Raw genomic sequence first — 51,935 nt, forward strand, 5'->3', positions numbered from 1 at the left:
CGTAGGCAATCATATCCAGAAAAGAGCCTGTGGCCGTGGCCAGACGCATCTGAAAATTAACCTGCCCGAACAGGTCATAAACCCATGACAGAATATTCCCGATGCCCTGCAAAACACCATTCAGAACAGGCGCTTTTTCACTCTGGTTTGCTGCTGGAGGATCTGGGAACCAGCCGAATGGAAGGAGTTGCCGAACACGGCGGGCAAAATCGTTCTGATCTCCCGTAGCCATTAGCTGCCTGCCTCAACAACCGTCACCGCAACGGAACCTGCCCGGATCACCTGTTTGGTAGCGGCTGCTAGATCCGATTGCGCGCCGTTCAACAGCACATTCGTGATGGAAACAATATCCACCCCGGCATTGTTGTAAGCCACCACAGGAAGGCGGCTGTATGCGTAACCAGCCCCTACTTTCTGGGCATCAATGTCTGCCGTAATCGCGTTCTGGATATTGGTTTGAACAGTAGCTGTATCTGTTCCGGCAGCCACGGTTACCGTCATGCTGACAGTTGCCAGAAGCTCTATCGGCCCAATAACAGCAAACCCAACACCTTCCGCTTTAACTGCATCAATCGCCGTGTACACAGATGCCAGAAGATCAGCAGATGGCGTGCCTGTGCCATCATCGACAACAACCGTAAAATATCCCGGCCGGAATGTGCCATCTGGCGCTTCGCAGTTGATGATCTCGTAAGTGAGATTGGTCTGCACGCCAGCAATAGCATTTTCGATGGCTGCATTGCTGGCTGTAGCTTTTGCCGCCAGCCAATCAGGAAAGCGAGCCTTTAATTGTGCGTCTGTCTCTCCATCGGAGCCATTCACAAGCGCTACTGCATTCGTAACGGTATCAATACCGGCAATGCTGGTTCCAAGAAGGCAGATGGCGCCAGCGGCAACATTACCAGTTGAGCCAGAAACCTGACATTCAACGGGTACAGTAATAGATCCCGTTCCCGCTGGCCGCACATAAGCACCAGTTGCGGCAGACCATGCCGGATTGCTCGTATCTTCCGTCACGGTATAATTCACGCCAGCAACAGTGCGAACAAGAACGCCAACCGCCACAGATGCCGACTGCTGATCTGGCTGGAATGAGGTGAGTGTCACCTCACCCGTAGCAGCAGTACCCGGCATGCGGGACATACCAAAATCAGCCACCCAGCTATCCGCGTCAGTGCCATTGGATGTGGCCAACCTTGAACGCGAAAGGATAAGCAGCGCAATATATTGCAGCCATAGACCTGTGCCCGACACAGATTCCATAATTGCCCGCAGCGGCGTACCCACAGCCATATCCAGCAATGAGGCGCACGCACCCTGCGTTGCCGCCACTGACTGAGCAACAAGCGCGGCATACGTTCTTAAAGGAAGCGACATGAATGTTCCGTCAGGTCAGCGTCAGGGCCTGCACGCTGTTTGTTTGAGCATCAGTATAAGAAATTAGGCAGGAGAAGCCGCTATTTCCGTTATCGGTTAGCGTCACAGCCACGGGCTGCGTTTGATCAATTCCGGCCTCTAAAGCGCATTGGGAGCGGATAAGCGCGTAAAGCTCTGCTTCCGTGATGATCTGGCCGATCTTCTGGGGCAATCCGGCACCATAGTCAGGCTGCCAGATATACCCAGTTTGTGGTGTCATAAGCCGCCTGAGCAAGCGTTGCCGTACACCATCATGATTGCTGGCAATCCGAAGCGCTCCAGACGCATCAACCTGCAGATCACCACCCCATTCGTAGGAAAGGCAGCTCATCCAACGGGCGCTCCCGTATCCTCACCCTTATTGCCGTTGCTGTGAACATGACCGATGAAGCTGATGCTTCCCGCCTTCACATCCTTGTCGGTGGTGATATTCCCGCCAGTGACCTCAAAGCCAGAAGCCGAAAGCGTGGCTGTAACGCCTCCCGCTTTCCACTGGTGCTGGCCATCCTTTATGGTGGCTGTTGTATCGCCTCCCACACCCGAATAAAGCGTATCCCGCGTAACGTGCATCCATGGGGCAGCTTGTGCAACCTCACCTCTTTCGCGGCTTTTTTCGTCCACAGGAGGCGCACCACATCCAGCCATCAGCAGATATTCCCCCGGCTGGGCCACCTTTCCTGTTGCTGGCGATACTGGAGGCGGCATCACGGTGCAAAACACAGGCGCGGCCACAACAGAATGTTCAGGGTCGCCGCAAACCGGCAGCAAATGCACCTGTGTGCCTACATTCGGCGGGCAGGAAATGCACAGGTCTCCAACCTGCACAGCGGCGAATGGCAACCAGCCCGTTTCAACCCCGCCTGGCATCACCTTGACCTTTACGTCATGTGTAACCGGATCAACCGCTGAGATTAGACCGTTTTCTTGCTGCCCATAGGTGCCGCCAGCGGCGAACGCCATTGGTCTGCTATCAATCATATTCCTGCGTCTCGTCCTGCGTCACATCGCGGTTGCGCAATGTGACATTCTGCCGAAAGCCAGTGCCCTCGCCGTAAGATGTCGTCACCGCATCCACCGCGTGCGTTCCGTCCCATGTGGAATTTGTACCCGCCAGAGACATGAAATGACGCGGCTCTAGGCTGATCATTCCCGGCGCTTCGTAAGAAATTACACGCTCATGCGCGACAATCTCATGGTAAAGCTGCTCAGCGCGCGCCTGCACTTCATCCATACGCAAACCCGGAAACTGGAAACTATGCAGGTTCCCGACTTCTGAAGCCTTGCGCGCAGAGCCACCATCGGGGCCGAAATACCATTCCACCTTAGTGCGCTGACGACTGTCCCAAGACAGCACATGCACCATCACACCTTTGGCAATCTGATAATCGCGTCTGAGCGTAAGGCTTTCACAATCCGCCCGTATTGCTGCGCCCACTCCGCTGTCCACATACGCCATCTTATGAACAACAGCGCCATCAGACGAAGGCGAAAGCATGGGCCGACACACAAGCGTTGTGCCGTCCACATACAGATCAGCCTGTGAACTGTTGGCGATATACCGCGCCAGATCAAAGGCACTGCGGAAGCGGTTGCCACTTACACCAGAATGGCGCTTATGTTCCGTCTGACGGAATTGTCCCTGCATGCCGCCCGTAATCGACACGTTCGCAGCCAGCCCTGCCCGCGCAGCCATATCCTTGAGAATTTCTGGCCCGGTCATGTTCATCCAAGCGGCCAGAACACGCATGTCTAAAATCCGGGCCAGATAATCCCGACATTCAATGTCCAGCGTGGCCAAGGTCGGTTCATAGGAAACCGTTGTTACCAGACCCTGAAATATTGTTGTCCACTGCGCACCACCCAAGGCGGCATCCTGCATTTGCAGTGTGATGTCGATTTCCGGCCCCGGTTTGCCGCTGGCTGCGTCTGCCTGGTCAAACCATCCTGCGCTACTGCAGTTCTAGCTGAAGCCAAAAGCTGTCGGTCCACGGCAAACGTCAGCGTCAAGGTATCTGCACGGGAATACCGCGTTCTCATCAGGGAGAACTGTTTTACCTGCGTTTCCTGCCTGATTTTTCCGTCAATCAGAACCCGGCAGCGTGGCGCACGACACCAATTAGCGGCGCTGGAGCCAACAACGGTAACGGCCTGTGTAATGTCGCTCATGATGTATAATCAGGAATGCCCGCATTCTGGGTCTGATCAGGTGTAGGCAGCGTAAGCGTTACAGGCATGGTGAAAGGTGAAAGATCAGGATCCGTCAGCCCGTTCAGTTGCGCAATCCGCCACCATTGTGTGGCATCACCCAATTCACGGCAGGCCACATGGTATAAAGTTCCATCTGCCGCACTTACTTTAACAGTGTTCGCCATCTATGCTGCTGCCGATACAAGTTGCCAACTCTCGCTGCTGTCTCCAGCAGTCAAAGTGTTGGCATAGCCGCGGTTAACCAAAGCGCCACTATCAACAGCGGCACTTTGCAAACCTGCATTGGCCGTAAGTGCCGAAAGGCTAGAGCCATTCTGGATAGAAATTCCCGAAATATTTGCACCAGCTTGCGAAATGGTGGTCATTAGGTTGACCCCAGAGGCTTTTAAGCCCGTCACGATTGATGCCACATTATCGGGCGCAGAGGCGAGATTGATGCCCGCGCCTGATAACCCCTGCACCATGGTCAACTTATCACTCACAGATGCCAAGGCGCTACCCGCTCCAACCATATTCGCCAACGGGAAAACCTGCCCAATCACAGCCTGACCTTGCGCGGAAATATTGGAAAGAGCCTGAGCTCCATCACTTAATGCACTCGTAACGTCAGAAAGGGCACTGGCCGCATCATCCCCAATCAGCGATGAGAGCGCAGACGTTGATGTGCTGGTAGAAGTAACAGAAGTAGACTGGCGTTCTAACTGAATACGATATGGAATAATCGCGCCCTTAAGCGAATAATCAAAGGCGTATTCAGCAATAATAACCGTTTCATTGATGCCCGGACCCGTGAACGAAACCGGCTGCCCTGCATCGCGCATCTGGGACAGAAGTTGCGCACGCGCCAACGCATTTGGTCCAGTAAACCGCGCATTCCATGAAAACCGCGCTGGATCGTTTCCTAAGCGGTCAACAATCTTGGTGCCGCCGGGCAACCAATGCACTTCCAGCCCCTGCTGGCCACCATTGGTCAGAACATCAGGAATTTCCATGCCATACAAAGGCACGCTGCCCAGAGTAACAGGCGCAGTTGTCCCGTAACGTCCAATAGAGCCAATGACGTTTTCAATACTGAGCAGGCTGACCATGGCGCTAACAAAAAAGGCCGCTCCATGCGGAACGGCCTAATTACAAAACGGGCGATGATAGAGAAAGAATGGCATAAACCTCGCTAGGGTACAAGCCCTATTGCACGACGCCCTGATTTGAGAACACAGGCCATTTCTGCAACGGCTGCGCGGAAGTGCGCGGCACAAAGGGCCTATGCTTCACGTTGATGTCAGGATCTTCCGCCATCTGCTGCAATTCTGGATCAGAGCGCAGATCTAGCAGTAAGGCCTTGGCCGTGAAAACGGAATGCGTAGCAAGGTTCTCAACGCGCCCACATACACTTGCCGCCATATCAAAACTGAACTGTTCGCGGGCATTGGGCGCGCTCATCACCCGGCGCATGCAGCGTGCATCCGTCTCTCCCCAATCACGCCCGTATGGGGTGCCTGGATGAGAGCAGGCTGCGAGGGCTAGTATGGGGATTATGAGAGTTAAACGGCGCATGCAGCAATATACCAAATTTCAGGCATGACGACAGGAAGCAATGGCATTGCTTTAGAATCTCATGTTTTGGGAGATTGTACAAGGGTTGTGGCGACGTGTAGGCAAGCTCATAAATGATAGAAAAATTACCTCTCTCAAATTGTTCACTTGATAAACGCACCTTAAAAGGTACATACAAAAAAGAGGGTGGCATAAGGAGGCTCAAGGATGCATCAGAGCCAAATGAAAGCGCCCAAAAGAATCGACGCGGAAATCTCACAGAAGGGTTGTACATCGAGTTAGATTATGAAAAAGTCTATTTTGTGTAAAAGAAATTTTCGTAAGCTATAAGAAAACCCGATGCAGACAGAGTGTAGCGCAGGCGCGTATGAATTTCCAGCCTCCTGTGGACGGCGTGTTGTAGCCCGTTTTGACGGGGGTCGCATGAGTTCGGATGGGGGCGTCATTCTGGTGAAGCAGGCTGATGACATTCTGGGGCTCAGCCGCCGCTTTGCTGCCTGTTTTCGCGATAAGCGGCATCCCGGCTTTGTGGAATACCGGGTTGAAGACCTTGTCCGTCAGCGGATCATGGGCCTGGCACTGGGCTATGAAGACCTTAATGACCATGACGCTTTACGTCATGATCCTGTCATGGGTCTGGTATCGGGACGTCTGTCAGGAAGCCGGGCCAACTGTGCGGCACTGGCAGGAAAATCCACGCTGAACCGGTTGGAGCGCAGTGGGCACAAGGCAGATCGTTACTGCCGCATCATTGCTGATCATGAGGCCCTGGCTACCCTGTTCGTCACGCTCTTCCTTGACCAGCATGAGCACGCACCCGCCCGGATCGTTCTGGATGTGGATGCCACCGATGACCGTATCCATGGCCATCAGGAAGGCCGCGCCTTTCATGGATATTACGGCCATAACTGCTATCTTCCCCTGTATGTCTTCTGCGGGGACCATCTCCTCAGCGCTACCCTGCGCACGGCAGACAGGGACCCGGGGAAGGAAGCACTGGCAGACATCCGCCGGATCGTGGAGCAGATCAGGAGCCGCTGGCCCCGGGTGCGTATCCTGGTGCGTGGGGACAGCGGTTTCGCCCGGGACAGTCTGATGACATGGTGCGAAGACAACCACGTTGACTTCCTGTTCGGGCTTGCAGGCAACACCCGCCTGTATGACCGGATTGCCTCTTTGTCCGCTGAGGTTCGTGACGAAGCCGCCACGACAGGCAGAGCTGCGCGCGGTTTCGCCTCCTTTGACTGGATCACAAAGGACAGCTGGACGCGCCGCAGGCGGGTCGTGGCCAAGGCCGAATGGCGCCACGGCAACCGCTATCATCGCTTTATTGTCACCACGCTACCGCAGGGAATGTCCGACCCCCGCCATCTCTACGAACAGATTTACTGCGCACGCGGGGATATGGAAAACCGCATCAAGGAATGCCAGATGGATCTGTTCTCAGACAGGACCTCGTCCCACACCATCCGGGCCAACCAGCTCCGGCTGTGGTTCTCGGCCGCAGCCTATGTCCTGCTGACCGCTCTGCAAAGACTGGCCCTTGGCCAGACCAGCCTGGAGACGGCGACCTGTGGCACCATACGCGCACGACTGCTCAAAATCGCGACACGTGTAACGCTCAGCGTCCGTCGGATTGTCCTGTCCATGCCGGACATGTTCCCCTGTCAGCATGAATTCGCCCTCGCTCATGCACGATTGCGAAGGCTCCGGCAGGCCATCTGAAGAAACAGACAGTGCACAGACCACATAGCTTCCACCAACACTGCCTTCTCAGGCCGTGACACCCTCACTGCGTTCAGAACCCGCCGCCAGAAGCAGAATATCGTCAATATTCCAGATCGGGCTCCTGTGGGATGACTGAATTCTACAAAATGACCCGAAATTGCCTCAAGTGTGAGAAATCCGCGTCGAGGCCGTCTTCTATGCGACGGCTAATGGAAGGCAACCCGTCAGAGAATTCTTAATCTCTGTAAACCCGAAGGAGGACAGGCAGAAAATAAACGCAGACATTCGCACCGTGGAGTATGGATGGCCCATTGGAATGCCAACCTGCAGGCCACTAAAAAACGGTATTTGCGAAGTAAGAACTCACCTTACAAACCGGATAGCAAGAATCTTATTCTACATAGATTCACGATCCAAAATGGTTTTGCTGTCTGGCTTTATAAAGAAAACGGAAGCAACGCCTGATGTCGAGCTCAAAACGGCTGAATGCCGCCAAAAAGCTCACATAGAGGCGCTCAAAAAAGGAAAAGCATGATGGAACGAGAAGTTGCAAATCTACAAAATGAGAGCAGCTTCGAGGACTTCCTGATTGAAGACGGAAGCCTTGATGATACTGATGCCATCGCACTCAAGCGCGTCATCGCATGGCAGCTCTCTGATAAGATGAAAAGTGGCGGAGTTACCAAAACCGCCATGGCGAAATCTATGACTACAAGCAGAACTCAAATTGACCGTCTTTTAGATCCGGAAAATCCTAAGGTTCAACTAGATACATTGCAAAAAGCAGCGCACGTTCTTGGTCTTAAGCTGAACTTAAGACTAGAGCCTGTTGATGAATGCGAATGTGCACACTCTTAGTATCTAATACTTCAATTCTCCTAAAAAAGGCGGCCCGCAGGCCGCCTCCCCTCAAGCCAAAGCCTTCCGCCCCACACCAGCCCGCTCTTCTTCCTCAAGATCGTGCCAGAGTTGCATGATTGCTCGCGCCGCCTTCCTTAAAGCCTGCTTACCTTTCTCTGGCTCACCGCCATATCTCTTTCTGTATTCTGGGAATGCTTGAGGTACATTGATTATGGCGTTGGCAATTTGCTGTTCACTCATTCTCACACCAGCGTTGCCACCCTCGAAAGGGTGGCTGGCCTTTATGGCGCTTACGCTGGTGTTTGGTGAAAAGGGGATGGCGCGGGCTCCAAACTCATTTCCTTCTGGTCTTTAACAGTCTTAGGCAAAAGGTGACGGCCCGCGCCAACGCCAAAATAGGCGTTTGCTACAACCTCATGGAAGCTGCGCTTACCTTCTTCCGCCGTGTAACTGATAACGTAACCCATCTTTATAGAAAGCCGCGTCAGAGCGTTTGACACAATTTGAGATAATCCCCTGCGCCGTTTGGTAACGCCATAATGCTGTAACCAACCCTTAGCTGTGCGATGGTTTACAACCGCCACGCCAACGGGACGAACAGCAAGAACCCCATCAACCTTCTGCATCAATTCGTCCAGCTTTGCGCTAATGGGTGTCAACGCTTTATTGACGACACCCTTTGCTATACCCCCGGCCTCTTTGGCAGTCAGATGATTACCTGCGGCAATGGCCTTCCCGAAGAAGTGGTTGAAAGCCACATCTGCCAGTTCTGTCTGATAGATAATGACTGCCTTGCGGACGCCTTCATTCTTGATCCGATCTGGGTGTATGGTAGCCAGCCAGAAATTAAGGCGATTGAGAGCAAGGAATGTATGCTCACGCTCTTGGTTATCTCCAGCAAGCTGCGCCTCCTTAACGGTGGTGCAGGTCGAAAGCACTGGGTGCGACTGTATCTTTTTCCTTTGACCTTCCCAGCTTAACCCCATTCCCTCAACAATGGGCTTCATCGCCACCAGAGTATTCTCAGGACGATCACCAGCAATCGCGATGAGCTTCGAGCCGTGAAAGTCGATGGTCGTGAGTTGCTTGCTCATGCCGCATCTCCTTCGCCAATCAGGGCGCGCAGATGGTCTGCAATCCTTGTGCAAATATTTGATTTATGATGATGAATGACTGCCAATTCATGCTTGGAAACGTCCTTCCAATCATTTGACCGGCAAAGTCGTTCCACCTCATCAATGTAAATAAACCCATTCGCTACTGCATATTCGTCGCAGATTTCAATGGCCTTACGAATACCTGGAATCATTGCAGGAGTAATGCCCGCTGTGATAATAGAATTCATATCAGTGTTTTCCTTATTCACTGTTTAGAAGCAGCAGGCGTCTGATTGGCGTTAGGGCCTGCTGCTTTCTTTTGTTCGAGCGCAAACTTAATCAAATAACGAATGGTAGCTGTTCTGCTTTCCATTCCATTTGGCACTCCCCATTCATCAATGGCCTCTACCTCTGCCGTGGGGAGAACCGTAACTAGGCGTGTCTTCGGCTCTTTCTGCCTAGCCTCTTTGTAAATATCGAAGGCCCTCTCTCGTGAGGACACGTAGTTAGACATCTTTGCACCTACGTTAATGTTCATGCACATATTGTGCAGTGCTTTTATTCCACGATTCTCATTATCGGTGCAAGCGTAATTTGCAATGATTTTTCAGTGCGTGTAATTTTTAATCAGTATCGGAGATTCGGAATGACCACTGAGCGCAAACGTAAACGACCGCAGAAGTCGGAGAGCCTAACTATCAGGCTTGATCCCAAGATGCGCTTTGCTTTGGAATTCGTGGCGCGTCTTAAAGGACAAACCATCACAAAGGTTATTGAACGCTCTGTTATGGATGCTGCCGACCGATCCTATATTGAAGATGAAAATCACAACATTGAAGCGAACTGGCTGTCTTATTGGGATGTCAACGAGGGGGTTCGCGCCATAAAACTTGCCTTAGACCAGAGAACTCATCCTACCTTTGAAGATGAGGAGATGCTTGATTTTGTAAAAACGCATTGGAATTTTTTCTCTGCGTCTCCTGATCTATTAAAATTGCGTCGGCAAAATATTGAGGTGCTTTGGCCCTCAATGCCTCAACTTCTTGACTTGTGGCGTGAAACGAAAACATCAGATAGGCACGCTGTAGACCATGTGATGCTACAGTTGCTTGAGAGCGCCGGACTTCACAAAGAAGACTGGTCCATCCCATCTGAACCCGAAAAAAGAACGTATTCCTCAGAACTAGACGAAGAAATCCCCTTCTAGACCCAGACTCCCCAACCCCTCCCCCGTACGGGCAAACTCTACGGGAAGGGAGATTCGGATGAGTGACCAATTAGAACAAATCGGGCTAGATTACGGAGACAATGTTCGCTCCAAAACACACCCCGAATGGGGAATATTATTCGTTCACGATTATGAAGGCGGGCTTTTAACGGGCAACTGGATCAGCACTCACGGCGTACCCGAAGACCGGCCTAAAGGCATCGCATTAGACGATATGGAATACCTGTCCAGTCCTGTTGGCCCGGTGCAGCGCTATTCTGACTTCGAGGGCCAAAAATGAACGTGCTGAAAAAGCTGTTACTGGCGGCTTTTGCCGCCTTCTCTTTCATTAACCCAGCTCTCGCATTTGATCCATCGACATATCAAGACCAGCAGACACAAACTGCGCCATACCAATACCAAAAGCCCGATGAAAACCAGCTAGAAGAACACCGCCACTACAGAAACGTAGACGGTCGCACGATCCATTCCCCTGCGCACACTCGCAACGAGCAAGCCCCATCAGGAGCCACAGCAAAGTGCGGCGATGGCACGTTCAGCTTTAGCCAGCACCATCGGGGTACTTGTTCACGGCATGGGGGTGTGGTGAGTTGGTTGTAAGATATTCTCTTTAGACTTGGTGTATAATGCGCAAATTCTACATTTTACTCTTTTTGGGTTTATTTTCCCCTTGTGCGGCAGCTTTTGCTCAAGATGCAAACACTCCTCTGCTTACGAGTTGGGGAGTCACATTTTCAGAAAATGCCGCGCCAAACTGCGCTGTGACGACATCTATCGACCAGCCAACTTTCGCCGCTCATGTTCAGGATATGGTTGATGCTGATATTTTTAGCAAAAAAGTCAGCCCGACATTAGGAAATGTCGCCCCTCATTACCTTATGAATATTTTTGAGGCGGAAACTGCTCCTTACATCGTGAAAGGATTCTTTGACAGAAATCCTACAATTGATCAGTGTACGTTTGTTTTTCAGTATGTAAATCCAGATGATTACGGGAATAATGCTACCTATCCAATGGTATCATTTGATTTCACCCGCGCCCTTTACCAAAAAGTGAACTGGCCGCGCTTTAATGAAGATAACTTACGGAAGATTGCGCCCAACTTTAAAGGAGACGCGCATTTCGGAGCGCTACTTAACGATGAAACATTTCCGGCCCTGATGATGTTAAAGAGCAACGAATAAATATCATCCACATTCTATTGATGGCACGATTACCTCAATGATTTCTGCTCGTTGTGGAGAAATCATTGAGATTTGTAATTCGATTCACCAGCGCCGCTTGCCTGCTCTCAACGAAAGCTCATCTGCCCCGGAAAGGATTTGACCACCATAGGAGACCAAACGATCAAACTCAGGTAAAGAACGCCTAATCTTTAATAGACATCCCCGCTTTTTCTGCCGCTAAACGCATAGCGCTTGTTATATCTAATTTTGGGTTTGCGTGACACTGAGCAAGGAACCCTATTAAAAGGCGAGGATAATCATTTCCAATTGTGTCAGCATCTATATGCGCAGAAAACATCAATGTCCCTAAAAACACATTATTATGGCTTGTGTCGGCGGGCGATAAATTTTTGTGCATATCTATGAATTTGATAAAGCTTTCGCATGAATCCGAAGGTGAAATGTCCGATACAATCAGATTGCGTGCGTTAAAGTTAATCGGTGGCCGACGCTTTTCGTCCGGCAAAATATAAGAAAAATCTCCAGACCTAATGCATCCACGAACCAAATCTGTGCCGTTGTCGCTTTGCAAACAAGCTTCAGCATTATTTACATCGTTTTTATTCTCAATGGCAGTTATGCCAATGCGTTTCCCATCAATGGAATCCTGAGATAGCATATAAGTGCTTTTAGATTGATATTGCCATGATGAGGGCAAATGGTAGCGGTTGACCACAAATTTTCTTGCCGCCTCTTCATGCTTTTTATTTAACCGCTCCAAAGCATCATCAGATAACCCTGTAGGGATGGCCTCAGCTAGTTCGTTAACATACTCGTCATATACCATGAGAGGCCAAGGCGCGATTTCCGTGGCAGGGAAAACATCAAATCCGCTCCCTACCCGCTCTCCTTCTGGCTGTAGATCAAAATAAGCATCTGCAAGATTTTTATATTCTGTAGGAGACCTATCCCCCCATGGATTATTTAAGAAAATCCTTACTTTCCCAGTAACGGCACCATTTTTTGCTGCTAAACGCGCAAGGTAAGCCGCTGTAGCTGCCCAGTCCTCCATGCGCCCACCATCTTCAATCATAACCGAAATTTGGGCGTCAGGAACGCTGGGATTCGTATAGTTACGTACTGCTTCAATAATCGTAAATGGCAAAACATTACCTGAAAAAACAAGCGGTCTCCCCTCTGTTTGCGGAGCCACTTGCTCGTTTTGGGGGCGTCCAAGCGAACTGGCGTGTTCATTTTTGTATTGATTATAAAAATAGAGACTGCCGACTGTAGTAATTGCAACTGCGGCAATTACCGTCCTCCACATAGATTTATCGTCCATATTACGCTCTTTTTTTTGCGTTCAAAGGACACTAATACCAAACCCTTGGAGAACAATCATCACCAGCCCGGAACACCCGGCACCCGTGGCGTTGAAAGTGGATCTGGCATAGCATTACTTGCCCGCATTTCGCGGTCATAATCCTTCCTAACCACACTTTGCACATGCCCGGCGATCTGCTTGCCATCTAGGTAAACAGATACATGCGTGTCACCTTCCTGAACCGTTGTTGGCTGGGTTCGCATCTGCACAGGGGGCGTCCATGCGCCAGTTGGGGTTACGTTTACTTTGCGGGCAATCCCATCGCTTTGAAGAAAGCCCTCATTAATCGCGTATGTAGCTGCACCTAAAAGCCCCCCGCCCAAAGCGCCGAAAGCTGCCGCTGGCACTGCCGGAACGCCCCCAAAAGGTAGCGCTACTGTTGCCCCTGTCGCAGCACCTGCGGCCGCACCGCTAACTCCAGCCTCGATAAAGCGCCGCAACCACCCCGGCAAACTGTCCATGGCCTTCCCAATAAGGCCGCCCACACTCGTTACGACTTGCAGCAACATATAAACATCATTGGCAAACATACGGATATCGTCAGGATGTTTCTCAGCGAAGTCTGCCATGCCGTTAAAGGTTTGGGTCAGCAGATTGATGGACTTCACAAACGGCCCCTGAGTAATGCGGCCTATCGTAAACTCTAGCCGTTCGAAGGAAGTATCCATCGCCAACTGGGCGGCTTTCGGGCCTTTTGCTAGGGCATCAAGCGTTTTGGCTACATCTGTGCGCCTTGCCGCGGCAGACTGCCGAGCAATGTTACCCTCTGCGCCGGTTGTCTCATTAACCACATCTTGAACATTGTTACGCTGGAAATATCCTATCATTTCAGGGTGCGCCCTCAGCAGGGGTGAGATATGCTTCGTAATCCATCCAATCGGATCTTCAGCAAGCGTTTGCTGATCGACAAACTGACCGTTACGGCCAATTAATCCGAACTTCTTTTGGCTAAAATACGCGAAATCCTTCTTCGTCATGCGGGTATGGTTGCCGAGGAATAAATCGTCAAACGACTTAATAGCGGTTGCCGCGCGGTTCGGATTGACATCGATGAAATGGGAAAAATTCAACAGCCCCTCATCAGACATACGCATGCCTTCTGCGCCCGCTGATTTGGCAAATGCCAAAAACTTGTGACCATTCATGAACTGCTTGTTAGCAATATACATTGCCAACGCTGTATTCGTGCTTTTTTCTGCGCGATCGAACGAAAACTGGCCCGTCTTCTTATCGTAAAACCTATTGGAAAGATCCTGCGCCCGGATAAAGTCTATGCTTTCCTTCATGGCGGCTTCTGGGCTCTTGCCCATAAGAAGAAAAGATTTATCAACCCGGTTTAGGAGGCTGGCAATGTGTGGCGACTCTCCCACTTCGCCCCCAGACAATTGGTACGATTCCTGTGCAATCCGGGCAGCATCATTAGGCGCAAGAAACGGGTTATCCTTCATCGATTGCTGCGCGATTGCCTGAATGGCCCCCATATTCTGCGCGGCCACAGGGTCGCCACTCATCCCCCGGAATGTCTGGTCATACCCGGCTGCCTGATCAAACCCACTGGCGGCAAAGTGCGCTACACCATGAGCCCCCTCATAAGCTGCTAGAGGACCCACCCAATGCGGCAGACGTGCTGCGGCTGCTATGGTTGCGCCACGCTCGGCCATGTTTGCGGCAGGTGAGCCAGAAGGCGCGTTAGAAATCGGCTTCCACGGCCCGTAGGTCTGGTTCCCGCCCACCCACTTGCCATCCATGCGCAAGTTTCCCGGATACGGGATAAGGGCAGTCCCCGGGACAGGCTCACTCTGCGTCCAATTTGGCCGATAATCAGCAGGATTTTCAACGCGACGAAAGTTAGGGGTATTCCCCATACTATCGCCATGCCCCGGCAGCGGAATAAGCGCAGTTCCGGTCTGTGGAGGCGGCAATAACGGAACAGGAGCGCCCGGCACATTCATAGCCGCAGCAGAATATGGAGAAACGTAAGAACCACCGGCATCTGTAATCGGCGTAGCTGATGGCGGAACGGGAGATGTCGCACGCGCGCGACCAGTCGGCACAGGAGATACGAAGGGCGCAAAGCCTCCAGCACCCTCGCCAGACTGCGGAGCAACAGGCGCACGAAACTTAGTGGAAGCCGCAGCAATCGTGCGCGCTGCCCGTGCTGCACGCTCCATATCAGAGGCCATACCAGCGGTTAGTCGCCGCGCGCCGCCCAGAGACGAAACCATGTTGTTGAAGCCCATCTGCACGTCTTTCTGGGTAGACGCCAGACGTTCCAGAGCGCGGATCATTTCGCCAACAGGACCGACAACCTGTGTGGCATCAGCGACTAGCGAGACACCGATTTTATAGGCTTCAACAGTCATAATTATTTCCTACTGGAGAGCATCCAGAGTCTCATGCTTGAGGAGGCAGTACAAGGGTTGTGAGGCCGCATGGTCAGGGGAATGATCTCGGTAGGATCCCAAAAGTTGCCTTCCCACGAGACTTCGCTTAAGAAGCCCCCGTGCTAGATAAAAATCCGACATCTGACGAAGGATCTGGCAACCCAATTTCTTCTGAGGCTTGCCTTCGTCTTCCGTGGCCAGATTGGTTTCCTCCTGTAACGATCCATTCCCCTTATGGAAGCAAGTCAGTGAGTGGATTCGTGTATTGCAAGGATCCCGACGTAAACTGCGCTAAATCCATTGGTGATGTAGATGCGGCTTTTTGTGCGGTCGATAAATTTATAGATGCTTCAGCATTAGAAAAAATTTCCCAGAATTTGTGTGGCATTACTACATACGTGGTTGCCCCTGCGAAGCCACCAGACGCGCGCCGTAATGTCCTTGCTCTTACTTTTGCCGCAATTATCGCCCAAGAATTGGGCTTAGAGCTAGCGGATAACATCTTTCAATATCCTCGTGCAAAGCGCGATAGAAATGGAAACTTTGTTTTTCGCATAGCAAATGCGCCAGAATTTTTTGGTGACATTGTCGCCAACGCCGACTATGTTGTTGTTGACGACGTATTGACATATGGCGGAACTCTTGCTGGGCTACGCGCATATATAGAATGCAACGGTGGCAGAGTAATCTGTATGTCTACTCTCGCTGGCAATCCACCTGGAGAAGAGCAGATCGCCGTTACACCATCGTCTATAGCGAGTCTTAGTCGTATGGAGGGTGGTAAGTTAAATGAGTTTTTTTTGGAGGTATTAGGTTATGGACTTGACTGTTTCACGGAACGGGAAGCTGGCAAACTCCGATCGCTCCTCCAAAAGGAGTGGAAAAAAAATTTCTCTTTGGACTTCCTCAGAAAAAGAATCCTTCGTGAACGACACGAAGCGGCTACAGGCTGAGATTAATGCAAAAGTCACAACCCGCACGCCTCGGTTTGGACTAACAAAGCCCAAAGTTAGGAAGTGCGCCTAGTTTAGCCGACTGGTTTTTCTGCCAGTTAGTAAGGTGGCTCATGGGCGGCCTCTCTCATTCTCAACCCGCATTAAACCGACTCACTCATCCCCTTCCCGCTGGTTAGGAAGGGGTAGCCCACACATCGCACGAACAGCAAGCGCACCAATACGACGCACGATCTTGTGCTCATTCCTAAAGGCCGCCACAGAAAGCTCTGGGCGTGGCGGCTGATAGTTTTTCTGCTCCATGCGGCCAAGTTCAAACACTACGGCCTTGATGTCGTCAGAACCAATAGAAGCATGCACCACAGGACCGGCCTCGGATATACGTACGCCATAGCTCTCGCGCATATCGCCGGTTCGTAACCCCGGATCATCCGGCGTAAATCCCAACCTGATACGCTCGTCTATAGTGCTGTCTGCCAGTGGAGCAGTTGGCAAACCGGGTTCAGGCCCATCCAAATAATGGCCGATCTGTTCTTTCGTATCGCGCTCAATAAGGGCAGCGCCCTCTTCCACGCCACGATGAACGGCCACATCAACCGCAAGCCCCCTTGTCGTCAGATGGCCTATGAATCCCTCAATGGTCTTAAACTGCCGCACCATCTGGCACCTCAATGAACATCATGGCATTCCAATCGAACGTTTCCCCACGCATTTCGCGCAGAGCTACGCAGGCGGCCAACCTGCGCTTATCGCTCCATTTCCCGCAAACTTCCCACGGCACCCCATTTTGAACGAGAAACAGCATTTCCCTAAAAATGGGGTGCTCGCTCAGTTTTTTACTGCGGCCTTTTCATCGGCAGAACTGGCGTCTTTTTTACCGTAAAAAATCGGCATCAGCGCAGCTACGCCATCATTGCCGATATCGTTGGCCAGTTCCTTCACTTCGTCTTTCGTAATCGGCATCTGCACAGGCACACCATCAATAGCCGTCACAGAGCAGACCATCTGCGCATACCCCAGCCACGCACCGGCAAACTGTGAACTCATGGCAGAGCCTGCGGCTTCAATCAGATCCAGCATACTGCCCGGATCAATTTCTTTCAGGGAAAGAGTTTTACCTGCTGCCGTTTTAACTTCTGCTGGAATGCTCATGAAATTTTAGTCCGAATTGGAGAGAAGAAGCTGAGGGTCTGGTAAACAATCCCCTCTTTTTGCCATGTGCCGCCCGCTGAAAGCGAAAGCCCTACCTGGCTGAACTGCCATTTGGACGTGCTGCTGTCTGGCTCGCTGATATACTGGTAAATGGTGCCGGAATTGATCGTACCAGCAGACCAGAATCCTTCTTCAATGGCCGCAATCAAATCATCAACAGCGCGATTAGCACGGGCAATCGTAAAGCTTCCGCGCCAACCATTCGGTGTTGCAAATTCAATCGGCGTGCTGCTGAGCGGATCTGCACGCTGTGTTGTAGTTTCCTGATTGGCGGTAAAACCGGTCACGTCCCGCAGATCAATGCGGGTGCCTGCCCAAAGGAGGGTAAGCCGACAGTTCCGGCCAATGCTGTATGGGTTGGTAGCCATTTCTTAGCCCCCAGAAGCCACAGTGACAGTCACACCCTGACCGCCCTGCAAGTTGACGATGAAGTAGCGCAGGATGCCCATGTATTTGACCTTCACATCGGCCTGCACATAACCAAGGGCTGTACGACTATCCGGGTTGTTGCTGGTGTCGCACACGACCGAATACGGAGTGCTACCGTCCGTGCTGCCAAGAACACCTTCCGTCAGCATATTGGCTAGGAAACCCAGCAGCGTAGCTTCAATGTTGGTGAACAGATCGGCATTAATCGTCTGGCCGATATAGGAACCCATCCCTGTGGCAAATGTCTCTGCCAGATAGTTCGTCAGGCGTGTGTAATTATCGCCATTTACTGCTGCGGATGTGGAGCAATTGATGCCACCACGCACAGCCCAATAGTTCCCGCCTGGTGCTGGATAACAGATCACATCAATCCCGGCTTCAAACAAGGCTGACAACTCTGCATCAGAATACGAAAGCAGCGTGCCAGAACTTGTCAAACCTGCCTTCTGGCTACCGATGATCCCGTAAAGCTGCTTGTTCAGCGTTGACTGTTCGGGAGAAAGAGCCGCCAGCAGCCCTGCTGCAAATGCAGCGGGAGATACCAGCATATTGCCGTTGGTATCATCATCCCACCAGATCCAGTCACCATGCATCACCTTCATGGCGTAACTGTCGGCACCCGCTCCGGAAAGCGCAGAAGTGGCGGCAGAAACACTCGTGCCAGATGGTAAGGCTGCAATCATATACAGCCCCTCACCCAGCCCGAAATCAATCTGGGCAGAGAACGAGGTTGTATCGGACAACCCGCACAGCAACCCAATGGCGCAACCCTGATTACGCAGCGCATACATGCCCGTGCGGGATGTGCCGTCTGTGCCGATGAAGGCTGTTTCTGCAGGAGTGCCGCCGTCTGCACCGCCCGCCAGCGTGACATTGCCAGCAGCAAGGGTCGTGCCGCCTGTAACGACAACCAGAGCCGATGCATCGGCATTGACCGCAGCAACAATATCGGCCCATGTCGTGCCCTGATACGTGCCCGTTCCCAACACGCTATGCGTCACAGTCAATGTCCACATAGCCGCGTTAAGCGTGCCCTGAGACAGCGTGGCAGTAATCGCGTTCCCTGCTGTGCCGGTATAGACTGCCGTAATCGTAGCGCCTGAAATCGTGCCAGTGGCAGCTTTATCCGTGCCATCGGTCACACGCACACAACGGAAGTCAGAAGCACCCTGATACACGCAGATATTGACGTTTACGCCCATATCTGTCGCCAGCGCCTGCTTAGCACCAAACACGAGCAAGATAATCAGGCATGCCGCCAACCACGACTGGCGTATTAACCGGCCCCCATGAGGATGTGCCAACAACACCAATGCGGCTGGATGAAACGCCATTCAGAAGCGTTACAGGCGCTTGGATCTGCACATACACATTCGGAACGGTAAGGGACGTGGTATTCAGCGCTCCCTGTTGGTAAATTTTCGCCATCACACGCCTCCAACGGGCACAGCAAAGCGCCGAATGTCTGCGCCGTGCTTCTTGATTTCATCGGGGTCTGAAATGGTCGCACCTACCGCATAGCCATATCCGGGCTGCGTCACGCGATAGAGCACGCTTCCCTGTGCCTGTGCGGTAAGCGCAACGGCAGCTTTCGCACTCGCCTGAGCGGGTGCGCTTCCCTGTGTATCCGTCATATTGTCTCGCTGATTTAAGCCGGTTGTCCGGCAAGATTGGTGGCCGCGTCCTGTAGGACAACATCGCCAGCCTGATTAAGCATGAGGCCCGCGTAGGGCTGCTCAACCGCAAACATGAGGTTCCCGGCGGCATCTTTGTAGAACGTTGCCATATCGTCAGTGCTGATTGCTCCGACATTACCTGGCACATCGCCAAACGTATGAAGCGCCACGCCAACATGGGTGACTGTATGGGCAAGCCCAACACCAAACATCATCTGCGCTGCTGTCTGGGTATTGAGTGTGTCGAACGTGATCTTAAAACGGAAGTCACGCCGATAAACGCCGCTGGTCTGCATGGCGTCTACATCGCTAGCCCCGGCAAACAGCATCAGGGCATTTTGCCCATCCAGTGTGGGTAACCATGACTGCGCAGAAAGCGCCGCGTCCAATGCGCTCCCTAAATTATCACGCGCATTCCCGCCATTTGTGAAAATGGAGACAGTGAAAAGCTGCTCCTGCCTGCGTGTTACGCGCGTGATCTGTCCATATCCTGCGGTAGCCGCTTCCACCAGAGCCGCATTCGGCACAATCACCGTGGCTCCGCTGGTGTAGGCTCCATCAATCAGGCCTGCCAGCGATTGCGCGATAAGCTCCGGGGTATCATCTGATTGCACCGCATATGCCACGCTTGTTTTGTCGGGTATCAGGCCGCTTCGATCTGGAATGACGCGCAACCCTACAACGCCACTGGGCGTAGCCCCGTCTGCAATACTGACAGTGGCCTGATTGCCAGAGGCTGTGAGCGTAACGGTGCAAGGGCTGATTGCACCTTCGCGCCATGACCAGCCAAGAGGCTCGGCAATCTGGCGGTAAGCCGTTGAATAAGCCGTCACCCCCACATAGTCGATGCCATTCTTGATACTGCATGCGCCTGTGTAATCAGCATTGTTCAGCCATCCACGCCGCACAATCGTACGCCTGCCAGTCAACGGCGAAACACCGGCACCAATACCGTTGGGATACAGTATCTGCGCTATGGTGTAGGCCAGAGCCTTAGAAATGGTGCCAACATCAGCCATTAAATCTGGTTCACCGAAATCATGAGCCGGTTGCCATATTGCGAAGGCTCCACAGCATCAACCGTATATTCCGTGCCCATATCATCAGTAACCGTCATGTAAGGACGCGGCGTGAAACCGGGGACAACAGGTGCGAGCATCTCAAACTGGCCGGAACGCAAATTACCAGGTAGCCCGCTGGAAACACGCTCACCCTTATTTTTCAGGATAATGCTTACTGGCCAACCCGATGCCTCAACAGAGCCAGATCCATCAGTAGATTGGCCGTTATACCCATCCTGATAACCGGCAAGATTACAGGCATCGGCAGAGTCACTATCAAGAACACCTGATCCACTCTGGCCGGTGGCTGTGAAACTGACATTACGGTTTGTCAGAATGCACACAGCCGGACGGAATGGCTCAAACCGCGCCACGAAATACGTGCCCATCGGTGCAACAAGAATATCGCCCGCCTGCACATCGGTCGTATCGAACAACCCGAAAACCGTAGGCTTGTCCCAAAGCGGCGGCTTCTTGAATGAAAATGCTGCATCAGAGGCAAAATCAGCAAACAGCGTTGCATGCGCTGTGCCTATGGGATCAGTCAGTCCTGTGGGCCGATATTGCGTAGTTAACGCACCAACACGCTGTGCTGTTTTGCCATACCCTTTAGCAACCTTGGCCTGTAGGCGTGCCTGATCCATTACTTGCGTTTCGTACGCTGCTGGTTCAGCGCTACAACATCACGATCAATAGAACGCGCCTGCGGTGTTTTCTTGAAATCCCGCATTGTCATTCCCGTCAGGTTGGACATGAACCGGTCTTCTTTCCTATCCTGCATTGAGCGCAGATACGCATTCATACTGGTCGGACGTTTTGGGGCTTTTGCCATCACTTCTTCTTCCGAATAACCTTGTTGGCTGCCGCTTTAATCTTGACTGCAGTAGAGGGCGAAAGGTTGCCCTTTTTCACTTCCTGCGTAGCTCTTGCTTTGGCGTTGGCCGCACGCGCTTTCGTATCAATCGGGTAACGCCGAGAACCGGGCAAAGCGAATGCACTTTTAGGCAGCCGGTTGCGGCGTGCTGTTGTCAGCTTGGCCATTACCTGCCTCCTGCTTTGCGTGCTCAGCTTCCTGCCGTTCTGCATCCTCGGAAGGATGAACATTCGCCGCTGCTAGAGCGACAGACAGCACACCCGATGGAGGCGCAGGAACGCCACAAGGAGCACAGTATGCCGCCTCACCCTCCATCAACTCAGGCCGCCCGTTCCGTGGAGCCACATTCCCATGATGGTCCGCAATGAATCCAATTTCACAGGGCACGCCAGCCACGCGAATGGCACGGCCTTCGCTCCAAGGCGCAGGCTGCCCCGCTTCAACAGAGCGGATGTCCACTACAACGCCATTTTCTACCCGTGCCCATCTCTGGGGCGGAACTTTGTTGATTGTCATATTCCCTCAGATCACCACGCGATTTGCAGAACGCAGGCCGGGGCCCGGCGGCACACCAAGAAACTGGCACAATTGCCGCCGCCACCGATTAAACAGGCCCATCCTGTCCTGCACTTCGTTCTTGTTGTGCGTCCACACAGCAGCCTGATCCGTATCCAGATTGTCGCTGGCAGTCAGAATGGCCGTTTCCAAACTGGCAATGTCTTTCACATATTGTCGCACTTGTGCGACTTCGGCATCAGCAAGGTTACGCAGACGCCATTCATTGAAGCCATATACCCGAAAGAAGCGCCAAGACTGCTGGCTGCTGTTAATGCCGCCCATTGCGGGATAGCCCATGAAGCGGCGTACCGTTACAAGTTCATCATCCGTCAAAGGGTCGGTTGCATCTGCCATTATGCTGTCTCCAGCGGCGCTCCACGAGAACGCAGCAGTTCTATTTCTGCAGGGTTACTCACAACCTCCCCTGCGCTCCATTCGAACCGGCCACGATTGAATTCTTCCTCAATGAAGCCAAAAGGCCGCAGAAGCCGCACTGCCTGCACAGGAGCGGGTTTTTTCTCGTCCTGCGCAGGAGGAACGGCTGGTTTAGCCGCCCCGCGCCGCGCTTGGCTCATCAGGCTGTAGCGCCCAGAGATGTTGCGCCAAGGCTTTCAATCACCACGCCACGCTTAAGGTAGCTGTTGGTCGCCGTGGGAATGATCGTTGTATTGGCCGTCAGGTCAGTTGGCAGAGCAAAGCCACCAATCCAAGACCAAGACTGCGCAATGATCTGCCCCAGACGATCCAGCGGCGGACGGGTAACCATCAGCACATCATCAATATGCTCCACCTCACCCGGAAGATCGGCATATGCCTGCGCCATGTTGGCATAGTCGCCCTCGATCAGCGCACCCGCACCACAGATGATGGCACGATGAATCTGGCCCTGCCCCAGAGACGCCTGCTGCGGGGCTTCCGTGGTCGGGATAAACCGGATGCCCAGCAGTTCGAACACCTGACCTGTCCGGTATTCATCAGACCCATACTGACCGCGATACAGCAGCTTGAAATCAGGATCGCGGAATAGGCCGAGAAGCTGGGAGTTGTCGAGAAAGCAGTTGAAGCAACCACCAATCGTCGGAACGTTGTTGTTGCGCAACGCAGCAACTGCCCCCAGCATGGTGTCGATGGTCAGGTAATCACCTGTCACCACATTGCCATTGGCGTCTTTGGAGCCCGATGCCAGAAGTCCTGCTGTTGTGGCACGACCATTCGGGCGCAGAACCAGAGGTGCAGTTGCAGCAACCACCGCAGCATTCAAGGCCGCATCAGTTGTCGCAACATTCTCAGAGAACGTCAGCGTGCCAGAAATACCGCCCGGTGCCTTGCTGACGTTTGTCGCATCTGCAGCAACATTAACCAGCGTATAAGAGCCGGAACCAACGGTAACAGTCATGCCACTGGTTGCAGAAACCGGGATAACCTGCCCCATGCTATTCATGACGCGCTGGAAACCACGGATATCATCAACCTGAACGGTTGTGCCTGCGGCTGCCAGCGCTGTGGTTACGCGGGTGTTCCCGCCCAGATACCCACCAACACCACCAATAGCGCCGCCAAATAGGGAATTACGCGCCAAACGGTCAAGAGACTGACGGGCGTTAATACCCAGAACCTGTGCATTTTCGACAAACTGGTTCGCAATTCCGACACCTTCCGTGACCTGATTGAGGTCCATCGTGTTACCGAACTGCGCAATTTCCAGCGTGTACTGTTCCACAGACCATTCCGTGGGAGACATGCCGTTATCGAAATTGCTGTTGGCCGCGGGATTGAGCGGAGTTTCAACCGGTGCCAGCAAACCACGGCGTGTATCCGTAATCGTCTGGCCAATACGGGCAGGAAAATCCATGCGGTCAGCAACGGAGCGAAAGCCAAGCTTGGATTCAAGGCTAGCTTCAAACGCACGGGCCAGAAAGCCCTGCTGGATAATGGGTTGTAGTGCTGCGGGGAAATCGGCAATTGCCATTTCGTTATCTCACTGTTTGCAGAGTCATTGCTACAGCGCCCGCAGCATCAGCCGCTGGGCGAGACTGCATCAGCAGTCGGTTAGGATGGTGTAAAAAGTTTGGGGTTAAGTCCCGCTGCCTGCGCTTTGGCCGCCACTTCTTCTGGCGTTGCCTTGCGCGCATCAAACGGTTCAGACTTACCCGGCTTAGGGTCTGGCGCCGTTTTGGTGGTGCCGGTTTTGGTGCCGGGCTCAACGGGTTGAGTGAACAGATAGCCACGGCTTTCTTTCGCTGCGTCCATCACAGCATCCAGCCCTTCGATCTGCCCATTCTCGCCCATCTTGACCTCAGAAAGATCAATCAGCCGCACCACATCATCAGGAGAAACAGCGCCCAGCTTGGTTGCCAGCGCCTTGGCTTCTGCCCGAATGACGGCCTGATCCGCTTGCGCCTTGGACTGCGCGACTGCCGTTTGCGCCTCAGTCTTCGAAGCTTCAACGGCCTGCTGTGCCTCAGCCAGCTTACCTTCAAAGTCGGACTTCTGCTGTGCAAGCTGCCCTTTGAAGCCATCACGGGCTTTAATGGCCGCATCACGCTCAGCACGCACTGCATCCACATCTTCCCGCGCAGCCTTAAGCTCGTTACGCACAGTCACAAGGTCGGCACGCGCACGCGCCAATTCACGCGGCGTGTTAGGATCAGCGCCACCGTTCCCAGCATCAGCAGGGTTTGCATTATCGGACATCAGTCCCTCACTTGTTGATTAAAAAACCGGCATCAGCCGGAAGCGTCAGGCCGTAACCTGATGCGTCTCTGTTTTCCCAACGCCCGCTGCCGCACGCACCGCTTTGGTCGCGGCTGCGTCTGCATTCCGGGCAGCTTGTATTGTTGGGTCTTGTAGTTCTGCCTGCACCCGCTCCCACTCAGTGGCGGGGTCTGCGCAGCCAGTCTTGGCCGCGAATATCGAGCATGCGCTTTCGTTCGAAAGGATGCCGCCCTTTACCGCTGTCACAAGGGCCTGTGACAACTGCAAAATCTCACCATCAGTTGCGGAAAAATACGGCGGCCATTCCAACGCCAGACCAGCATCATCTAGCGTGACACGCTCGCCATCAACCTGAATACCACCCTCAATTGCCAGAGAGAAATCGCAGATCATCCGATACAGCGAAAGTAAAGCACCTTCGCCATAAGACAGACGCATCCGGTCCGCGAGCCACACGAGTGACTGACACATCATCTCCATAGCCCGGCCAGATTGCGCAGCACTGATCTTATCAGCATGCGCCCTGTTGCCGTGCAGGATTTCCAGAACCAGCGCACGCAATTCGCGCCAGTATTCCATCACCGTGCCAGCAGAACTGCCGTTGATCTCCAGCATTTTCGCGCTGGCTTTCTCGGGCAGAACAATCGCCGTTGCAGAGCCACCTTCGCTGGCTGGTGCATCACCACCACCCGCAGGGTCGCCACCTACACCAGTAATCACCAGCTTAGGGTCAGAGCAGTATTTCAGACCACGTCCAACCTGCGAAAGCTGGTAATCACCCTCAATAACCGTATCAATCGCACGCTCAAAAGTGCATGGCCCATCTGGATCCTGCCCTGGCGGCGCTAGGTTTCGCACCCACACAATCGGCACAAAGCCCAAGCCGTGCGGCGGACCGCTGCGCTCGGTATCCACTTCCGGGTCAGCATCACTGGTTGCTAGCCATGGCTTGTAAACGCGGCTTTCAGTTCGCGTCCATTCACGGCGATACCAGTAATCGACAGCGTCGCTTCCCTCTGGAATAGCATACCCCAGAGCACGCACCTGACGGCCCTTGATAAGATACTGGCTGACAACCTGCACCAGATCACCCTTGGCGTCCAATTCAGGCTCCAGATATGGCGTATCCAGCACAGAAACCGACAAAGCCCCGTCAACCGCCTCAACCAGCAATGCGGCAGAACCGATAGAGCCTTTGAGAACGGCTTCCATTAGAACCGCAGGCAACTGGCACTCTCGTGTAATGCTGGAAAGCGCTTCTGCTGTGTCAGGGCTATCGCATTTCAGTGTTGGCCAATGCGTTTCACCGAATGTCAGGCTGGCCGCATCCTCAACCACAACTGTGCATAGATGCGAACGCACAGACGGCCTGCGCTGGGAGAGCGGGATATACTCATCGTTATTCCACTCCTTCGAGAACGGATACGGCAGCGCGTCATACATCGTGCCGTCACGCACAGCAGACAGACGCAGCAACCGCTGGGCCCGCGCAGATACCTGCTGCGGCACCAGAATTGTTTCCTGTAATTCCTGCCAATCCATTATCTGCTCAGTGAGAACCGTTTGTTTGTTACGAAGCGGGCTGGTGGAGGCGGATTTTTAACACCCCACATCAAATAACCTGTGGCATCAACGATATGATCATATCCGCTACGTTTGTCTGGCTCATTGGTGCCATCGCGGTAAGTCTGACGCTCATACGCTTCAATCGACTTCACGCACTTTGGATCCACAAACGCCCTTTTGGTTCCATCCGCGGCACAGAACATTCCATTTGTTACGTTAATTCGGTCACGTACCAATGGATGAGAGGGAGATGCCAAAACGTTAAACCCCTTGGCCTGCAGGATACTTATATCCGTTCGCCCTTGTGCTGATGTTTTCCGCTGGGCTCCTGCAGGGTCAGGATAAATCGTGATATGCGACACCTGACCGTCACGCCTGTAACGACGGATGATCTCGTCTGCCATTTCGTCCGTATTGGATGTTGGCATCACGATCTCGTCTACCTGCATCAAGAGGCCATCGCCTGACTTTTGCCAGACTGTGGCTGACATTGGATTGATGTTAAAATCCATGCCTATTAAAAGCGGCTGCCCTAGAATAAACGGACACGGCCGCACATTACCTGCGCGACTAAAGGCGTAAAGCACACGCCCCGCATACGTCTCGAACGATGCTTCGTATTCCTGCCGGAACTGCCGGATATCCATATCCCGCATAGCGGCCTGAACTTCATCAGACGGGATATTGCCACCAGCAAGCGATGTATAAAGGCACGACCACCAACCACTTTCGTGCTGCGGCCCCGGCTGGCCACGCAAATACTCATCACGAAAATGATTAAAACCTTTGGGCGTGCCAATGAATAACGCGTGGCCACCAGCCGTTGAAAGCATTGGCCGGATCGTCTCTGTCCACGCCTCCAGCTTCACGTCAGCCCATTCATCACCCACAAAGAAATATAGGCCAGACCCACGCAGCGCATCGTAATTGTCTAGACCGACAATCCGAATGATATGATCCGATTTCAGGGTCATACTGCATTCAGTTTCGTTCGGTCGCTTAAGCAACCACTTCTCAGGAATGGCCCGCTTTAGACGGTTCCAGAAGTTCTTTTTTGCCTGCTTAAAAGTTGGGCTTCCGAACCAGATTTCATTTTCTGGATGCACATCATTTTTGACAGCCATCCGAACCGCGCGCCGGATTTCCTCTTGAGCTAGAAATGTTTTGCCAAACCGGCGGCCACAAACAGCAGTCCGGAAACGACAATCAGGATGCCAGCCATGCTCGTAAATATTCCACTGCGGGTTCGTAAGCTTGGCACGCTCACCCTTCCGTAGTTTTTTCGCCACGGTCTATCCGCTCTGGGTCTTGATCGTTCGCCATATCATCAATCGCATCATCATCTTGAGGATCAGGCTTATCCAGCCCCAGATGCTTTGCCAGCGCAGTAAGAGCTGCGATCTTACTGTGTGATTTCACCTTGATAGTGCGATCACCACTTTCATTGATGGACTCACTGATTTCAGAAATGGTCCGGCGAGCATCATCGGAAACATCATCCGTATCCTTTACAACCACCTGACCATCTTTCACCGAAACAATGTCAGTGACGTCTGAAAAACCAATACGCGCAAACTCACGCAGCACATTTTCTTTCGTGATTGCGTAGCGTTCCATGATCTTGTCAGTACGTTTTTTGGCTCTTTGGTGGGCCTCATGAATAACCTGTGCAACTCGCGTGCTTTTCAGCATACGCGCGCCGTTGGTCCAAGCGGTCTTTTCATTGGCCGCTTTACTATACACCGCACGATATGCCGCTACGACATTTTCCCCATTCGACAGGTATTCTTCTACGAACCGCCGCTGTTTTGGCGTAAGGTTCGCCATGCATTTTTACCGGATACCCGATCTCCTGAAATGCGCTTCCTGCCTTAACGCTGCTAATTTAAGGCGGCACGTTTTACCCATGCCGTTGACTAAAACCTACCTAACGGGAGCCAACGGTTAGAGAGAACAGGATTGCGATGTGCGCTACATCGTTAAGAGTGGCCGCCCCCGAAACTGTTTTCGAACTGCCGCAACATTGCTTCACGCTGAACACGCCCATCGACTGCAATCAGCAGCGCATTGGAAGCGCGGCCTGATACATTCCCGCGCATCAAACCAAACCGTGGCCAACACCGGATACGCACATCAGGACGAAGCCCCGCGCTCGCGCATTCCATCATAGACAGCGGCAAGTCTGCACGGTGCCATGTATTTTCTGTTGCAGGCATGATGTCGCAAAGAAGCGACAGGCCGGACACAATACCAACACACAGGGAATCACGGCGCTTGAAACGCACTATGTCGCCACGCCTGAGTATCTGCTTTTGTCCGGGCAAAGAAAAAGCCGCACTGTGGCGGCTTGTGAACGTAGTTATTGCATTGTGGTTAAACGTATACAGAAACCTCGCTAGGGGTACAAGTCTTTTTATTTTTGCACCGCAGCAACCTATAGAACTCGTTCAACTGGCCCAGCAGCATTGCGCATTGTGCCGATATTTTTCTATGAGCTGATCCAGATGATACGCGCGGAAAGAACATCTCCCCCAACTGCCGAAAACTCAACTCATCTACCAACATCAAGCGCAAAATCTGGTTTGCCCGCTCACCTAGCGCATCGCGCACGTCCAAAATTCGTTCTAGCGCCACGGCACGCGTCATATTCCAAGAAAGATCATCATGCTTCACAGTTGTGTCCGACACATGATTTTCTGGAAACTCGATAATGCCTTCATACGCAAAGGTATAATCCCGATACCAACGCTCCCCTGCGTTTGCATCGTCCTGCGTGATATCGCCAGCGTTAAGCAATGATTGCACGGTTGTCAGAACGCGAGGCGGCTTTCCGCGAGTGAAAACAGATTTAGCCGCCCGTTCAGGCGTAGGTCCATTATCCTGTGCATGGGGAATAATGTAGCGTGGTTTTGTTGCGACCTTCTGCATATTACCCACCCAATCCTGCAATAATTTCGAAAAACGCCAACACCAGCCAGAGGCCGATCACGATGCGTGGCGGTGTGCGGTCAGTCGCGCGCATTCTTGAGCAGCTCTTTCTGCGCCTCAGTCAACGGCACACCAGCCCGCACATTCTGCAACGCACAGGCCACATTCCAATCAACTGGCGCTGTGTATGTTTCCACATTGCCGGGCTTTAGAAAGTCTGGGAGGTTTTCGCGCCATTTCATACGCAGATGGAATCACAAACCGCCCAGAAAGTACAGGGAAAACTTACCCTCCCGGCCCCTTCATCCAATCATCCCGAAGCGGTAGGATTTCCTCATCCAGCAACCCCGGATCTGGCTCATGTATGGGCGGCAGATCGGTGCGTGGTTCCTGTGTGGCCTCACGCTGATTTGTCGGCCATTCGTGCCAGCCTATTAGGTCGGTGTTGGTCATGAAATTTCCTTCCAATGAGTGGGCTGAACAGAAGACTTTCCATCTTCATTTGAAGTCCAACAAACACCATCGGTCCAGCAATCTGGCGGCTCTTGATCTTCAGCAAAATTCCACGCGCCGCAAAACTCCCCGTTCTCATCCACATAATGATCGAACCAAGAGATGATATTATCTTCACCGTGGCCGGGAATACGCGCTTGAATAGCGGTTCCATCCATTGGCGCAGCGTGCATTGGCTTCCATTCGTTTAATTCACACATACCCCTAAAATCCCCATATCTTCCCGCAGAGTGTACCGTAGCCGCTCATGCGGTCATTTATCGTTCTCACGCTCTAACCGCTCTCTCCGCGAAACCTCGCGCCTTTTTACGGCATACCGCTGCATGTTGCGCCTCTAGGTTCGTAATCAGCGGCTCCAACCATGCCTGAGCTTCCGGGCCTGCCGTTTCGAGCTGACGGCGATACTCGGCAATGCGCTGGCGCAGGCTCGGCTGATCTGGCTGGAGCCGCTTCACGGCATCCTTGGGCTGAACTGGCTGGCGCCCCTTCCACGCGTTGACAGCACACTCAACGGCAGCGCGTTCTTCCGCCGTGCGGCGCTTGGGTGCTTCCTTGGCCGCCTCGGACAACTTCACCACCTTGCGGGCCGCGTGAACCTGCCAGCGGATTTTCTCGGCAAACGGCAATAGGTGAGCGTAAAGCTCCGCCGGTGCAGGCCAGAACTTGCCACGCTCACCAGAGCGGGCCCATGCCCTACGCGCTTCTGGGCACCACACGGCTGCTGGCAGATCGCCGCAAACTTCCACCATAGCCTCGGCCTGCTGGCGAGCCCGCACTTCATCCGGCCCATTCACCACCAACCCAGCCAGCTTTTTCAGCCACGCGGCAATTAGCACGGGGTCGGCAGGCTGGAGCGCAACGCCCGCAACGGCCCGCGCTTCGGCAACGCGCTGCGGCGTCAGGTCGCGGACCTGCAATGGCACGCTGTTGCGGACGGCATCGAGCAACACACTCAAATCCGGGCTGGGCTGGCGAATGGCTGATGGTGCGAGTGTCGAAATTGCGTTCATCGGTCAAACTCCGGGAATGTCGGGCACACCGGCCCATGCGTCAGCCACACGGTCTGCGCGAGATTTCGGGGCGCTCCCCACGATGTGGGCAGATGGGATTGTTCCACTGGCCAAGGCCTGCGTGACGGGGCTGTTGAACCACGCTGGCGGTTTGCCCTTCCCGCCAAAGCGCGATTTCTCCCGAACGGTGCCGAGGATGATCTCGGTTGCGGTCTCGAACGAATATCCACGGGCAGACGCATCAGCCAGCCATTGGCGCACGCAGTCAGCCCGCACCATCGACCGGACCGGATTGTTGCCCGTGGCGGCGATCACGTCTTCGGCCAATTCCTGCCACCGGTCGGCAATCGGTTTTTCGATTTCGGTCGCGCGATTACAACCTACATCCGAACGTAGTGAGGTTATACTCTCCCTCTCCCTCTCCCTTGCATTGCCGCGGGATATGCCACGGCATTCATCTGTCATTGCCGCTTCATCATCTCCGGCATTGCCAATGCTACTTTTTTCCTTATTCCAGCGCTTTGCCGCGCGAGCCTTTTGAGCAAGACGGGCCTTCCATGCATGGCGCGCTTTTTCAGAAATTACAGGATGATATAAGCGCCCATCGGAACACTTTACCCAGCCCTTCAGTGCCATGGCGCGGATCTTCTTCCAGCGCGTACCAGCCCCGGATAGATGAGATAGAACCCTATCGTCATCTGGCAGGCTAGCCGCAGGCAGTTGAATCCACGACTTGCACCAGAGAGCAACTGCGGCCTTAAATTCGTCACCTGAGGATATAGCGAACAGATCACTATCAATCAGCCGCACTACATCAAGCGGCATAAATGGCAGACCACGCAAATCGCAATCTTCTGGCGTCAACGGCTCTTGCATGGTACAGAAACTCTCAGCCATGTCTTGTTACTCCAAGATTGTGGTCAGAAGGCCGCCCGGTTCCCCCGAACCAGCGGCCTTCGTCATATTAGCAGGGTTGCGCCCCGTTGGGTACGGGGTCGCAGGTGAAAAGTTGCTGATAATCACGGCAATATCTCCGTAATCGTCACCACTGTTTTTTGGTCGCATAAACGGCTTTTGACAGCGCGAATATCAAACGTGGCATATTCCGGCCCATCGTCCACAATGAAGCCTAGGCCGCGTTTATTCCGTACACGCTGGCGTGCTCCCGGCTTCCTTACATTGAGCAACTTTGGGGTAGTCAGGCTATCAATCAGGAACTTGGCGCCACCCTGGACGCCGTCATGATCTGGGGTGCCGCAGGAATGACGCTCAATAGATACATGCGCTTTCTGAAATGGCTCAGGAACGCGCATATTAACAGTCGCGCAAGCAACGGCGCGGGCCATCTTCTGGCGCATCCGTGTAAGTGCAAAACGACTTTGCCCTATGCTGTGGTTTAGCAGCGGATAGGGTTCAGGAAGTTCAAAGCGAATTACCCTCACGCGAACCGTCCCGCACCATCACGGCGGCGGCCAAGGCGTAGCGCATTATTCTGCAAACGGAGCTGCCGGTTTTCTTCACGCAATCTGATGTTTTCAGCATTCCGGCGCGTGACAGCCTCCAGAAAGCGGGCATTTTCTGCCCGCAGTCGAGTGTTCTCACGCTGGAGTTTAGCGTCTGGGGATAGGAGCGTTTTCAGCATAGTTTACATCCCAAGGGCACGGCGATAAACGTCAAGCAAGGTTTCTTGCTCTTCCACTTCGGCAGGTTCCTGCCTACGAATGCGGATGATCTGACGCAGCACTTTCACATCGAAGCCAGCGGATTTTGCTTCGGTGAAGATGTCCTTAATGTCGCCTGAAAGAGCTTTGCGTTCTTCTTCCAAACGCTCAACACGCTCAATAATGCTTCTCAGCCGATCAGCGGCAATGCCACCAACTGCCGGGTCATTGCTGTTGTGGCCTGCCATTTCTGTTGTGTTCATCGGTTCATTCCTCTTTTTGCAGGCACACACATCGGCACAACGATGTAGCCAAGGGCGTTGATAATGCTTTCTGGTATGTCGCGTTTGTGCGACAGGACTTCCGAAACAACCGAGCGGGAAACACCAGTTTTACGTGACCACGCACTTTGGCCGCCGGCCAGTTCAACCGCATCGGCTAAACGGCTACGGATTTCGGATACTGGGAATGGGGTCATTTCTTTAACTCTTCCCTCGCTGCCTTCAACGCGCGGTCCATTTTGTCTGCCCACGTATCCCAATCAAACCACGACACATGAACCCATGTTACGTGGACGGATGGAGGCGGTCCGCTGTGTGTTCGGAACCATGCGAAACGGCAGAGCCTGAGTTTAATCCACGGCATTTCTCTCCTTCGCGCTCTTTCCGGCGCTGCTGCACGAGGGCGTTGACCTCGGCAGCGATAGAGTCACAGGAGGCCATCAGCTCAATAAGCGCCTCAGCATCGGGCGCATTGGTTCCTGATAGCCAGTTACGCGCGGCCCGCGGCGTTTTCATCGCAGAACGAGCCAGCATTTCTGCCGCAAATCGGAAAGGCTCAAACTCGCGTTTGATCATATTCAAGAGCCTGTCACGGACAGGCGTATGTACGGCGCCCATCATTTGCGGAAACTTTCGGTCATTTTTTGACTGTTTAAGGGCGTGAATTGCCCGATCATTCCACATCGTTTTCCTCCATTCTCCGTTTTGTGAGAACGGGAGATCGGAGAAACGATGAAGAAGGAGACTGAATTCGGAACTGTAGAATACGGGGGCACATACTCCCCCGATTTGCTGAACGCCTGCGATGCAGCGCCAGATATCCCGCACGGCACGCCGTTCCTATGGAACGCTATTGTGCGCAGTGCGATCATCTGGGCGCAGCTCAACACCCACGCCACCATCAGGCAGCGCGTTCTTTTGCTACAGGACGTAGCCGACAAGCTGGGGGTTGATGCGGCATGCATTGGATAGGCTCAGAACGGGATATCATCATCCAGATCGGGATTGCCTTGCGGGCTATCCCATCCACCGGACTGCTGATTGTTCTGGCCACGGCTTTGCTGTTGGCGCGGGGCATCTCCTGCATCTTTATTATCCAGCAGCACCAACTCGCCGCGATAAGCCGCAATCACGACTTCCGTGGTATAGCGTTCCTGCCCACCCTGATCTGTCCATTTGCGGGTTTGCAGGGAGCCTTCCAGATAAACTTTGCGGCCTTTGCGCAGGAAACGTTCGGCCACATCAGCCAGACGTTCATTGAAAATGACCACGCGATGCCATTCCGTGCGCTCGCGTTTTTCTCCAGATGCGCGATCATTCCATGTGTCACTGGTGGCCAGCGAGAAAGACACGATCTTTGCACCGCTCTGGCTGGTGCGAACATCTGGGTCTTTGCCCAAATTGCCAACGAGCACGACCTTATTTACGGAGCCAGCCATCAGAACCAACCCATGCTGGAAGCATACGAATTGCAGTTGTCGCAAAGGAAGCGGCATTTATGCGGCGTTGTAAAAACAGTGCGGCACCTGCTGCAAGCGCGCGTGCGAAGATCAAGATTTTCAGCGCTCGCATGGCCATTGATAGCTGTTGCCTTCTTCCATCTGCGAGCCCTGCCCCGCTGCGCTGCCCCCTGTTTTTTCCTGCTATCTTCCCAACGCTTTTTCTTTGCTGCATCAGAAATGACAAGGGACACGCGCGCTTTATATTGGCATCCCTTAGGCGTGCGATTAAGCACGTTGCCAATGACTTCCCAACTTTCTCCCGCATTCGCCATGCGGTTAAGAAGTTCCACCTCTTCCTGTTTCCATGGAGTTCCCACCATCACGGGGCCTCCCCGTCCGTACGGGTATGCTTCGAGTGCTGATTGACCAGCACCCGAAGCCCCATCACCATGGCAATCGCCACAACCACCATGGAGATTCGAAAAAATGGAATTTGTTTTGACAGCTTGGTCTGAGCGCGCTTTGAACGAGCACGAAAGACCTCACAAAGACATGCCAATGATGGAAATAACCGCCGAATGGGACATTCTGCCCACCTCTGCGCCAAAGGATTTGTCTGATCCCCGCCGGATAAAAGGCGCGATGAAATGGACCGCGCCAATGACTCCCGATCTCTCTCCGAAAGAGCGCACGGCTTGGTTAAAGAAAATCCTCCGCGAGGCGCTCGATAATAAGCAACCTCCTCGTCTGACATCCAGTCAGGAGCAGTAATAAACCCTGTGAGTGTAGGAATCAGCCTTTCTGGCCGTGGCGTGGCTATTCCTGCACTCATCGCACCGCCTCCTGCGCTGGGGTGCGCTTGAGAGATGCGACATATCTTTTGGCGGCTTCTATAGAAGCTAGCGTCACGTTCCCTGTGCGCAGACGAGACATAAATTTCGGATTTCCTGTAGCCCCGAGACTAAAGGCGCGGTCAGAGAGAGACCTCTCTTTCTGGACGGTCTCGATCTCTTTCAGAAGTGAAGTGCGTATCGACATAGGACATATATGTCCTATTCCTCTTACAGAAGCAAGGACATTCTTGTCCCGTGAAAGCTAACCCGTTTCAGGGCATAATTGTCCCATGAAAAAACAGGCAGAAACACTAGCTCAAGCTATAGAAGAGGCGATTCAGTCGCGTGATCTGTCCGCGCGCGTAGCTAGTTTGAAGGCTGGCTTAAGTGAATCGGCCATTAAGCATATCTTAAGAGGAACCAGCGGCAGCCCTAAAGTGGACACCCTCGCTCGGATTGCTCATTCGAACAACATTCCTTTTTTCGTTTCTTTTGATGCTCATGGATTTATCCCCGGAGACATGGAGAGAGATGGCTCTCATCTTGTTCCTTCTCCGAACACGTCTGCGCAAATTCTCGATAACGCCGAGGAGGCTGCTTGGGTCGGACTCTGGCGCGACATGAACGAGAAACAAAGGCGGATGGCGCTTGCCTTGATACAGGCCGCCATCGATACCGATGCTGCTTAACTCCTCGCCAGTGATTCTGTGTGCCCGTACCATGTGGCGAGTATGTCAGAACGAAACGTGAACAGCAAGGCTGCCAAATTTTAGGGAGCTTCGTGTGGTTTGGGCGGCGGATATAAAAGCCAAGAAAGTTCCATAATGACCTCTCCAACAAAGTACGTGGCTTATATTGATGAGGCAGGGGATGACGGCCTAAAAAACGTCGCCAACGTTGACGGGTATTTTGGTTCAGATTGGTTTGTTTTATCATGTGTGGTGGCTCGATATAATTACACCTTACGCTTTCCAGACCTTTTAGAAGAAGCTCGGTCAAGTGCCGGGATGCCAAGCGGCCGAGATATTCATTTTGTAAAATTAAATAATCACAAAAGAAATAAGATATGCGGAATTTTGGCCGCTTCGCAAATCAGATGGTTTGCCGCCATATCGCATAAAAATAATATGCGCTCTTATCACAATAAGCGTGCACAATCCGTCTCTAAAAAAAGAAATACCCTTTATAATTGGTTAACAAGGCTAATTTTAGAGAGAGTTACGCAATATTGCCACGATGATTTAATAAAATTAAAGCAGCCAGTTTATCCACAAGCATTAAAAGTAATAATGTCCTCTCGTGGTGGATTAACCCATGGAGATATTGGCTCTTATATTAGTAAATTATGGATACAAAGCAGATCATCTAGTTTGTATTTGAATAAAGGATATGTGGATTTTGATATATTCGCCCCAAGTGGCTTATCAATCAAAAACAACTTTGATGTGGCTGGATTGCAATTAGCAGATATCGTAGCTAGTTCCATTTACAAATCTTTGCCGCAAAAAATTCAATCAAATCCATGCAGCGCATTTATAGATGAATTGCTCCCACGCTGCGCAGAAAGAAATGGGATGCGTGAAGAATTCGGAATTACTTTTTGGCCGCAAAATTGGCGGCACACATTAAGCCCAGAAAAATCCAATGCTTTGAAAGGACTGCTTAAATAAATGACGGCAGCCCCCGTCCTTGCTATCCCATCAGAGAGGATAATTAGATCGCCATCCTCAGGGAAACCCTCTCTCTGACTGCTACCCTCTAGGGGCGGCCCAAGGTGAACTCGGCGTTGCTGCCGTCTTTGGAATCTAAGCATTATCCATGAGGCATTGCAATTTTTAATTCTGCATAACTCATTGCGGAATCATTCTGCCCAATCCCTGCCCTTTTCTCGCCCAAGCACGGGCAAAGTCACCTGCCAACCTCCTCTTATCCAATAAGAGGACAAGGCCAGATGAAACGCATTTCTTACTACGTGATTGACATTACCAGGCAGGCTTTCTCACTCCTGTCTGTGTCCAAATGGTTCGGTGTAGAGAGCATGATGGCTTACGCACCTCGGCATTAATCTAAGCTCATTTTATCCCGCCCCAAATTCGGAGCGGGATATTTTTTATCTAAAATGGGACATTTTTGTCCTTGCGTCACGATCTATAATGAGACATATATGACCCATCACGAACGAAAGGTGATGGGCGATGGAACAGGCACAGACGGTCGAGCAGAAGGCTCCCGACATTTACACGCACAATGCCGCGAAAGATAAAAACGCACGCGACCTGATTGATGGTGCGCTGAAGCCTTATGGCGCTCGCATAACCAATGATGGGCGCATCCAGAAAGGCAACAAAGAGCCATCTGGAATTTATGTGACTTCTAGCAAAGGCCGCATTCGCTTCCGCTATGAGAACGGATCATTAGCCATGAGCGGCCCTCTAGAAGCTAAAACCGTAAAGGATTTCGTAGAGAAGTATTGGTTTTGGGCCCCGGTAAAAGGGCGAGCAAAATGAAGATGCAAAAAGCAGATTGGCGCGTTCTGGAAAAGGGCAGTAAGCGCGAAATAAGCATTATCGGGGCGTTTGGTGATGGGAAATCTGTCGATATAAAATTCGATGTCTTTGATCGCCGACGTATAATTGAACGCAATATTGCGCGCGGTTTCATCATGCCGGGTGAATACTTCAACAAATACAAAATAACCAAAGCTGGCTCTGATGAATTGGATAGGCATTTCCGCGCCATCCAAGAACGAAAGAAATCACGCGAAGAAAAACGCAAAAAGAAAGGCGCCGCATAATGTCCGGTACAATCCACAAAGACGGTATCCCCGAACGCATCGGAAGCGGTGCGCGGGATGTGTGCGACTGGTTCCAGTTTACGGCGCTGGGGCAGTTGTTCTGTCTGGCTGTGTTTTTCTACGGCCTGTTCGCGCTCATCGTTCTTACAGAACCCGGTCGCAAAATAGCTGAATACCTGATCGAGCTGGTCGTCATGATCGGATGCGATCTGTTTGGCGCGCCCTACCCCTACTGATGCCGCAATGTTTCCCGCTGCCCGCAGCGGGTTGCATGGCCGCATTGGCCGAATGTTTCTCCACGCTAGGAGTAGAAAATGGCTTACACAAACAAGACGTACGCAAACGCCGTGCGTGATGGCATGTTTAATACGGATGATGTGCCGGCGCATGTAGCGCATGAAATCCGCGAATATGAAGCGGCAATAGATCAACACTGCCAGATCATCATGCGCATGCGGCGGGATGAGTTTTCAGACCGCGGTTTTGCAGACACGATGATTAATTATTCCGAAGAAGCAATCTCGGAAATGGTCTGCGCGGTGCGTGAGCTACGCGAAAAGCGGAAGGAAAGCATTAAGTCTGCTGCCCTGTCGCATAATGACGACATGCGCAAAGTTGCGGAGTGCGCGGCATGAGCGCGTGGAATGAACACGAAGCAGTCGTGCACTCACTTCTCCTGCAACATGTCCCAGATGATAAACGCGACATGGCAATGAAGGCACTTTCCAATCTGACACGCGAATACGTGCGGATGGAATTGCAAAACCGCGATGCCATGGAAGCCGTGAGGCGTGCACATCCGTTTCGCATGCTGGAGGTTGCGTGATGGATGCCGTTCTCGCAACCCTCAATAGAGCGCACGCTGATTACATGCGCGAAGCCATGAAGGCGTGGAACGATCAGATCATCGCGTCTAGGGCGGGAGGGGCCAACACAGATGCATGCGCTCTTGAGGCCATTGGTGCGGCAGAGGATATGATGCGCAAGGCAAAGATGGCGACAGAACTTCTGCGCTCAGAACTCGCAAAGACGATGCAGCAGGACGGCGTAACAGGGTTTCAGTCTGATAACTGGAAGGCCAGCCTGCGTGAGCGGTTGCCGGAGCCAATGGTCACGGATGAAAAGGCACTTCAAGCCGCCCATCCCGAACTTTGGAAGCCGCAGCCGGATAAGTTCCAAACCACAGAAATGAAGAAACTGGCCCGGAAGCAGAATTTGCCCGGCGTCACAATGAGCAATGGCGGCGCTCCCGTTTTGGTTGTTAGCGCCCGGAAGGATGGTTGAAATGAGTAATGCACTGACAGCGACAGGCGGCTTTGCAATTGATGGGATGCAAGGAGCTATGAAGCTGGCTACGGCTATGGCGTCTGCAAAGATGGTGCCACAGCATTTGCAAGGGAGCCCGGGCGATTGCCTTATGGTTATTGAGCAAGCGATGCGCTGGCAGATGTCACCCTTTGCTGTAGCTCAGGCTACCGCCGTTGTGCGTGGAAAGATGTGTTTCGAAGGTAAGCTGGTCGCAGCGGCTATCCAGACGAGTGGAATACTTGAGGGGCGTCTGCGCTACGATTTTGAAGGAGACGGAGAAAATCGGAAGGTGATCTGCTCGGGGCATATCCGCGGCGAAAGCAAAGAGCGCACGGTTGAGGTCACTCTTGGGAGTGCCAAGACAAACAACGAATGGTGGGAAAAAACCCCTGACCAGATGCTGACATATCACGCAGCGCGGGTGTGGGCTCGGCGGCATGCTCCAGAAGTTATGCTAGGTGTTTATTCTCCTGATGAATTTGATGAGCCTCGCAACCAGCGGGAAGCAATAGATGTGACGCCTGATGCAAATGCAACCCTGACACCCCCCGCCCAGCGCGAACTGACAGAAGAAGAGCGCCACGAACGATACGTCACACTGTATACACGACGCGCCAACGCATGCACAAACACGGAATGCTGTGATGATCTGTGGAAGGCGTGGGATGAGAAGATCGATCAGGCACGCGAGATGGGGAAACCAATACCCTCTGGAACAGTTGACGCCGTTCGGAATATTATCTCGGAACGCATAGAGGCTTTCAAGGAAAAGGCTTACACAAACGCACCCGTTGATGGAGTGCCGGCATGATCCTCTTTTTTGATACGGAGACTACAGGCCTACCCGACCGGTACACTCCCCTCAATTCCGACCGGCAGCCGCATTGCGTGCAGCTTGCGGCCCTGCTGACAGAAGATGATGGAACGGAACGCGCAAGTCTGAATCTGATCGTTCACCCTGATGGGTGGACGATACCGGAAGCGGCGGCAAAGGTTCATGGCATCACAACGGAAATGGCGCAGCGTTGCGGTGTGCGCGAAGCAATCGCAGCCGCAGCCTTCTATGATCTGACCAAAAAGGCCGATCTTCTGGTTGCGCACAATATCAAATTCGATGTGCAGATCATCGACATCATGTTTGCACGTGTGCCGCGTGGATGGCGTCTGCTGGGCGAGAAGTTCTGCACGATGGATGCAGCCGCCCCGCTGGTGAACCTGCCACCAACAGAACGCATGATCGCTACGGGCATCGACAAGCCCAAAGCACCGAAACTGGAAGAATGTATCAAGCACTTCTTCAATGAAGAACTCAAAGGCGCTCACGATGCCATGGTGGACGTTCTGGCCTGTGCTCGTCTGTTCTTCCATTTGCGCGATGTGGAAGGAGCCGCAGCATGACCAAAAAACTAAAAATCCTCGGCCCTTACACGCCAGAACATGAAGGGCCGTTTTGCACGCGGGATGGTATCCCCGTCGAATTGAAAATCCGCGATGGGAGATCTATTTGTCCATTGCAAGGCTATATCGGCGACGAAAAAATACTTACCAAATGGTGGTCAGACGGGCGATATACGCGGGCTTGTGAAATGTCATTGGACCTCATGAACGCCCGCGAAGTTCCTGTGGCGCGGGAGTTTTGGGTTAATGAATATGCACGGGGATTTGGAGCTCTTAACACCACTCGAGAAGAGGCATTACGAACACGCGATTTGTGCCAGTTCAGTCACATAATCCACGTCCGCGAAGTGCTGCCGGGAGAAGGCGAATGACCCAGCTCCTCCCCATAAGTTGGCTACATCAACCCACTGGTGGCAGACGCCCTACGCGACCCAACCAGCGGCATCAATGCTACGCAATTACGGGCAGAGCGTAATGGGCCTGTGTCAGAGCCGCTTGTTTTGAAGGCTGATGCGGATGCGGTGATTGCAAAGAGCACCGCAAGAATTGCGGAACTAGAAGAAGCCCTGAAAGGCCCGGAAGCATGAGCGCGATGACTAACACCAACTGGCCCGACCCAACGCTGCCCGGTTATCCGTCATGGCCAGAGTATTACGGCGAGCATGTTCTTATCGAAAGAAGAACGGGAAATAAGGTTCCCGGCATTTGGAATTCACCCTATGCCGAGTGGATTCTGCCGAACGGCAGCTTTAAAGCCAAAAATGCTGCCAATTACTATATTTATTCCCATTGTGCCTGTCTCGGCCCCTCCCCCATCAGCCCGCGGATGTCCGAAATTCTGGCGTCGGAAAGGGAGAGGGCCGCTAAGGCCGCAACAGAAGTCAGAGATACATACTATGCACAGCGCGAAGAAGCGAAAAGTGACGACGAGCGGATTTATGCCGACGAACGCATGCGTGCCGCGCAGGAATGTGCCGAAGCCATTCGCAACCTGGGAGCCACGCCATGAGGACGAGAGAGGAGCAGATCGCAGATTTAGAAAACCAATTTGGTGAGGAGGGCACGTTCGCATTTGTGGATGATAGAGATGCAGCCACCAAACACATAATCGAAGCAGAGCAACGCGGATACGAACGCGCACGGGCAGAATGTGCGGCTGATACGCGGCGGTTGGAGTGGTTGGCGGATATGAAAGTAGGAGTTGAATACAGAGAAGAATTTGGTTGGGGAGTATATGAAATACTTGAGGGAATGCTTGGAGAGGCACCCACCCTGCGCAAAGCCATTGATGCAGCTATGGAGGGCGGGAATGGGTGAGATCACACCACGGCTTTTGTCAGCAGAGGAAGCGGCGCGATATGTAGGCCTGTCCCGACCTGCATTTCAGGCTACTATCGGGAAAGAAATTCCGCCCATTAAGACCGGCGTGCGCCGCTTGATATGGGACAGGCTGGCTCTTGATCGCTGGATTGATTCCCAATCCGGTATCAATAATCAGGAAGCGCCCAAAGAAGTTAATCCATTAGACGCATTGATGTGATTGCCGTTCGAATAAAATATGTTCAGAAACACAGGGGGAGAGATGGCAGGGTCAGGTATTATTTCCGACATCCCCGCCTGCCCCGTGTTTCTCTACCCGATCTGCATAGTGATGATTTCTGGCCTGCGTATCAAAAGGCATTATCGCAAAATACGTTTCAAGAAAAACAGACCATGAAAGAAGGCGGTACATTCTCCGCTTTATGTGAGGCGTGGCTACGCTCAGCGCATTACATAGGGCTGAAACCATCAACACAACGCGGATACAGAAATATCGTGCGCCGTATGCAACTGGAGGATTTTGCAGATCATCAGGTCAGATATTTCACCACTCCCCATATAAGAGCATTTATTGGCAGGAAGTCCAAAACACCAGCAGCGGCTAATCACTGGCTGAAAATGTTTGGTATGATTTTCCAGTATGCTGTCGATAGAGGAGAAATTGAACGGAACCCGGCCACAGGTATCTCTCGCATGAAAGAAAAGAGTGTTGGAGCAAAGTCGTGGGAAGATTCTGAGATAGCTCAATATGAAAACTATTGGCCCTCTGGTTCCACAGCGCGGCTGGCGCTGTATCTGCTTCTTTACACCGGACAGAGGCGCAGTGATGTGGTTCGTATGGGATGGGCTGATATTCAGGAAGACGGGCTACTATCAGTGCAGCAAATGAAGACTGGCACACGGTTACTCATTCCCCTTCACCCAGCATTAGCGAGGGAAATTGACCAAGCCCCTAAAACGCATTCTACATTTCTCACGATCGAAGACGGGAAACCTTTTTCAGTTCATGTGTTCTCCCATCGTGTTACGAAATGGGTTGAAATGTGCGGGATAAAAGAGCGCCTTTCACCACACGGGCTTCGCAAGGCTGCGGCCCGCAGAATGGCAGAGGCAGGATGCTCACCTCATCAAATCGCTTCCATTACTGGCCACAAGACGTTGAGCGAGATAGAGCGTTACACGAAGGCGGCAGATCAAGCACGTCTGGCAAGAGAAGCAGTGCTAAAAATAGGGCGCGGGAGTTTTACAAAATCCTGAAAGTTGCTGATTTTTAGAGTATAAAATATTTGAGTTTTACACTCTAACCCATTGACAAATATACAGCCTAGAGTCGCCCACAGATTCTGCGGATGCTCCGGTGGGTAAGCCTGTGGATAACGTGTACAACCTAAGTGAAAATCGTGATCTGTACAGACCTCTTCCCACGCTTACCGCCGTATTTTACGTGGTGACGGCAAGCGCCAGAAACTCTGCTTAATGTTATCCGCCACACCCGGAAACGGATCTACCCCTGTATTGCGAATAAGGGTTGCTACAGTCACCTGATCGCAATGTGGAGAACGTTGTGCGTTCTTGCAGACATATACGCCCGCAGCTTGACGCCGGGCGGAATACACAGCCTTCCATGTAGAAGACGGCACAAACACGTGGTCTGCCCCAATAGTTGGAATAGGATGACCATGAAAAGCAGGGCCGGTGACCACATATAAATCACCTTCCTGCACAGCCAGTTCCCGCACTGTATATTCAATACGTGCCCAAATGCCCTGATTGAGCGTAATGGATTGCGGTACCATGTTAGAATACGCAAAAGTTTCAAATTGTGCTGTAGGGGTTGGCTGATCCGCACTGGGCGCCATGTGCCCCCTGCTGTAGCCAGATTTTTTGTAATCCTGATCTCGGCTTCCATCTGGCCAGCGGGAATCTTCATAAAAAGTGCCAGCACGCATCAAGCGTTCTGCAAGGCGTACATTATTTGCCTGCAAATGCTCCGCTGCCCACAAAGGTGTGTGCGTGACAGATGAAACCAAAACAGCATAGCCGGTGTTACAAAGCAGTTCTGTCTGCTTCAACATGAAAGGCCGCGTTATTGTGGGCAATCTGTTTTCTGGCCCAAAAGCCTGACATGCTGCGTTTTCCTGCGCCCAAGCACCAGAAACTGGCAGGCACGCCACAGCCATGCCCAAGCATATTTTAGCAACACGCAAACTCATTGAACGGATACCAGCGTGGAGCCATGTTTTGAATACACAATGCTGCCTTTGTTGAATGCCATAAAACACAGGATGTCTTTATAGAAAAGATAATGCCCAAACAAAGGCACATAAAACAAAATCAGCCATAGTTATGGAGCAAAAATGGAGCAACCCACACCTTCCGCCCCGGATACGCCAGAAACCCTGCGCGAACACCGCACGCAAATGATGACGGCAAAACTACCCACCAAAATGCGCCGTGGCATAGAGTGGTTACGCAAACCCGAGCAAAAATGGGTGCGTCTGCCTTCTGGGCTGTTATTAATTTTGGGTGGGCTGCTTTCCTTTTTACCTGTGTTGGGTGTGTGGATGCTGCCTTTGGGGATTTTACTGCTGGCGGAAGATATTCCGCTCTTTCGTAGCCTGAGCGGTAAGATGTTGGGCTGGATTGCCCGGCGCAAGCCCTCGTGGTTGGGCATTGCCGAAAATGAAACGGAAGAAGAAGCCTTCCTGCGTATTAAAACCTTTCTGGAGCAGGATTTGTATCATCCCTGAAGTTTTTGTCCGCAGGTATCTTGACTGCCAAGCTTAGCGTCCTTGTCCACAGATTCTGCGGATGCTCCGGTGGGTAAGCCTGTGGATAACGGGCACAACCCGTGTGAGTCATGCTAATGATTTCCCCACACTCCGTATCAATCTCTGCATCTGGTTGAACATCTTTTCCATCATTTCACTTACTGTCCCGCATCATGCATGGCTGTGGTTTGCATGATATTCGGCGCAGAATCTGGTCAACCGCACCCCCGCCCGATATGAACCCTGCAAATATTAAAAAAGCAGGGTCAGATGGCAGGCAAATATAACAAAAACATAGAAATACAGCTTATGCGCATTATCTCCATTGCCTTGGTTGTTATGGCGCATCAGGCATCACTCCGCACCAATATTCACCCACATTTTGGGGAAAGCCTCGGAACAGTTTTGCGTCCTTGGTTGGGTGTAGATATTTTCTTTGTCATATCCGGTTATTTCATGGGTTATATGGTTTTGGGAAAATCCAAACCCAACATGGAATTGGCAGAAAAAGTTTCCTTCTCTCTTGAATTCTTCAAGAAAAGATTTCTCAGGCTTTTTCCCGCTGCCTTTTTCTGGATAACCGTGACACTCACGGCGGGCCTTATTTCATCCAACCGCGGGTTATGGGGGGATCAAACCAGCCTGTTCTATAAATGGCTAACTTCTGTTTTTTATATCAGAAACTTTGAAAACGCAGCCTCTCCCAGTCCATTAGGCTGGTATTGGTCTTTATCGCTTGAAAATCAGTTTTATATTGTTTTGCCTCTCCTGTTCTTCACCATAGGCAAAAAGTTTTTCATTCCGTGCATTTATGCTCTGGCTGCACTGCTACTTTTCTGGTTGCCAGGTGGCGTTGATTGGGGATGGTACGGTAATCCCCCCATTTTTAGTGGGGCATTGAATGAGAATTCAGGCAGCTGTTTTTAGTTTCTGGGCGGGGGTTAGCCCGCTGTTCCCCATGTTGGGTCTGTCATGGTTATATGTCCAGAGCCATTGTGTTGCGACCTCCTGCACGTCCTGAATGCTTTCAAACAAATACTGCTCCAGCCATTCCTGCCGGACAGTTCTGTTGTAGCGTTCAATATAGGCGTTCTGCTGCGGATTACCCGGTTGCGTATAGATCAGGGTAATCCCCTGTTTTTCGGCCCATGAAACCAACGTATGACTGACATATTCAGGGCCATTATCCATTCGGATGGCTTCTGGCCTGCCACGCCACTCCATAACCTGTTCCAGACAGCGGACAACCCGACAGGCTGGCAGGGAAAAATCAACCTCGATCGCCAGTCCTTCACGATTGAAGTCATCCAGAATGTTCAGGAGCCGAAAAGCACGTCCATCCATCAGCCTGTCCGCCATAAAATCCATGGACCAGACCCTGTTGGGAAGGGCCGGAACCGACAGCTTTTCTGGCTTTTCGCGAACCAGACGCTTGCGGGGTTTAATCCGCAGGTTGAGTTCCTGTTCCCGATAGATCCGATAAACCCGCTTATGATTCCAGAGCTGTCCCTGCACATTGCGCAGATACAGGAAACACAGACCAAATCCCCATCTCCTGTGAGCCTGGGTCAGTCCCACCAGAAGAGCGGCAATCCTGTCGTTCTCCGCTGCCAGTCGCGGACGATAGCGAAAGCAGGCCTCGGATATCCCAAAAATCCGACAGGCCAGCGCAATGCTGACCCCATGATGCGCCACAGCCTGTGCGGCCAGTTCCCGGCGCTGGGCTGGCCGCTTCATTTTTTCCAAGGGCTTCCTTCAGGATATCCGTCTGCATGCTCAAATCCGCATACATGCGCTTCAGCCGACGGTTCTCCTCTTCCAAAGCCTTCATCTGACTGATCATCGAAGCATCCATGCCGCCATATTTCGCGCGCCACCGGTAAAACGTGGCGTTGCTAATCCCATGCTCCCGGCACAGGTCAGGAACCGGGACACCGCCCTCAGCCTGGCGGATCACACCCATGATCTGCGCGTCAGTAAAGCGATCACTCTTCATCAGAATCTCCTCAATTCTTACGCTGAGAAAATTCTCATTCAAAAGTCACTCTTTTTATGGGGGGATTACCGTACCGCCCCACAGGGTTTATATGGGGGCTTATTGCGTATCATCTTGTGAACACACAGGGGATAGGTGATGTTATACGTGCAAAAGCACCGCAAATTCCTGCAACGCTTTCTTTCTTCTTGCTGATCTTTGCTCTTGTTGCCTCAACAGCCATACCAGCCGCGTTTCAGAACCAAATGATGCCTTTTTCCATCAGCATTGTCTCTATTCTGGCGTGTGTGTGCGTGGTGTATGCCGCCTTAAAATGCGGCACCCTGACCGTACCAAAACCACTGGTATTTCTAAGTTACTGGGGTGGAGAAATTACTTACTCCTTTTATCTATGCCACATTGTTGTTTGGGATATCCTGCAGGACATTCGCCAGTCTTACGATTTAAGAATATCGTCCGAACTTTTTGCAGTTTCAGGCATCAGCATGGCCATTCTTTTTGCCACGCTTTCTTATTTCTTTATCGAATTACCATTTTATAGAAAGAAATCTGATCTGGAACCAACGTTGAAGTAACCACAAAAAAACCGCCAAATGGCGGTTTTTTTCTTACCCAATGCTTAAAATATACCAGGGCTTTAAACGGCCTCAGACATTTCATACGGAATATTAGCTTTTGTTAGCTCTGCTAGAAAATCTCTCTCCACCACGGCATCCTTGTAATTCTCATCTTCCACACATTCCCGCCAGGAAAGTTCTGATGCAGAAGGCTTACTGGCTTTCCATGTCTGGTGCAGGGCGGATGCCTTGGAAACAAACTCTTTTAGAACAGAAATAGTAACTGTGCTCATAGGGCAAACTTTCTCTTTAATCTTGGCAATTGTCTATATGTGGCCTTCACAGATGTGCGCTGCAAGGTATCAATTCACACTTTCCACAAAGTTGTACACAGGTACACAAAACCTACACGCCCCGCACACCCCTTATGCCCGACGATGAGGCGGCCTTGCCTTACGCCAGTTCCCTTCAGCAGAAACTTTGTAAGCCAGTTCATCATGCCCATAGCTTGCTCCGGCACGGCTATGGTGGCCAAGCAAAAAACCATCGCCACAAACACGAGGCGCCCACTGCGGCGTCACCTCAAACAGATACTTTATAGCCCCAATGGTGGTGGTGCCCGGCCCGGTATTCACCCAGATATTTTCAAAGCTGTTTGGATTGTTTTTATAACGGGTAAGAGACTCACAAAGCGCATGAATTATAGCTTCAATAACGGGATGCTTTTTTCTGGAAATAATTAATCCGTTTTCAATGCACCATGGCCTGCCCATGGCATACAGAAGAAAACATTCATAAGACGCATGGCCAGTTATGTGCGCAAGAGGGGCATGCATGGAAATATCGACATCAACATAAATGCCACCATGAACATACATATCACACATACGCCACAGATCAGACCGCATGGCAGGATGGAAACACACATCAAAAAGTGCAACCATATCCTGTCCAAAATGGGTGTGCAGAAAAGCCCGAGCAGATTCATCATGCGTAAGAACCAGATCAAAATCCGGATTGTTATTTTTTACCTTTTCAATGGAGCAAGCCACATCATCTGGCAGTGTTTCACTATGCCAATATTGAGAAATTCTTTTGGGAATAGTCGGAGGCAGTATGCTTTGCTCAGGAGGATCAATATCTTCTTGAGTCAGTGTTGGAATCCAACTGCTTTCTATGCCTTCCTGCAAACAACGGAAAAAATCCATTTTACCATGCGGCGATTTAGGACGCTTAGACTGCGCACCTACATCTTTCATCATAAATATTGTTTTGTATGACATATAGAATATCGCATCTGTGATTATTTATTTTTAATAATAACAAATTACCCACCTTAAAGTAAAGGTATGAGCAAAAATGTACATCTGTTGGCAAGGGAACATGCCCCACGCAAAGTATCCCGAGAACGATGTTGAAGAAAAGATCAAAATATTCCAATGTGAGGGGTATACATAAATCCATATTATGGTCAGCCCTATCCAACCCCAAGAGCGCTCATGAACAGTCTAAAAAAGCCAAAAGATCTGTAAAAGAGCTTCTCTCTTTACTCAAGTATTACCGCCAGTTCAGGAATATCGCGCGGAGCGTTCACGGCTTTGAAGTGGTTTCTGTGGGAGATCATTGCCTGACAGCTTCTGTTCTCAACGCGGATTTCTCACACTTGAGGCAATTTCGGGTCATTTTGTAGAATTCAGTCATCCCACAGGAGCCCGATCTGGAATATTGACGATATTCTGCTTCTGGCGGCGGGTTCTGAACGCAGTGAGGGTGTCACGGCCTGAGAAGGCAGTGTTGGTGGAAGCTATGTGGTCTGTGCACTGTCTGTTTCTTCAGATGGCCTGCCGGAGCCTTCGCAATCGTGCATGAGCGAGGGCGAATTCATGCTGACAGGGGAACATGTCCGGCATGGACAGGACAATCCGACGGACGCTGAGCGTTACACGTGTCGCGATTTTGAGCAGTCGTGCGCGTATGGTGCCACAGGTCGCCGTCTCCAGGCTGGTCTGGCCAAGGGCCAGTCTTTGCAGAGCGGTCAGCAGGACATAGGCTGCGGCCGAGAACCACAGCCGGAGCTGGTTGGCCCGGATGGTGTGGGACGAGGTCCTGTCTGAGAACAGATCCATCTGGCATTCCTTGATGCGGTTTTCCATATCCCCGCGTGCGCAGTAAATCTGTTCGTAGAGATGGCGGGGGTCGGACATTCCCTGCGGTAGCGTGGTGACAATGAAGCGATGATAGCGGTTGCCGTGGCGCCATTCGGCCTTGGCCACGACCCGCCTGCGGCGCGTCCAGCTGTCCTTTGTGATCCAGTCAAAGGAGGCGAAACCGCGCGCAGCTCTGCCTGTCGTGGCGGCTTCGTCACGAACCTCAGCGGACAAAGAGGCAATCCGGTCATACAGGCGGGTGTTGCCTGCAAGCCCGAACAGGAAGTCAACGTGGTTGTCTTCGCACCATGTCATCAGACTGTCCCGGGCGAAACCGCTGTCCCCACGCACCAGGATACGCACCCGGGGCCAACGGCTCCTGATCTGCTCCACGATCCGGCGGATGTCTGCCAGTGCTTCCTTCCCCGGGTCCCTGTCTGCCGTGCGCAGGGTAGCGCTGAGGAGATGGTCCCCGCAGAAGACATACAGGGGAAGATAGCAGTTATGGCCGTAATATCCATGAAAGGCCCGGCCTTCCTGATGGCCATGGATACGGTCATCGGTGGCATCCACATCCAGAACGATCCGGGCGGGTGCGCGCTCATGCTGGTCCATGAAAAGCGTCACGAACAGGGTAGCCAGGGCCTCATGATCAGCAATGATGCGGCAGTAACGATCTGCCTGCTGCCCACTGCGCTCTAGCCGGTTCAGCGTGGATTTTCCTGCCAGTGCCGTACAGTTGGCCCGGCTTCCTGACGGACAAGGTCTTCAACCCGGTATTCCACAAAGCCGGGATGCCGCTTATCGCGAAAACAGGCAGCAAAGCGGCGGCTGAGCCCCAGAATGTCATCAGCCTGTTTCACCAGAATGACGCCCCCATCCGAACTCATGCGACCCCCGTCAAAACGGGCCACAACACGCCGTCCACAGGAGGCTGGAAACTCATACGCGCCTGCGCTACACTCTGTCTGCATCGGGTTCGTTTATTGCTTATGAAAAATTATTTTGTACAAAACAGACTTTTTCATAATCTAACCCGATGTACAACCCTTCTGTGAGATTTCCGCGTCGAGGTTGATTTTTCCCTGCCAGCCTGTCGGGTTGTCCGCTGTCTGGAACAGGTTATGGAGTGGCGTGGCAGGCCAGAAGCCATCCGAATGGATAATGGCCCTGAATATGTCAGTCATACGTTGGTTTCATGGGCCGAAAAACAGGGGATTACCCTGATCTATACGCAACCGGGTAATCCGCAGCAGAACGCCTATATTGAACGCTACAACAGAACTGTCCGGCAGGAATGGCTGGAGCAGTATTTGTTTGAAAGCATTCAGGACGTGCAGGAGGTCGCAACACAATGGCTCTGGACATATAACCATGACAGACCCAACATGGGGAACAGCGGGCTAACCCCCGCCCAGAAACTAAAAACAGCTGCCTGAATTCTCATTCAATGCCCCACTAAAAATGGGGGAATTACCGCATGTTTCTTGCACTTCTGATTGGAACGGCGTCACGCCCTGAGGCGCTTCTGCAACTCACTCGTGAGCAATGCGATCTGGGGCACGGAGTGATTGACCTTAACCCGCCAGGCCGTGCTCGAACGAAGAAGCGGAGACCACGTATCCCGGTGCCGGAGTTTTTGAGGTCATGGATTGAGAGCGTGGCCTCGGGTCATCTCGTGACCTACAAAGACAAGCCGATTCTCAAGATCAACGGAGCTTGGCGCGCCGCGCGTGAATCAGCAGGACTGCCGTCAGAAATCGTGCCCTACACAATTCGCCATACTATGGCGACCGAACTGATTACGCGTGGCGTACCAAAGATAGAGGTTGCCTCTCTCATGGGCCATGCCATGCCAAATCTTCGCACCACAGGACGTTATGTGCATGTGCGTCCGGACTTCCTCGCAAACGCCAGACGGGCTATTGACGAGGTCGCAAGCGCCATCGACCGGGTAGCAGCCCGATCGATGGTAAATTTCAATATGCGTGCTAACAGCGTGCTAGACTCAATTGCAAAGGATGGCACTCCGATGCATAAGTCTGAGAAAACCGTTGGTTTTCTGCCGGAACGGATGGTGGGCGCAACAGGGATTGAACCTGTGACCCCTACCATGTCAAGATAGTGCTCTACCGCTGAGCTATGCGCCCATCCGTAACCGTGGGCGCCTTTTATCCTTCTTGCGTAGCAAACGCAACCCCTTAGAATACCAACAACATGAAAAATCTTGCCCACTCTCTCCTGCCTCGCCATTTGGCGCGTTTGTTGGAAAACACAACAAAAGCAGACTTGCCAGATCAGGCAGACCGGGCCATCGCGCCTGCTCCGTTTGAGGTGCAGGGTGCTGTGGGTGCGCCTATTGTGCTGGCCTCTCCTCATTCGGGGCAGTTTTACCCAGAAGCCTTTGTGCAAAACTCTCGTCAGCCACTTCCCGTCTTACGCAGTGGGGAGGATAGCCATATTCACCTTTTGGCAGAACAAGCGCATGCATTAGGGCCTGCCTTGCTACATGCCACCTTCCCCCGCGTATTTTGCGATGTAAACCGTGGCGCGTGGGATCTGGATACACGCATGTTCCATGGCCCCATTCCCGCTTTTGTACGCCCTACAGAACGTGGTCTTGCTGGGCTTGGCTCCATTCCACGTATTGTAGGCAACAGAAAACCCATTTACTGGCACCGCCTTCCTTTTATGGAAGCCGCCTTGCGCATCCGCCATTACTGGATGCCTTACCATGCCATGCTGGCTGATATGCTGAACAAAACACGCACCAAGCATGGTGCCTGCCTGCTGCTGGACTTACACTCCATGCCCGATGTGCCAGAAGCTGCTAGCCCAGACTTTGTGCTGGGCGATGCCCACGGCACCACATGCCACCCAGATATTATCAGCACAGCCGAGCATAC

79 protein-coding genes, 1 tRNA gene and 2 pseudogenes (2 of these 82 cut by a window edge) are annotated in these 51,935 nt (G+C 52.3%); 31 read left to right on the forward strand and 51 right to left on the reverse strand.

Translation table 11 applies throughout. From position 1 onward, the window contains the following. From A4S02_RS10475 to A4S02_RS10510, 8 genes are all read right to left on the reverse strand, one after another. Positions 1-232, reverse strand: partial view of a hypothetical protein gene (locus A4S02_RS10475; protein WP_070323725.1) — the start only. The gene continues 380 nt to the left of window position 1, outside the view; the window shows 232 of its 612 coding nt (coding positions 1-232); it begins with the start codon at positions 230-232; the stop codon falls past the left edge of the window. Further along, positions 232-1,377 carry a baseplate J/gp47 family protein gene (locus tag A4S02_RS10480; RefSeq protein WP_070323726.1) on the reverse strand — a complete coding sequence of 382 codons (1,146 nt, stop codon included), beginning with the start codon at positions 1,375-1,377 and terminating at the stop codon, positions 232-234. The genes A4S02_RS10475 and A4S02_RS10480 overlap by 1 nt, the downstream gene beginning before the upstream one ends. Before the next feature lie 10 nt (positions 1,378-1,387). Next, complete coding sequence (locus tag A4S02_RS10485; protein WP_070323727.1) at positions 1,388-1,747, reverse strand: hypothetical protein; 360 nt, start codon at positions 1,745-1,747, stop codon at positions 1,388-1,390. Next, a complete protein-coding gene (locus tag A4S02_RS10490) occupies positions 1,744-2,394 on the reverse strand; it encodes a phage baseplate assembly protein V (protein ID WP_070323728.1) in 651 nt (216 codons plus the stop codon). The genes A4S02_RS10485 and A4S02_RS10490 overlap by 4 nt, the downstream gene beginning before the upstream one ends. Beyond that, entirely contained in the window at positions 2,387-3,295 is a 909-nt protein-coding gene (locus A4S02_RS10495) for a hypothetical protein (protein ID WP_228142369.1), read from the reverse strand. The genes A4S02_RS10490 and A4S02_RS10495 overlap by 8 nt, the downstream gene beginning before the upstream one ends. 283 nt (positions 3,296-3,578) lie before the next feature. Then, positions 3,579-3,788, reverse strand: a complete 210-nt coding sequence (locus A4S02_RS10500) for a hypothetical protein (protein WP_019089485.1) — start codon at positions 3,786-3,788, stop codon at positions 3,579-3,581. Further along, complete coding sequence (locus A4S02_RS10505; RefSeq protein WP_070323729.1) at positions 3,789-4,712, reverse strand: hypothetical protein; 924 nt, start codon at positions 4,710-4,712, stop codon at positions 3,789-3,791. Positions 4,713-4,809: 97 nt separating this feature from the next. Beyond that, on the reverse strand, positions 4,810-5,178 hold the full coding sequence (locus tag A4S02_RS10510) for a hypothetical protein (RefSeq protein WP_228142370.1): 369 nt from the start codon (positions 5,176-5,178) through the stop codon (positions 4,810-4,812). A gap of 339 nt (positions 5,179-5,517) precedes the next feature. Here A4S02_RS10510 and A4S02_RS10520 point away from each other — a divergent pair, with 339 nt between their 5' ends. The 3 genes from A4S02_RS10520 to A4S02_RS10525 all read left to right on the forward strand — a co-directional run bounded on the left by A4S02_RS10520 (position 5,518) and on the right by A4S02_RS10525 (position 7,764). Next, a complete protein-coding gene (locus tag A4S02_RS10520; protein ID WP_070323243.1) occupies positions 5,518-6,903 on the forward strand; it encodes an IS1380-like element IS1380A family transposase in 1,386 nt (461 codons plus the stop codon). A 295-nt stretch (positions 6,904-7,198) separates the two neighbouring features. Further along, complete coding sequence (locus A4S02_RS15270) at positions 7,199-7,441, forward strand: type II toxin-antitoxin system RelE/ParE family toxin (protein ID WP_265733684.1); 243 nt, start codon at positions 7,199-7,201, stop codon at positions 7,439-7,441. Continuing rightward, entirely contained in the window at positions 7,438-7,764 is a 327-nt protein-coding gene (locus A4S02_RS10525) for a helix-turn-helix domain-containing protein (protein WP_228142371.1), read from the forward strand. The genes A4S02_RS15270 and A4S02_RS10525 overlap by 4 nt, the downstream gene beginning before the upstream one ends. Before the next feature lie 51 nt (positions 7,765-7,815). On the opposite strand, the gene A4S02_RS10530 is transcribed toward A4S02_RS10525, so the two are convergent. From A4S02_RS10530 to A4S02_RS10545, 4 genes are read right to left on the reverse strand one after another with little or no spacing between them, the layout of a single operon-like run. Next, positions 7,816-8,007, reverse strand: a complete 192-nt coding sequence (locus A4S02_RS10530) for a hypothetical protein (RefSeq protein WP_070323733.1) — start codon at positions 8,005-8,007, stop codon at positions 7,816-7,818. Positions 8,008-8,057: 50 nt separating this feature from the next. After that, positions 8,058-8,861, reverse strand: coding sequence for a phage antirepressor N-terminal domain-containing protein (locus A4S02_RS10535; RefSeq protein WP_070323734.1), 804 nt, complete (start codon positions 8,859-8,861; stop codon positions 8,058-8,060). After that, entirely contained in the window at positions 8,858-9,112 is a 255-nt protein-coding gene (locus A4S02_RS10540; RefSeq protein ID WP_070323735.1) for a hypothetical protein, read from the reverse strand. The genes A4S02_RS10535 and A4S02_RS10540 overlap by 4 nt, the downstream gene beginning before the upstream one ends. A gap of 17 nt (positions 9,113-9,129) precedes the next feature. Next, positions 9,130-9,402, reverse strand: a complete 273-nt coding sequence (locus A4S02_RS10545) for a hypothetical protein (protein WP_070323736.1) — start codon at positions 9,400-9,402, stop codon at positions 9,130-9,132. A 108-nt stretch (positions 9,403-9,510) separates the two neighbouring features. On the opposite strand from A4S02_RS10545, the gene A4S02_RS10550 reads away from it, so the two are divergent. Genes A4S02_RS10550 through A4S02_RS10565 form a run of 4 tightly spaced genes read left to right on the forward strand, consistent with a single transcriptional unit; the run spans position 9,511 to position 11,276 of the window. Further along, positions 9,511-10,071, forward strand: coding sequence for a hypothetical protein (locus tag A4S02_RS10550; protein WP_157885547.1), 561 nt, complete (start codon positions 9,511-9,513; stop codon positions 10,069-10,071). Positions 10,072-10,129: 58 nt separating this feature from the next. Next, positions 10,130-10,372, forward strand: a complete 243-nt coding sequence (locus A4S02_RS10555; protein ID WP_070323738.1) for a hypothetical protein — start codon at positions 10,130-10,132, stop codon at positions 10,370-10,372. After that, the gene (locus tag A4S02_RS10560; RefSeq protein ID WP_070323739.1) at positions 10,369-10,692 is read left to right on the forward strand and encodes a DUF3761 domain-containing protein; all 324 of its coding nucleotides are present in this window, start codon (positions 10,369-10,371) and stop codon (positions 10,690-10,692) included. Before A4S02_RS10555 ends, A4S02_RS10560 begins: the two co-directional genes overlap by 4 nt. Before the next feature lie 26 nt (positions 10,693-10,718). Further along, complete coding sequence (locus tag A4S02_RS10565) at positions 10,719-11,276, forward strand: hypothetical protein (protein WP_124307099.1); 558 nt, start codon at positions 10,719-10,721, stop codon at positions 11,274-11,276. A 184-nt stretch (positions 11,277-11,460) separates the two neighbouring features. Here the strand turns inward: A4S02_RS10565 and A4S02_RS10570 are convergent, their stop codons facing one another. After that, the gene (locus A4S02_RS10570; RefSeq protein WP_070323740.1) at positions 11,461-12,600 is read right to left on the reverse strand and encodes a hypothetical protein; all 1,140 of its coding nucleotides are present in this window, start codon (positions 12,598-12,600) and stop codon (positions 11,461-11,463) included. A 59-nt stretch (positions 12,601-12,659) separates the two neighbouring features. Then, positions 12,660-15,005 carry a hypothetical protein gene (locus tag A4S02_RS10575; RefSeq protein ID WP_070323741.1) on the reverse strand — a complete coding sequence of 782 codons (2,346 nt, stop codon included), beginning with the start codon at positions 15,003-15,005 and terminating at the stop codon, positions 12,660-12,662. Positions 15,006-15,145: 140 nt separating this feature from the next. Here A4S02_RS10575 and A4S02_RS10580 point away from each other — a divergent pair, with 140 nt between their 5' ends. Further along, positions 15,146-15,979, forward strand: coding sequence for a phosphoribosyltransferase (locus tag A4S02_RS10580; protein WP_157885548.1), 834 nt, complete (start codon positions 15,146-15,148; stop codon positions 15,977-15,979). A gap of 153 nt (positions 15,980-16,132) precedes the next feature. On the opposite strand, the gene A4S02_RS10585 is transcribed toward A4S02_RS10580, so the two are convergent. The 29 genes from A4S02_RS10585 to A4S02_RS15715 form a co-directional block, all read right to left on the reverse strand. After that, positions 16,133-16,639: a hypothetical protein gene (locus A4S02_RS10585; protein ID WP_070323743.1), complete on the reverse strand. Its 507-nt coding sequence runs from the start codon at positions 16,637-16,639 to the stop codon at positions 16,133-16,135. Then, positions 16,623-16,784 (reverse strand): hypothetical protein, encoded by a 162-nt coding sequence (locus A4S02_RS15705; RefSeq protein WP_157885549.1) that lies wholly within the window; start codon positions 16,782-16,784, stop codon positions 16,623-16,625. Before A4S02_RS15705 ends, A4S02_RS10585 begins: the two co-directional genes overlap by 17 nt. 23 nt (positions 16,785-16,807) lie before the next feature. Beyond that, positions 16,808-17,131 carry a hypothetical protein gene (locus A4S02_RS10590; RefSeq protein WP_070323744.1) on the reverse strand — a complete coding sequence of 108 codons (324 nt, stop codon included), beginning with the start codon at positions 17,129-17,131 and terminating at the stop codon, positions 16,808-16,810. Beyond that, a complete protein-coding gene (locus A4S02_RS10595; protein ID WP_070323745.1) occupies positions 17,128-17,559 on the reverse strand; it encodes a hypothetical protein in 432 nt (143 codons plus the stop codon). The genes A4S02_RS10590 and A4S02_RS10595 overlap by 4 nt, the downstream gene beginning before the upstream one ends. Before the next feature lie 3 nt (positions 17,560-17,562). Next, positions 17,563-18,861, reverse strand: coding sequence for a phage tail protein (locus A4S02_RS10600; protein ID WP_322852837.1), 1,299 nt, complete (start codon positions 18,859-18,861; stop codon positions 17,563-17,565). Beyond that, complete coding sequence (locus A4S02_RS16370; RefSeq protein WP_322852838.1) at positions 18,842-19,048, reverse strand: hypothetical protein; 207 nt, start codon at positions 19,046-19,048, stop codon at positions 18,842-18,844. The genes A4S02_RS10600 and A4S02_RS16370 overlap by 20 nt, the downstream gene beginning before the upstream one ends. Then, a complete protein-coding gene (locus tag A4S02_RS10605; protein WP_070323746.1) occupies positions 19,048-19,254 on the reverse strand; it encodes a hypothetical protein in 207 nt (68 codons plus the stop codon). The genes A4S02_RS16370 and A4S02_RS10605 overlap by 1 nt, the downstream gene beginning before the upstream one ends. A 14-nt stretch (positions 19,255-19,268) precedes the next feature. Beyond that, positions 19,269-20,315, reverse strand: a complete 1,047-nt coding sequence (locus A4S02_RS10610) for a hypothetical protein (RefSeq protein ID WP_070323747.1) — start codon at positions 20,313-20,315, stop codon at positions 19,269-19,271. Further along, the gene (locus A4S02_RS10615; protein ID WP_070323748.1) at positions 20,315-21,001 is read right to left on the reverse strand and encodes a hypothetical protein; all 687 of its coding nucleotides are present in this window, start codon (positions 20,999-21,001) and stop codon (positions 20,315-20,317) included. Before A4S02_RS10615 ends, A4S02_RS10610 begins: the two co-directional genes overlap by 1 nt. Positions 21,002-21,188: 187 nt before the next feature. Next, positions 21,189-21,398: a hypothetical protein gene (locus A4S02_RS10625; RefSeq protein WP_070323750.1), complete on the reverse strand. Its 210-nt coding sequence runs from the start codon at positions 21,396-21,398 to the stop codon at positions 21,189-21,191. Further along, on the reverse strand, positions 21,358-21,747 hold the full coding sequence (locus A4S02_RS10630; protein ID WP_070323751.1) for a hypothetical protein: 390 nt from the start codon (positions 21,745-21,747) through the stop codon (positions 21,358-21,360). The genes A4S02_RS10625 and A4S02_RS10630 overlap by 41 nt, the downstream gene beginning before the upstream one ends. Before the next feature lie 6 nt (positions 21,748-21,753). Continuing rightward, positions 21,754-22,143 carry a hypothetical protein gene (locus A4S02_RS10635; protein ID WP_019089335.1) on the reverse strand — a complete coding sequence of 130 codons (390 nt, stop codon included), beginning with the start codon at positions 22,141-22,143 and terminating at the stop codon, positions 21,754-21,756. After that, positions 22,143-22,364, reverse strand: a complete 222-nt coding sequence (locus tag A4S02_RS10640) for a hypothetical protein (RefSeq protein WP_019089336.1) — start codon at positions 22,362-22,364, stop codon at positions 22,143-22,145. The genes A4S02_RS10635 and A4S02_RS10640 overlap by 1 nt, the downstream gene beginning before the upstream one ends. Next, positions 22,364-23,758: a DUF4043 domain-containing protein gene (locus A4S02_RS10645; protein ID WP_070323752.1), complete on the reverse strand. Its 1,395-nt coding sequence runs from the start codon at positions 23,756-23,758 to the stop codon at positions 22,364-22,366. Before A4S02_RS10645 ends, A4S02_RS10640 begins: the two co-directional genes overlap by 1 nt. Positions 23,759-23,838: 80 nt before the next feature. Next, a complete protein-coding gene (locus A4S02_RS10650) occupies positions 23,839-24,483 on the reverse strand; it encodes a phage scaffolding protein (RefSeq protein ID WP_070323753.1) in 645 nt (214 codons plus the stop codon). A 45-nt stretch (positions 24,484-24,528) separates the two neighbouring features. After that, positions 24,529-26,046 carry a phage portal protein gene (locus A4S02_RS10655; RefSeq protein ID WP_070323754.1) on the reverse strand — a complete coding sequence of 506 codons (1,518 nt, stop codon included), beginning with the start codon at positions 26,044-26,046 and terminating at the stop codon, positions 24,529-24,531. After that, positions 26,046-27,044 carry a phage terminase large subunit family protein gene (locus A4S02_RS10660; protein ID WP_157885550.1) on the reverse strand — a complete coding sequence of 333 codons (999 nt, stop codon included), beginning with the start codon at positions 27,042-27,044 and terminating at the stop codon, positions 26,046-26,048. The genes A4S02_RS10655 and A4S02_RS10660 overlap by 1 nt, the downstream gene beginning before the upstream one ends. 289 nt (positions 27,045-27,333) lie before the next feature. Continuing rightward, the gene (locus A4S02_RS10665) at positions 27,334-27,897 is read right to left on the reverse strand and encodes a terminase small subunit (RefSeq protein ID WP_070323756.1); all 564 of its coding nucleotides are present in this window, start codon (positions 27,895-27,897) and stop codon (positions 27,334-27,336) included. A 152-nt stretch (positions 27,898-28,049) separates the two neighbouring features. After that, complete coding sequence (locus A4S02_RS10670) at positions 28,050-28,355, reverse strand: hypothetical protein (protein ID WP_070323757.1); 306 nt, start codon at positions 28,353-28,355, stop codon at positions 28,050-28,052. Positions 28,356-28,443: 88 nt separating this feature from the next. Then, the gene (locus tag A4S02_RS10675; protein ID WP_070323758.1) at positions 28,444-28,998 is read right to left on the reverse strand and encodes a hypothetical protein; all 555 of its coding nucleotides are present in this window, start codon (positions 28,996-28,998) and stop codon (positions 28,444-28,446) included. A 285-nt stretch (positions 28,999-29,283) separates the two neighbouring features. After that, the gene (locus tag A4S02_RS15710) at positions 29,284-29,451 is read right to left on the reverse strand and encodes a hypothetical protein (RefSeq protein ID WP_157885551.1); all 168 of its coding nucleotides are present in this window, start codon (positions 29,449-29,451) and stop codon (positions 29,284-29,286) included. Beyond that, the gene (locus A4S02_RS10680) at positions 29,448-29,684 is read right to left on the reverse strand and encodes a hypothetical protein (RefSeq protein ID WP_157885552.1); all 237 of its coding nucleotides are present in this window, start codon (positions 29,682-29,684) and stop codon (positions 29,448-29,450) included. Before A4S02_RS10680 ends, A4S02_RS15710 begins: the two co-directional genes overlap by 4 nt. A gap of 93 nt (positions 29,685-29,777) precedes the next feature. Then, the gene (locus tag A4S02_RS10685) at positions 29,778-30,521 is read right to left on the reverse strand and encodes a hypothetical protein (protein WP_070323760.1); all 744 of its coding nucleotides are present in this window, start codon (positions 30,519-30,521) and stop codon (positions 29,778-29,780) included. Between the two features lie 3 nt (positions 30,522-30,524). After that, positions 30,525-31,397 carry a DUF1376 domain-containing protein gene (locus A4S02_RS10690; RefSeq protein WP_070323761.1) on the reverse strand — a complete coding sequence of 291 codons (873 nt, stop codon included), beginning with the start codon at positions 31,395-31,397 and terminating at the stop codon, positions 30,525-30,527. Between the two features lie 143 nt (positions 31,398-31,540). Further along, the gene (locus tag A4S02_RS10695) at positions 31,541-31,963 is read right to left on the reverse strand and encodes a hypothetical protein (protein ID WP_070323762.1); all 423 of its coding nucleotides are present in this window, start codon (positions 31,961-31,963) and stop codon (positions 31,541-31,543) included. After that, positions 31,960-32,163, reverse strand: a complete 204-nt coding sequence (locus A4S02_RS10700; protein ID WP_070323763.1) for a hypothetical protein — start codon at positions 32,161-32,163, stop codon at positions 31,960-31,962. Before A4S02_RS10700 ends, A4S02_RS10695 begins: the two co-directional genes overlap by 4 nt. A 3-nt stretch (positions 32,164-32,166) precedes the next feature. Then, complete coding sequence (locus tag A4S02_RS10705; protein WP_019089567.1) at positions 32,167-32,445, reverse strand: DUF2312 domain-containing protein; 279 nt, start codon at positions 32,443-32,445, stop codon at positions 32,167-32,169. Continuing rightward, positions 32,442-32,714 carry a helix-turn-helix domain-containing protein gene (locus tag A4S02_RS10710; protein ID WP_228142372.1) on the reverse strand — a complete coding sequence of 91 codons (273 nt, stop codon included), beginning with the start codon at positions 32,712-32,714 and terminating at the stop codon, positions 32,442-32,444. The genes A4S02_RS10705 and A4S02_RS10710 overlap by 4 nt, the downstream gene beginning before the upstream one ends. Before the next feature lie 34 nt (positions 32,715-32,748). Next, a complete protein-coding gene (locus tag A4S02_RS15715; protein WP_157885553.1) occupies positions 32,749-33,147 on the reverse strand; it encodes a hypothetical protein in 399 nt (132 codons plus the stop codon). 48 nt (positions 33,148-33,195) lie between these two features. On the opposite strand from A4S02_RS15715, the gene A4S02_RS10720 reads away from it, so the two are divergent. Then, positions 33,196-33,435: a hypothetical protein gene (locus tag A4S02_RS10720; RefSeq protein WP_070323765.1), complete on the forward strand. Its 240-nt coding sequence runs from the start codon at positions 33,196-33,198 to the stop codon at positions 33,433-33,435. Positions 33,436-33,437: 2 nt separating this feature from the next. Here A4S02_RS10720 and ssb read toward each other — a convergent pair whose 3' ends face one another. Further along, complete coding sequence (gene ssb / locus A4S02_RS10725) at positions 33,438-33,902, reverse strand: single-stranded DNA-binding protein (protein WP_070323766.1); 465 nt, start codon at positions 33,900-33,902, stop codon at positions 33,438-33,440. Further along, a complete protein-coding gene (locus A4S02_RS10730; RefSeq protein ID WP_070323767.1) occupies positions 33,902-34,285 on the reverse strand; it encodes a hypothetical protein in 384 nt (127 codons plus the stop codon). Before A4S02_RS10730 ends, ssb begins: the two co-directional genes overlap by 1 nt. 106 nt (positions 34,286-34,391) lie before the next feature. Between A4S02_RS10730 and A4S02_RS10735 the strand changes: the two genes are divergently transcribed. From A4S02_RS10735 to A4S02_RS10815, 16 genes are all read left to right on the forward strand, one after another. After that, complete coding sequence (locus A4S02_RS10735; RefSeq protein ID WP_019089159.1) at positions 34,392-34,676, forward strand: hypothetical protein; 285 nt, start codon at positions 34,392-34,394, stop codon at positions 34,674-34,676. Between the two features lie 352 nt (positions 34,677-35,028). Then, positions 35,029-35,427, forward strand: a complete 399-nt coding sequence (locus tag A4S02_RS10745) for a helix-turn-helix domain-containing protein (protein ID WP_070323769.1) — start codon at positions 35,029-35,031, stop codon at positions 35,425-35,427. A 135-nt stretch (positions 35,428-35,562) separates the two neighbouring features. Further along, positions 35,563-36,408: a DUF3800 domain-containing protein gene (locus A4S02_RS15275; RefSeq protein WP_082246819.1), complete on the forward strand. Its 846-nt coding sequence runs from the start codon at positions 35,563-35,565 to the stop codon at positions 36,406-36,408. Positions 36,409-36,933: 525 nt separating this feature from the next. Further along, complete coding sequence (locus A4S02_RS10755; protein ID WP_070323771.1) at positions 36,934-37,245, forward strand: hypothetical protein; 312 nt, start codon at positions 36,934-36,936, stop codon at positions 37,243-37,245. After that, positions 37,242-37,532, forward strand: a complete 291-nt coding sequence (locus tag A4S02_RS10760; protein ID WP_070323772.1) for a hypothetical protein — start codon at positions 37,242-37,244, stop codon at positions 37,530-37,532. Before A4S02_RS10755 ends, A4S02_RS10760 begins: the two co-directional genes overlap by 4 nt. Then, on the forward strand, positions 37,532-37,768 hold the full coding sequence (locus A4S02_RS10765) for a hypothetical protein (protein WP_070323773.1): 237 nt from the start codon (positions 37,532-37,534) through the stop codon (positions 37,766-37,768). The genes A4S02_RS10760 and A4S02_RS10765 overlap by 1 nt, the downstream gene beginning before the upstream one ends. Positions 37,769-37,846: 78 nt before the next feature. Further along, positions 37,847-38,167 carry a hypothetical protein gene (locus tag A4S02_RS10770; protein WP_070323774.1) on the forward strand — a complete coding sequence of 107 codons (321 nt, stop codon included), beginning with the start codon at positions 37,847-37,849 and terminating at the stop codon, positions 38,165-38,167. A 187-nt stretch (positions 38,168-38,354) separates the two neighbouring features. Further along, a complete protein-coding gene (locus A4S02_RS10780) occupies positions 38,355-38,816 on the forward strand; it encodes a hypothetical protein (protein ID WP_157885554.1) in 462 nt (153 codons plus the stop codon). A gap of 1 nt (position 38,817) precedes the next feature. After that, positions 38,818-39,651 carry a recombinase RecT gene (locus tag A4S02_RS10785; protein WP_070323777.1) on the forward strand — a complete coding sequence of 278 codons (834 nt, stop codon included), beginning with the start codon at positions 38,818-38,820 and terminating at the stop codon, positions 39,649-39,651. Continuing rightward, positions 39,648-40,238, forward strand: a complete 591-nt coding sequence (locus tag A4S02_RS10790; RefSeq protein WP_070323778.1) for a 3'-5' exonuclease — start codon at positions 39,648-39,650, stop codon at positions 40,236-40,238. Before A4S02_RS10785 ends, A4S02_RS10790 begins: the two co-directional genes overlap by 4 nt. After that, complete coding sequence (locus A4S02_RS10795; protein ID WP_070323779.1) at positions 40,235-40,609, forward strand: hypothetical protein; 375 nt, start codon at positions 40,235-40,237, stop codon at positions 40,607-40,609. Before A4S02_RS10790 ends, A4S02_RS10795 begins: the two co-directional genes overlap by 4 nt. Positions 40,610-40,648: 39 nt before the next feature. Continuing rightward, positions 40,649-40,825: a hypothetical protein gene (locus tag A4S02_RS15720; RefSeq protein ID WP_157885555.1), complete on the forward strand. Its 177-nt coding sequence runs from the start codon at positions 40,649-40,651 to the stop codon at positions 40,823-40,825. Then, positions 40,822-41,247, forward strand: a complete 426-nt coding sequence (locus tag A4S02_RS10800; protein ID WP_157885556.1) for a hypothetical protein — start codon at positions 40,822-40,824, stop codon at positions 41,245-41,247. The genes A4S02_RS15720 and A4S02_RS10800 overlap by 4 nt, the downstream gene beginning before the upstream one ends. After that, the gene (locus tag A4S02_RS10805; protein WP_070323781.1) at positions 41,244-41,555 is read left to right on the forward strand and encodes a hypothetical protein; all 312 of its coding nucleotides are present in this window, start codon (positions 41,244-41,246) and stop codon (positions 41,553-41,555) included. Before A4S02_RS10800 ends, A4S02_RS10805 begins: the two co-directional genes overlap by 4 nt. Next, a complete protein-coding gene (locus tag A4S02_RS10810; RefSeq protein WP_070323782.1) occupies positions 41,548-41,778 on the forward strand; it encodes a helix-turn-helix transcriptional regulator in 231 nt (76 codons plus the stop codon). The genes A4S02_RS10805 and A4S02_RS10810 overlap by 8 nt, the downstream gene beginning before the upstream one ends. 173 nt (positions 41,779-41,951) lie before the next feature. After that, the gene (locus A4S02_RS10815) at positions 41,952-42,815 is read left to right on the forward strand and encodes a site-specific integrase (protein WP_228142373.1); all 864 of its coding nucleotides are present in this window, start codon (positions 41,952-41,954) and stop codon (positions 42,813-42,815) included. A 170-nt stretch (positions 42,816-42,985) separates the two neighbouring features. Here A4S02_RS10815 and A4S02_RS10820 read toward each other — a convergent pair whose 3' ends face one another. Continuing rightward, positions 42,986-43,771 (reverse strand): DNA/RNA non-specific endonuclease, encoded by a 786-nt coding sequence (locus A4S02_RS10820; RefSeq protein WP_070323784.1) that lies wholly within the window; start codon positions 43,769-43,771, stop codon positions 42,986-42,988. A 144-nt stretch (positions 43,772-43,915) separates the two neighbouring features. Here A4S02_RS10820 and A4S02_RS10825 point away from each other — a divergent pair, with 144 nt between their 5' ends. Next, complete coding sequence (locus A4S02_RS10825) at positions 43,916-44,308, forward strand: hypothetical protein (protein WP_070323785.1); 393 nt, start codon at positions 43,916-43,918, stop codon at positions 44,306-44,308. Between the two features lie 291 nt (positions 44,309-44,599). Continuing rightward, positions 44,600-45,256, forward strand: coding sequence for an acyltransferase family protein (locus A4S02_RS10830; protein WP_228142374.1), 657 nt, complete (start codon positions 44,600-44,602; stop codon positions 45,254-45,256). Here A4S02_RS10830 and A4S02_RS10835 read toward each other — a convergent pair. After that, a protein-coding gene (locus A4S02_RS10835; protein WP_099046896.1) for an IS3 family transposase occupies positions 45,239-46,325 on the reverse strand; the annotation gives its coding sequence in 2 pieces (ribosomal slippage) (positions 45,239-46,070 and positions 46,069-46,325; 1,089 coding nt in all). The two genes, A4S02_RS10830 and A4S02_RS10835, sit on opposite strands and share 18 nt — an antisense overlap. Positions 46,326-46,573: 248 nt before the next feature. Between A4S02_RS10835 and A4S02_RS16185 the strand changes: the two genes are divergently transcribed. Continuing rightward, positions 46,574-46,900, forward strand: coding sequence for an acyltransferase family protein (locus A4S02_RS16185; RefSeq protein WP_228142375.1), 327 nt, complete (start codon positions 46,574-46,576; stop codon positions 46,898-46,900). A gap of 62 nt (positions 46,901-46,962) precedes the next feature. On the opposite strand, the gene A4S02_RS10850 is transcribed toward A4S02_RS16185, so the two are convergent. From A4S02_RS10850 to A4S02_RS15290, 3 genes and pseudogenes are all read right to left on the reverse strand, one after another. After that, complete coding sequence (locus A4S02_RS10850) at positions 46,963-47,175, reverse strand: hypothetical protein (protein WP_006116906.1); 213 nt, start codon at positions 47,173-47,175, stop codon at positions 46,963-46,965. Positions 47,176-47,307: 132 nt separating this feature from the next. Then, entirely contained in the window at positions 47,308-48,144 is an 837-nt protein-coding gene (locus A4S02_RS10855) for a glycosyltransferase family 32 protein (RefSeq protein WP_070323786.1), read from the reverse strand. A 570-nt stretch (positions 48,145-48,714) separates the two neighbouring features. Further along, positions 48,715-50,003, reverse strand: a pseudogene (locus A4S02_RS15290) (IS1380 family transposase). Between the two features lie 93 nt (positions 50,004-50,096). Here A4S02_RS15290 and A4S02_RS10875 point away from each other — a divergent pair. Both A4S02_RS10875 and A4S02_RS16420 read left to right on the forward strand, forming a co-directional pair. After that, positions 50,097-50,468: pseudogene (locus tag A4S02_RS10875) on the forward strand (integrase core domain-containing protein); the annotation flags it as partial. Positions 50,469-50,509: 41 nt separating this feature from the next. Then, entirely contained in the window at positions 50,510-51,154 is a 645-nt protein-coding gene (locus tag A4S02_RS16420) for a tyrosine-type recombinase/integrase (protein ID WP_082246874.1), read from the forward strand. Here the strand turns inward: A4S02_RS16420 and A4S02_RS10880 are convergent. Then, a tRNA-Val gene (locus tag A4S02_RS10880) sits at positions 51,105-51,179 on the reverse strand. The genes A4S02_RS16420 and A4S02_RS10880 overlap by 50 nt on opposite strands. Before the next feature lie 67 nt (positions 51,180-51,246). On the opposite strand from A4S02_RS10880, the gene A4S02_RS10885 reads away from it, so the two are divergent. Further along, positions 51,247-51,935: the 5' portion of an N-formylglutamate amidohydrolase gene (locus A4S02_RS10885; protein ID WP_070323788.1), read on the forward strand. 238 nt of this gene lie beyond the right edge of the window; 689 of the gene's 927 nt are visible here — the first part of the coding sequence; it begins with the start codon at positions 51,247-51,249; its stop codon lies off the right edge, out of view.

Source organism: Acetobacter ascendens (assembly GCF_001766235.1).
Taxonomy (GTDB): Bacteria; Pseudomonadota; Alphaproteobacteria; order Acetobacterales; family Acetobacteraceae; genus Acetobacter; species Acetobacter ascendens.

Coding starts and splice junctions, on each gene's coding strand:
- A4S02_RS10650 (WP_070323753.1), bottom strand. CDS start 24,483: ATGTCCGATAATGCAAACCCTGCTGATGCTGGGAACGGTGGCGCTGAT.
- A4S02_RS10755 (WP_070323771.1), top strand. CDS start 36,934: ATGGAACAGGCACAGACGGTCGAGCAGAAGGCTCCCGACATTTACACG.
- ssb (WP_070323766.1), bottom strand. CDS start 33,902: ATGGCTGGCTCCGTAAATAAGGTCGTGCTCGTTGGCAATTTGGGCAAA.
- A4S02_RS10545 (WP_070323736.1), bottom strand. CDS start 9,402: ATGAACATTAACGTAGGTGCAAAGATGTCTAACTACGTGTCCTCACGA.
- A4S02_RS10680 (WP_157885552.1), bottom strand. CDS start 29,684: ATGCACGCTGCGCCAATGGATGGAACCGCTATTCAAGCGCGTATTCCC.
- A4S02_RS10485 (WP_070323727.1), bottom strand. CDS start 1,747: ATGAGCTGCCTTTCCTACGAATGGGGTGGTGATCTGCAGGTTGATGCG.
- A4S02_RS10795 (WP_070323779.1), top strand. CDS start 40,235: ATGACCAAAAAACTAAAAATCCTCGGCCCTTACACGCCAGAACATGAA.
- A4S02_RS16420 (WP_082246874.1), top strand. CDS start 50,510: ATGTTTCTTGCACTTCTGATTGGAACGGCGTCACGCCCTGAGGCGCTT.
- A4S02_RS10730 (WP_070323767.1), bottom strand. CDS start 34,285: ATGGTGGGAACTCCATGGAAACAGGAAGAGGTGGAACTTCTTAACCGC.
- A4S02_RS10760 (WP_070323772.1), top strand. CDS start 37,242: ATGAAGATGCAAAAAGCAGATTGGCGCGTTCTGGAAAAGGGCAGTAAG.
- A4S02_RS10830 (WP_228142374.1), top strand. CDS start 44,600: ATGGCAGGCAAATATAACAAAAACATAGAAATACAGCTTATGCGCATT.
- A4S02_RS16370 (WP_322852838.1), bottom strand. CDS start 19,048: ATGGCGAAAATTTACCAACAGGGAGCGCTGAATACCACGTCCCTTACC.
- A4S02_RS10785 (WP_070323777.1), top strand. CDS start 38,818: ATGAGTAATGCACTGACAGCGACAGGCGGCTTTGCAATTGATGGGATG.
- A4S02_RS10585 (WP_070323743.1), bottom strand. CDS start 16,639: ATGGTGCGGCAGTTTAAGACCATTGAGGGATTCATAGGCCATCTGACG.
- A4S02_RS10825 (WP_070323785.1), top strand. CDS start 43,916: ATGGAGCAACCCACACCTTCCGCCCCGGATACGCCAGAAACCCTGCGC.
- A4S02_RS10525 (WP_228142371.1), top strand. CDS start 7,438: ATGATGGAACGAGAAGTTGCAAATCTACAAAATGAGAGCAGCTTCGAG.
- A4S02_RS15275 (WP_082246819.1), top strand. CDS start 35,563: ATGACCTCTCCAACAAAGTACGTGGCTTATATTGATGAGGCAGGGGAT.
- A4S02_RS10495 (WP_228142369.1), bottom strand. CDS start 3,295: ATGCAGGATGCCGCCTTGGGTGGTGCGCAGTGGACAACAATATTTCAG.
- A4S02_RS10570 (WP_070323740.1), bottom strand. CDS start 12,600: ATGGACGATAAATCTATGTGGAGGACGGTAATTGCCGCAGTTGCAATT.
- A4S02_RS10655 (WP_070323754.1), bottom strand. CDS start 26,046: ATGGATTGGCAGGAATTACAGGAAACAATTCTGGTGCCGCAGCAGGTA.
- A4S02_RS10625 (WP_070323750.1), bottom strand. CDS start 21,398: ATGGCCAAGCTGACAACAGCACGCCGCAACCGGCTGCCTAAAAGTGCA.
- A4S02_RS10685 (WP_070323760.1), bottom strand. CDS start 30,521: ATGAACGCAATTTCGACACTCGCACCATCAGCCATTCGCCAGCCCAGC.
- A4S02_RS15715 (WP_157885553.1), bottom strand. CDS start 33,147: ATGTGGAATGATCGGGCAATTCACGCCCTTAAACAGTCAAAAAATGAC.
- A4S02_RS10555 (WP_070323738.1), top strand. CDS start 10,130: ATGAGTGACCAATTAGAACAAATCGGGCTAGATTACGGAGACAATGTT.
- A4S02_RS15710 (WP_157885551.1), bottom strand. CDS start 29,451: ATGACCAACACCGACCTAATAGGCTGGCACGAATGGCCGACAAATCAG.
- A4S02_RS10855 (WP_070323786.1), bottom strand. CDS start 48,144: ATGATGAAAGATGTAGGTGCGCAGTCTAAGCGTCCTAAATCGCCGCAT.
- A4S02_RS10850 (WP_006116906.1), bottom strand. CDS start 47,175: ATGAGCACAGTTACTATTTCTGTTCTAAAAGAGTTTGTTTCCAAGGCA.
- A4S02_RS10490 (WP_070323728.1), bottom strand. CDS start 2,394: ATGATTGATAGCAGACCAATGGCGTTCGCCGCTGGCGGCACCTATGGG.
- A4S02_RS10520 (WP_070323243.1), top strand. CDS start 5,518: ATGCAGACAGAGTGTAGCGCAGGCGCGTATGAATTTCCAGCCTCCTGT.
- A4S02_RS10690 (WP_070323761.1), bottom strand. CDS start 31,397: ATGCAAGAGCCGTTGACGCCAGAAGATTGCGATTTGCGTGGTCTGCCA.
- A4S02_RS10540 (WP_070323735.1), bottom strand. CDS start 9,112: ATGAATTCTATTATCACAGCGGGCATTACTCCTGCAATGATTCCAGGT.
- A4S02_RS10765 (WP_070323773.1), top strand. CDS start 37,532: ATGTCCGGTACAATCCACAAAGACGGTATCCCCGAACGCATCGGAAGC.
- A4S02_RS10610 (WP_070323747.1), bottom strand. CDS start 20,315: ATGGCTGATGTTGGCACCATTTCTAAGGCTCTGGCCTACACCATAGCG.
- A4S02_RS10805 (WP_070323781.1), top strand. CDS start 41,244: ATGAGGACGAGAGAGGAGCAGATCGCAGATTTAGAAAACCAATTTGGT.
- A4S02_RS10800 (WP_157885556.1), top strand. CDS start 40,822: ATGAGCGCGATGACTAACACCAACTGGCCCGACCCAACGCTGCCCGGT.
- A4S02_RS10770 (WP_070323774.1), top strand. CDS start 37,847: ATGGCTTACACAAACAAGACGTACGCAAACGCCGTGCGTGATGGCATG.
- A4S02_RS10480 (WP_070323726.1), bottom strand. CDS start 1,377: ATGTCGCTTCCTTTAAGAACGTATGCCGCGCTTGTTGCTCAGTCAGTG.
- A4S02_RS10735 (WP_019089159.1), top strand. CDS start 34,392: ATGGAATTTGTTTTGACAGCTTGGTCTGAGCGCGCTTTGAACGAGCAC.
- A4S02_RS10645 (WP_070323752.1), bottom strand. CDS start 23,758: ATGGCAATTGCCGATTTCCCCGCAGCACTACAACCCATTATCCAGCAG.
- A4S02_RS10550 (WP_157885547.1), top strand. CDS start 9,511: ATGACCACTGAGCGCAAACGTAAACGACCGCAGAAGTCGGAGAGCCTA.
- A4S02_RS10790 (WP_070323778.1), top strand. CDS start 39,648: ATGATCCTCTTTTTTGATACGGAGACTACAGGCCTACCCGACCGGTAC.
- A4S02_RS10500 (WP_019089485.1), bottom strand. CDS start 3,788: ATGGCGAACACTGTTAAAGTAAGTGCGGCAGATGGAACTTTATACCAT.
- A4S02_RS10560 (WP_070323739.1), top strand. CDS start 10,369: ATGAACGTGCTGAAAAAGCTGTTACTGGCGGCTTTTGCCGCCTTCTCT.
- A4S02_RS10565 (WP_124307099.1), top strand. CDS start 10,719: ATGCGCAAATTCTACATTTTACTCTTTTTGGGTTTATTTTCCCCTTGT.
- A4S02_RS10705 (WP_019089567.1), bottom strand. CDS start 32,445: ATGAACACAACAGAAATGGCAGGCCACAACAGCAATGACCCGGCAGTT.
- A4S02_RS10595 (WP_070323745.1), bottom strand. CDS start 17,559: ATGGCTACCAACCCATACAGCATTGGCCGGAACTGTCGGCTTACCCTC.
- A4S02_RS10665 (WP_070323756.1), bottom strand. CDS start 27,897: ATGGCGAACCTTACGCCAAAACAGCGGCGGTTCGTAGAAGAATACCTG.
- A4S02_RS16185 (WP_228142375.1), top strand. CDS start 46,574: ATGCCTTTTTCCATCAGCATTGTCTCTATTCTGGCGTGTGTGTGCGTG.
- A4S02_RS10815 (WP_228142373.1), top strand. CDS start 41,952: ATGAAAGAAGGCGGTACATTCTCCGCTTTATGTGAGGCGTGGCTACGC.
- A4S02_RS10510 (WP_228142370.1), bottom strand. CDS start 5,178: ATGCGCCGTTTAACTCTCATAATCCCCATACTAGCCCTCGCAGCCTGC.
- A4S02_RS10615 (WP_070323748.1), bottom strand. CDS start 21,001: ATGGATCAGGCACGCCTACAGGCCAAGGTTGCTAAAGGGTATGGCAAA.
- A4S02_RS10630 (WP_070323751.1), bottom strand. CDS start 21,747: ATGACAATCAACAAAGTTCCGCCCCAGAGATGGGCACGGGTAGAAAAT.
- A4S02_RS10590 (WP_070323744.1), bottom strand. CDS start 17,131: ATGAGCATTCCAGCAGAAGTTAAAACGGCAGCAGGTAAAACTCTTTCC.
- A4S02_RS10530 (WP_070323733.1), bottom strand. CDS start 8,007: ATGAGTGAACAGCAAATTGCCAACGCCATAATCAATGTACCTCAAGCA.
- A4S02_RS10640 (WP_019089336.1), bottom strand. CDS start 22,364: ATGAGCCAAGCGCGGCGCGGGGCGGCTAAACCAGCCGTTCCTCCTGCG.
- A4S02_RS10575 (WP_070323741.1), bottom strand. CDS start 15,005: ATGACTGTTGAAGCCTATAAAATCGGTGTCTCGCTAGTCGCTGATGCC.
- A4S02_RS10810 (WP_070323782.1), top strand. CDS start 41,548: ATGGGTGAGATCACACCACGGCTTTTGTCAGCAGAGGAAGCGGCGCGA.
- A4S02_RS10675 (WP_070323758.1), bottom strand. CDS start 28,998: ATGCAGAAGGTCGCAACAAAACCACGCTACATTATTCCCCATGCACAG.
- A4S02_RS10660 (WP_157885550.1), bottom strand. CDS start 27,044: ATGACCCTGAAATCGGATCATATCATTCGGATTGTCGGTCTAGACAAT.
- A4S02_RS10745 (WP_070323769.1), top strand. CDS start 35,029: ATGAAAAAACAGGCAGAAACACTAGCTCAAGCTATAGAAGAGGCGATT.
- A4S02_RS10720 (WP_070323765.1), top strand. CDS start 33,196: ATGAAGAAGGAGACTGAATTCGGAACTGTAGAATACGGGGGCACATAC.
- A4S02_RS10700 (WP_070323763.1), bottom strand. CDS start 32,163: ATGCTGAAAACGCTCCTATCCCCAGACGCTAAACTCCAGCGTGAGAAC.
- A4S02_RS10635 (WP_019089335.1), bottom strand. CDS start 22,143: ATGGCAGATGCAACCGACCCTTTGACGGATGATGAACTTGTAACGGTA.
- A4S02_RS10605 (WP_070323746.1), bottom strand. CDS start 19,254: ATGACGGATACACAGGGAAGCGCACCCGCTCAGGCGAGTGCGAAAGCT.
- A4S02_RS15705 (WP_157885549.1), bottom strand. CDS start 16,784: ATGCTGTTTCTCGTTCAAAATGGGGTGCCGTGGGAAGTTTGCGGGAAA.
- A4S02_RS10505 (WP_070323729.1), bottom strand. CDS start 4,712: ATGGTCAGCCTGCTCAGTATTGAAAACGTCATTGGCTCTATTGGACGT.
- A4S02_RS10820 (WP_070323784.1), bottom strand. CDS start 43,771: ATGAGTTTGCGTGTTGCTAAAATATGCTTGGGCATGGCTGTGGCGTGC.
- A4S02_RS10535 (WP_070323734.1), bottom strand. CDS start 8,861: ATGAGCAAGCAACTCACGACCATCGACTTTCACGGCTCGAAGCTCATC.